The following is a 55,692-nucleotide window of genomic DNA, read 5'->3' on the forward strand; positions in this document are numbered from 1 at the left end:
GGCCATCAGCCGCGCTGTCGTCGCCGAAAAGGTCAGCCCGAGATGACCGTGGCCGGTCGCGTACCAGACACCCGGGACACGCGACGAAGGCGAGATGATCGGGATCGTATCCGGCAATGCCGGGCGATGACCCATCCAATCCTTGGCATCTTCCACCTGCAATCCGGGCAACGCTCTTTGGGCGTGACGAACGAGAATGCGGGGACGGCGATAATCCGGCGGCGCATCGAGGCCAGCCAGCTCGACGTTGCCGCCGACGCGGATGCCGCCGGCCGTGGGCGTCACCATGAAGGCGCGACGCGGCCAGATGATGGAATAGCGCATGGCGATGCCGGGCTTCATGATCTGTGTGTGATAGCCTCTTTCGGTCTCCAGCGGGATCGGCTCGCCGAGGGCCGAGGCGATGAAGCGCGTGCGCACGCCGGCGGCCAGCACGACATCATTGGCTTGAAGCCGGGTTCCATTCTCGAACAGCACAGCCACGTCGCCGTCCGACTGACGCTCTACGGTTCGCACCGCGCCGGAGACGAAGGTCGCACCAAGAGCCTTTGCCGCCTCCATCAGCGTGAGTACCAGCTTATACGGATCGCGGATGGATTTGTTATCCGGCAGCAGCACGGCCTTGGCGATGGAGGGAGATAAAGCCGGTTCGTGATCGCGGATTTCCGCGCCGGCGAGAACCTTGTATTCCATGCCATAGCGCTGCATCAGCTCGAGGTGCGCGCGGTCGCCGGCAAATTCCGCTTCGGTCTCGTAAATCGAGAGGCACCCCTCCTCTGTCATCAGGTCAGGCGCGCCAGCGGCGGCGAGCATCGCCCTGAAATCGGAAAGGGCATGACGCGAGAGGCTCATGCCGGCATCCTCGATTTCGCGGAGCCGCGACGGGCGACCGGCGGCGACGAAACGCAGAAACCACGGCAGCATTCTCAGAGCGTAGGAGGGCCTGAGCCACACAGGCCCTTCCGGATCCAGCAGCCAGCCCGGAATCTTCGACCAGGTGGAGGGGCCGGAACCGGCGGCAAAATCGAGCGCGATGCTTGCCATATTGCCGAAGGAGGTGCCCTCCCCCGGCCCCGCCTTGTCCACCAATGTCACCTGCCGGCCACGCCGCTGCAATTCCAACGCGATCGCCGCGCCGATGACGCCGGCGCCGACAATGATGACCGTACGCTTGTTTTCGCCCATGCCGAAAGCCTACCCACAAAGTGCCGCCATGTCCGATATGGCGCGACTCTGTGATATATCAGATCAAGCAGACTGGCTATGGAGTTTCGAAAGGCGCTCGAAGTCTCTGGCGTGTGGCTGGGGCTTTACTGCCCCAATGCCTCTCCGACATTGCTGCCCGTCGCTTGCACGCTATCGCCGACGGAACCGATGGTATTGCCGGCGGAGGCACCGACGCGGCGCAATTGCTCACCATAGTTCGCGCGCGTTCGGGGGTCGAAGATGGCGATCGGGGCGCTGACGGCAGCGCCAGCCACGCTGCCGACGGTCTGGGCGGCACCCATGGCAACCGCGCCGACGGCATCGCCGATACCAACATCGGAATCAGTGATCGTCTGGCCAGCAATCAGCCGGGCGCCGATCAGCTTCACCACTTCGGGGCTCTCGGCGAACTTGCCGTGATTCAAGCTGTCGCCGGTCTTGAGCTTGGTGAGATCGAGCACGGTGATCCCCTGCTTTTCCAGCTCGCTGCGATAGGGCTCGGCTGCGGGATCGATCTGGCCCAAGCGATCGATACTGCCGGAAATGCGCCGTGACAGCGATAGTGCCCGGTCATCACGCGAGACGAACAGCGTGAAATGCGGCCTGTCCTTGCCAAGTGCTGCAAACTGCCCGCCAAAGACATCGACGTCGAGATCGGGCGAAGCGAGAATGACATTCTTGATCTTCGGCGCGACGCGACCGTTGCGGATCGCCATTTGCCTGAGGGATTCGACCGCAAGCCAGCTGCCCATTGAATGCGCCATGACCGTGATGTCGCCGACGGAAGGATCCGCGGCGACGCGGCGCAGCAGCTCCTCCAGAGAGTCGCGGGAATAGTTGGTGCTTTCCTTGTCATAGGCATAGTCGAAAATGCTGGCTCGCGACGGCCAGGTGAAAACGATCGGGGCGACTTCGGCGTGCGAATCGTGGACGATCTGGGCGAAACGATAGACCGCGTCCTCATAGCGGTTGTTGAAACCATGCACGAAGATCAGCACCCGCTTATCCTTCGGCAGTTCCCCATGCAGCCAGGCTCGCCCGTCCGCTTCGGTCGGTATCGGCTTGACGGCGGTCGTCACGAAATTCTTCAGGGGATTGCCTGGCAGGCGGCTCGGCCATTGCACCTGGCCGACCTTGCGATTGGCTTCCGGCGGGATCGAGACGCTGACCGCATCCACCTTCAGCCCGGGACCGCGTTCGCCCGAAAACAGGATTGCCGGATCCTTGTCCGGCAAGCGCGTGGTGGCGACCAGCAGGTCGACCCTCGATGTCCCCGGAACACTTTCACTGATCGGTTGCATGACCCCGATCGGACGACCACAGGCCGCGAGTGACAGCGTCACGGCGACGGCGACAGTCCGGAGAAGCACGCTTCCCCATCGGCCCGAACCTGCCACGCGCTGCATCATGCAACCTCTTCCTATGCCTGAATGTCGCGCCACTCTACGCATCGATGCCTTCGGCGCAAGCGACTCAGGCCGTTCTTGGCCATATGATGCGACGCTAATTCGCGCAGCATTGCAAAGGCGCAACGCCATGATCGAGGCCGGCATGTCACTGATGACAGAAGAAAAAAAGAGCCCGACGCGGGAGGAGGATGCATCGGGCTCTTGATCCGGATTGGCAACTGGGAGGAGGAGGAGTGTTGCCAATCAATGAAGGAGCGCTGGGAGGAGGAGGTGCGCTGCCTTCGATGAAATAAATAAAACGCCGGCGGGGACCTGAACAGATTGGCTTTCGCAATGCAGCAATGCACCAAGTGCATTGCTTTTGTTCGCATATGCCGAAAATGCCGCATAGCACTGATAATCAGGGTATTTACCGCCTATTTTACAGCCGCCGAACGGCCGAGGACCGCGATTCACATGATCGTGATCATACATTTCGACATGCCATTCGAGGAAACTCTGTCCTGAAGCGGCGGAGATATCTCCGCCGCTTCACCTGCTTTCGATTCGCGGCTTCGGCCTTGTTCGCCGAAGCTGGGAGGGTCTCAAGCCGTCTTGAATGCTTTCCGGCCCTCGGCGTCCAGAGCCGTGAATTCCTCGTCGGAGAGGACAATGTTGACGGCGGCGGTATTTTCTTCCAGGTGCTTGACCTTGCCCGTGCCGGGGATCGGCAGCATCACAGGGCTGCGCTTCAAAACCCAGGCAAGCGCAATCTGGCTCGGCGCGGCGCCATGCTTCTTGGCGATAGTGTCGAGAAGCGAGCCTTCCTTGGCGAGATCGCCCGCGGCAAGCGGGAACCAGGGGATGAAGCCGATATTGTGCTTCTCGCAATAATCGAGCACGTCTTCGCTGGTGCGATCGACGAGATTGTAGCGGTTCTGCACCGTCACCACCTTGAAATGCTTCGATGCGGCTTCGATGTCGGCGACGGAGACTTCGCTGAGGCCCGCATGGCGGACGATCCCGGCGTCGAGCAGAGATTTCACGGCGTCGAACTGTTCGGCCGCCGGCACCTTGGGATCGATGCGGTGAAGCTGCCAGAGATCGATCCGGTCGACACCGAGATTGCGCAGGCTCTTATGCGCCTGCTGGATCAGATATTCCGGGCGGCCGACGGGCACCCAGACGTCGGGGCCGGTTCGGGTCAATCCGGCCTTGGTGGCGACGACAAGGCCGTTGCCGTAGGGATGCAGTGCCTCCTTGATGAGACGTTCGGAAACGTCCGGGCCATAGGAATCAGCCGTGTCGATGAAGTTTATGCCGAGTTCCGGCAGGCGCTTCAGGGTGCGGATAGCTTCGTCATGGTTCTCCGGCTCGCCCCAGATACCGGACCCGGTAATGCGCATGGCACCGAAGCCGAGACGATGGACGGAGAGGTCGCCGCCGATCTTGAATTGACCGGACTTGGCTGCGTCGAAATCTGACATGGTTATAGTCCTTTTTGCTGGTCTGGAATGTATCTGGCTTTTTTTGGCATCCGAGCGGGCCGAGGCTTCTCGGGCAGGTCGAGCTTTTCGCGAGAGGGGAATAGGGTCGCGACCTGGAAAAGATGGGGCAGCAGGTTGGCATATGCAATGCGCACCCGCGTAACGAATTCATCCTTGCGCCATGCGGGCATCGACGCCGACCATTTCGGCGCAGCTGCCGGGCGGGCCGCTCGCGCGCAGCGGGATTACTGCGCGGGCACATGTCGGCGCGCTTGCGTACCCAGATCGGCAAGAGCTGTCCAAAGCTCGTCGAACATGCTGCGGGCGAATTCTTCAAGCGACATATCCCGCAGCCCCGCGCCCCAGCGTTCACCGCCGATGCGCAGCATGCTGACGACGGCTGACGACAGCAGGCTGAGGCGGAACCGCTCCTCATCGCCGCCACGGCAACGGGCATGCAGCGCATCCGCCAGCTTCCTCTCAAGCTTGGCATATTTCAATTGATCGCGGGCGCGAAGAGTGGGGGTATCGCGGATCAAGGCGGCGATGGCGAGATACTGCGGATCCGAGATAGCGTCGAGCAGCGCCGCATTGACAGCCGCCTCGATGACATCGACGATGGCCGCATCCTTGGGCTGAGCGGCGACCGCCTCGATCAACTCGCCAGAGAAACCATCCTGCCAGGCAGCGACCACATCTTCCTTGCTCGGGAAATAATCGAAGAAGCTGCGCTTGGACACATCGGCCGCCTCGGTGATGTCCTCGATCGTGGTGCCGTCAAAGCCGCGCTCCAGGAAAAGCCTCAGGGCGGCGGCTTCGATGCGCTCGCGAGTCTGGCGGCGCTTACGCTCGCGCCGGCCCTCCTTCACGACGACATCAGGCATATCCGCCATCTTACCCCCCGTCATGCACTTGCTTCGGGCCGCCTCATATCGGCCTTGCTGGCTTCGGGCGCGTAAGAGCCGCCGATCGAGATCTCCAGCGGATTCTGCCGTGATATCCTGTAGACACCGGCCGGCGGAATATTGCGCACCGTGCCGCCGATGCGTGTCCCCTTCAGGCCGAGGCTTTCGAGGATTGGCCTCGGAATGGGGCAACGGGGACCGTAGGTGAATTGATAGAAGGCTCCACCCGGCTTCATTGTCTCGAAGGCTCCGCCGACAATGGCCACGATCTTGGCGGGCGGCATGGACAATAGCGGCAGGCCGCTGATCACAGCGCCGAAAGGCACATCCTCAAAGAGGCCGCACTGGCCAAGCTGCGCAGCATCCATCTGCACCACACGGGCCTCGGGAAAACGGCCGCGCAGCCGAACGGCAAACTCCTCGCCGAACTCGACAAGCGTCAGCGCGCTTTCCGGAATCCCGCGAGCCAGCAACGCGCGGGTGAAAACACCCGTGCCGGGGCCGAGTTCGAGGATCGGGCCGTCGAGCGGCTCGATCTCCTGAGTCATCAACCTGGCCAGGCGTTCACCCGAGGGCGCCACCGCCGCGACACGCATGGGATTGCTTACCCAGGAGCGGAAAAACCGCACAAAATCAGAGCATGAGGTCTTTGTCGTCATTCCGCGAATCCAATCTCCGGCTACGATAGCAAATATGGCGCGATCAGGGCCGAGCAGCATGGCATTTCGAAGGCACCCCACATCATTTGGCCATCGAGAACCGTTGATATGCAAGCACAATCCCGGATTTCTATTGCTGCATATTTTTAACAGATACAAACTTGCATCTAGTGCAATATACAAACAGATACAATAGGCGATGCCAAATCCCTCCACAGGCGTCCCGCAATGTCCGGCCGGACAGTGAAAGACATTCCCCCAAAGTCAGGCCGAATTGCAGTTATCACCGTTGCCAATAGCGGTATCGGCTACGAAGCCGCCAAGGCGCTGGTCGGCGCTGGCGTAAAGGTCATCATCGCCTCACCCAACGAGAGAAAGGGCGCCGAGGCGCTCGCCAAAATCCGCTCGGCAACATCCGGCGCAGACATTGCCTTCGAGATGCAGATGGGCGCCAACTATATCGGTCACTTCGCCTGGACGATGCGACTGCTGCCCACGGTTTTCGATGCCGACAACCCCCGTGTGGTCACCGTCAGCAGCCTGGCGCACCGCAGCGGCAGGATCAATTTCGAAGATCTGCAATGGCGGAAAAATTATGGGCTCGGCGTGCCTATTGCCAGTCGAAGCTGGCGACGCTGTTGTTCAGCCTGGAACTCGACCGCATCGCCGCCCATGCCCGCGATCCCGCCATCTGGCGGCGGCTTTGGGATGTCTCGGAGCAATTGACGGGATTGAAGATGCCTATCCCCGCAACCGCCTGAAAGATGTGCCTCTCCGCAAGAGCGGAGAGGGACTTCGCGCATTCAATTCACCGGCAACTCACTGGCTGACGCACTGCCGACGCGGACCATTGGTCGGCTGATAGGTATTGTCAGAAGCGCGATAGGTCTTGTACCGGCTCGCGCACCAGCGAACATGGGCGCTGCCGTGGGGCGGACGTGCGACGGCGCCGCCAACAATTGCGCCGGCGGTGAAGGCGGCCAGCGGATACCAGAAACCATCGTTATAGCGGCGATATCCCGGGCGGGCGTAGCGATAGCCGCGATGGCCATGCCAGTAGCCGCCGCGATAGTGCGGACGGTAATGTGGGCGATAGTGCGGGCGATAATGGGGACGGTGACGACGATATTGCACGTCGGTCACGCCGGCAGCCTGGCCGGTCGTCTGCAGGATTGCCGGCTGCACCATCGGCTGAATCGGCGCCGCAACGGCGGGATCAAATGATGTAACAGCAACCAGGGCACTTAAGGCGGTCACTGTCACGGTCGTCAGGAATCGTTTCACAGCTCTTCTCCTCCAGAGACGTAATCGGAACGAACAACGCGCAATGATTGAAAATGAATCATAATATTACCGCTTGCGCAAGTAAAAGACATTCAATAGTCATATAGATAGGAAGCCTACCTATCTACTGTTCGATTGAGACTCCATGATCAAACCCGACCGTCATCATGTGCTTGAAGAAGCACATGCGCTCGCCGAGGCGTTGCGCCCTGCTCTCCATCGCCTGTACCGGCAATTGCGGCGCGAGAGCGACGATCCCGGCCTTTCACCCCTGCATGCCCTGCTGCTCCTCGCCATCATGCGCGAACCGGGCATCGGCGTCGCCGAACTGGCCCGGATGGAGAAGCTGCGCGGGCCAACGATATCCGGACATGTGAAGACGATGGAGCGGGACGGTCTCATCACTCGCTCGGAGCCCGACCCGAGCGATCGGCGCCGCAATGGCCTGATCGCGACCGACAAAGGAGAAGAGCTGATACGGAGCATGAAACAAAAGCGGACCGACTGGCTTGCGTCCGAACTGGCCAAACTGTCGCCCGACGAGCGCGCTGCCATTCGCGCAGCGGTCGGGCCACTCGGGGAGATCGGGCAATGAGCGGCGAGCGTCTGAATGCAATTCCGCCATCGGCGCCGGCCGCGAGCGATCCGCCCGATCGTCGCGAGATCCGCGCCGTCATTCTCGGCCTGATGATCGTTCTCGGCCTTGGCGCCATCGACCAAAGCATCGTGGCGACGGCCTTGCCGCGCATCGTCAGCGATCTCGGCGGGCTGACGCATCTGTCGTGGGTCGTCAGCGCCTATGTGCTGGCGTCGACCAGCACCATGCCGCTCTATGGCAAGCTCAGCGACCAGTACGGCCGCAAGCCGATGATCTACGCGGCGATCCTGATCTTCCTGCTCGGCTCCGTACTGAGCGGCATGGCGCAGACGCTGATGCAACTCATCGTCTTCCGGGCCATCCAGGGCATCGGCGCGGGTGGATTGCTGCCGCTGGCGCAGATCATCATCGGCGACATCGTGCCGCCGGCAAGACGTGGGCGCAATCAGGGCTCGATCGCCGCTGTCTTCGCCGTGTGCAGCGTCATCGGCCCGATCACCGGCGGCGTCATCACCGATCTCTTGTCGTGGCACTGGATCTTCTACGTCAACCTGCCGATCGGCGCCGTTGCCCTCGTCATGATCGGCCGAGCACTCAAGAGGCCGCATCAGGCGCGCAGCCGCCGCATCGACTATCTCGGCGCTGTCTTGCTGACGGCCTGCACGACCAGCTTCCTGCTGGTGCTGGCGCTCGGCGGCAACGAATGGGCCTGGGATTCGCCTGAGATTTTCGGCCTGTCCGCGGCTGCCCTCATTCTCGGCGTTTGCTTCGTTCTCCATATCCGGCGGGAGCCAGAGCCGGTGCTGCCGCCGGATCTCTTCCGCAACCGGCTGTTCGTCGTCGCCTGCCTCGTGCTGGCATTGACCTTCATGGGCATGCTCGGGGCCAGCCTCTTCTTCCCGCTGTTCTTCCAGATGGTCATGGGTGTCAGCCCCTCGCATTCCGGCCTGCTGACCGGCCCGCTGATGGTCGGCGTCGTCATCTCGTCCATGGTCAATGGCCGCGTGCTGCTGCATCGCTTCGGACGCTACAAGCCGGCCCAGCTATTCGGTCTGAGCCTTGCGACGGTCGCCTTCGCTACGCTCGCCTGGGCGGCGGCCACCAGCCAGGGCTTCATGGTGATCGAGCCAGCCGTCTTCGCCCTCGGCCTCGGACTTGGACTTGTCATGCCCACCATGACGATCGCGGTGCAGAATGCCCTGCCCTTTGCGCATCGCGGCGTCGGCACGGCGACGCTCGCCTTCTTCCGCTCGCTCGGCGGCCTCATCGGCGTCACCGGCTCCGGCGCCATCCTCGCCTATCACGTACAGAACGCTGGCGCCGCCCTGGACGGTCTTCATATGTCGTCATTGACGGAGGCCGGCATGAAGCAACTTGCCACCACCTCCCCCGAAGCCCATGCCGCGGCCATAGCGCTCTACCGCCACGCCATTGCCATGACCTTTGCGACGGGAACGGCCATCGTCGCATTGGCGCTGGTCGCACTGCTGTTCCTGCCGGAATTGCCGTTGGCGACGGAGCATGGAGAGGAAACGGCGCGCCGGGGCTGATCGGCGCGCGGGAAAATTGCAGCCGCCGGGCGGCAAGCACGATCATCTGTCGCCCGGCGCGGGATACGCGCAAGCATTTGTGCCTGCGGTGCAGGCAGTCAGATCGCAAACTTATATAGAGATGAGAATGGCGCACCCGAAGAGATTCGAACTCCTGACCCCCAGATTCGTAGTCTGGTGCTCTATCCAGCTGAGCTACGGGTGCGTGGCCGAAACGGAAGAAACCGTTGGCGTGGCGGTTCTCTAAAGCCTCCTTTGGGGGATTGCAAGTGGATTTCTGAAAAAGATCGCGATTTTCGTGCATGTCGGTGCGAAGAGGCTGAAAAACCTCAGCTTTCGCGGAAGCTTCGGCTGCGATAATCATCGAGGGATACGGGGCGGTCGGGGATCTCGATGCGAAACTGCGTTCCCGCGGATGGTTTTTCCACGAGCGCTATGGTGCCGCCATGAGCAAGCACAAGTTCGCGGGCGATTGCCAGGCCAAGGCCGGTACCGCCGGAACGTGCAGAGCCGCGGAATGCCGTGAAGAGATTTTCCCGCGCTTTCTGCGGCATGCCCGGCCCGGTGTCATCGACGGTGATGCTGACGACGCTGCCGATGCGATGCGCCGAAACCGTGATGCGCCTGATACCGTCGGGTGTCGTCTCGCCGAAAGCGACCAATGCCTGATGGGCGTTGCGGCACAGATTATGGATGATGCGGAACAGCTGCTCGCTGTCGGCATCGACCTCGAGCTCGGGGCCGAGCTGCTCGACGAATTCGATACCGGTTTCAGGATCGATCGCCAGGATATCACGAACCTCGCCGATGAGCTCGACAAGACGGATCTTGCGCCGGCGTGGCGCCGATTCGGACGTCTGGCCATAGGAAAGGACCTCGGTCGTATAACCGACGGCGCGGTCGATGGTGCGCAGCAGCTTCGGCGCGAAACGCTTGACCATCGGATCGTCGACATCGACCAATCGGTCGGACATCAATTGCGCCGCCGACAGGATGTTGCGCATGTCGTGATTGATCTTCGAGACGGCGAGGCCGAGCGCCGCCAGATTTTTCTGCTGCTTCAGCGTCTTCTGCAGCTGCGACTGCATGGAGGCGAGATGGCGGCCGGCGACTGCAAGCTCATCGCGCCCCATCTCGGGCACGAGAATACGGCCCGGATCCTCCGGGTCGTCCGAATAAGCCTGCATGCTATCGGTGAGCCGCCGGATCGGACGAATCATCATGCGGTTGATCGCAAAGAAGATCAGCGTCGCTGTGAACAATGAAATCAGGATGGAAACGAAGAAGACGCTAACCGAATAGGCGAGCATCGCATTGCGCAACCGGGTGTCCTTCAACACCACTTCGATGCCGGTGCCGACATCGCCGCCGGCCGGGCCGAAAACGCGGATGATACGGTTGCCGCCGAAGAGCAGAGTGTCGAGTGCGTCCTTGATGGCGGTCAGCTGGGACACATTGCTCAGATCATACATATCATCGACCGAGGCCGGCATCTCGGCCGTCGCAAGCAGGCGCGACGTGCCGTCCTTGCGCAGGACGATGGCCCGCGTGCCGGTGGCCATCAGCGTTTCCTTCTGCAGCGCGCGAGGTAGCTCGGCAGGCTGCAGGCCGTCGATGACGATCGCGGCTGCAGCGGCCGTATTCAGCCGGTCCTCCAGCCAACGCAGCCTCATATTGGCAACGGAGGGCACGAAGATCAGCACTTCGGCCAGGAGAATGAAGCCGACGGTGAGGATGAGAAGCTTGCCGGAAAGCCCGCCGAAGATCCCTGTGGGCCTACAAAATTGGGACAGGCGGCCCTTATCGGCTTTGCCGCTTTTTGCGGCCCTCCTGTCCTGCCCACTATCCATTTCAATTGTCCCGCTTCGCTGCAAAGCGACATGATGGCGACGTATCGAAACCAGATAATAGGTGATTGTAGGCTTTTTTCCAATCTCTTCCCGGCTTTAACGGCGAGAAGGGTCTGGAGAGGGACGACGACGGCGCGCAGGCGCGGCCGCGTTGTCCCTCTCCGACGGGATCAAAACTCTTCCCAACCCTTCGTCGCGACGGCCGGCGAGAGAGCGTTTGCGCCGCCGAAGGCAGTCGCGACCTTATCGATCATCCGCCGTGCCGGCGATGCCGCCGGGCGATGCGTCTCGGCGCGTGCAGGCACCGGAGCGGACATGCTGCCGGCATCGACCTTGAAGCGGGATACCAGGCGGACGAGGCCATCGGCTTCGCCTGCAAGACGATGGGTCGCGGCCGAGGTCTCCTCGACCATGGCGGCATTGCGCTGCGTGACTTCATCCATCTGGTTGACGGCCTTGTTTACCTCGGACAGGCCTGTTGCCTGTTCGCGCGCCGCCGTCGCGATGGAATGAATATGGTCGTTGATCTTGAGCACGCGGGCTTCGATGGTCGACAGCGCCTCGCCGGTGGCCTGCACCAGCTTGACGCCGACCTGCACCTGATCGCCTGATTTGCTGATCAGCACCTTGATATCCTTGGCGGCGGTGGCGGAGCGCTGGGCGAGTTCACGCACTTCCTGGGCAACGACGGCAAAGCCCTTGCCCGCGTCGCCTGCTCGCGCAGCCTCGACGCCGGCATTGAGTGCCAGCAGATTCGTCTGGAAGGCGATATCGTCGATCACTCCGATGATCTGGCTGATCGCGCCGGATGCCTGTTCAATGCCGCCCATGGCGTCGATCGCATTGCGAACCACCTTGCCGGAGCGAGCGGCGTCTTCCTTGGCCTCGGTCACCATGATGCTCGCTTCGCGCGCCCGTTCCGTCGAATTCTGGACGACGGAGGTGATCTCGTCGAGCGCCGCCGAGGTTTGCTCGAGGGCGGCGGCCTGTTGTTCGGTACGCTTGGAGAGGTCGTCGCTGGCGTGGCGCAACTCGTTGGTGTTGGTGTTGATCGAGCCCGTCGTCTCCCGCACCTCGCGCATGGTGCTCTTGAGGGTCGCGAGCGTGGCATTGACGTTCTGCTGCAGTTCGGCAAAGGCGCCCTGGAATTCGCCCTTCATGGCCTGCGTCAGATCGCCATCAGCGAGGCTTGCGATTACGCGACGCACCTCGCCGATACCCGTATCGACGCTCACCAGCAGCTCGTTCACATTCCCGGCAAAGCGATTGAGGTTGGCATCGCCGTAATCCTTCTCGATGCGACGGCTGAAATCGCCGGCAGCGGCGGCCGAGACGGCCAGAGACATGCTGGACTGAAGTTCGTCGCTCCTGGCGCGCAGGGCCGTTTCCTCGGCATTCATGCGGCGCACGGCCTTGCCGTTCTCCTTGAAAACATCGACGGCAGCGGCCATCTCGCCGATTTCGTCGCGGCGACCGGCAAACGGGACCTCGATATCGAATTGACCGTCGGCAACCTTGTTGATGGCTTCCGTCACCTTGCGGATCGGACGGCTCAGATGAACGGTGCCAATATAGGAGCCCAGGCCGACGCCGGCGCTGATGCCCGCCACCGTGATGCAAAGGACGGCCCACAAGATAGCGTTATGAAAAGTCGCGATGCTGGTTTCGGCTGCTGCAAGTTCTGCCTTATCGGTTTTAACCACAGCATCGATCTCGGCCTGGAAAGCCTTGCGATTGGCACGGTTGGCTTCATTGTTGCCTTGCTTGCTGGCGGCATCCGGACCATCCGTCACGCCAAGACGGGCCGTTTCGGTGCGGAAGACGCGAAACTCCTGAGAGCCGGCCTGCAGTTTGGAGAATTCTGCCTTCTGCGCATCCGGAACCATAGGCGCCCAGGCCGCGAGCACTTTGTCGATCTCGTCGAGGTCGCCCATCAACCCATCGGCGAAGCTCTTGGCGTCCTTTGCGGAAGCGGCAGCATAGATGCCGCGCGATTCCATGACCACCGCCGTCACATAACGGTTGAGGCGCTCGCCCATGTAGGCGCGCCCGGCGGTCTGATCGTAGCTCTGTAATTTCTGGTCATACTGATGCAGCGCATAAAGGGCGGTAGCGCCGATCAAAAGCGCTGCGCCAGCCATGACGAATACAAGCAGGTTTATTTTGCCGCGAATCTTCACGATACCCTCCGAGGCCGGTCTCCTCCCCATAAATCGATGGGTTTTTCCAGCATGTACCTAGATATCGGCTAAATTCATTAATGATATATTGCGGTATTTATATATGAGAGATGCGACGTCGCTGCTATTTCTGCTGTATATTTCAGTATTTACTGAATTATATTGTTGGCCATGCAATCAATCGGCCGAATGCTATGGCTGGCGGCAACGGCCGCCGATCGACCGGCTGGAACCCCGGACTTCAAGGAATTTGCGCCGATATAATTGACTCTATGGGTCTTCATCCTTATAAGCCCGCGCACGTCCGGTCCCGGAGCCTGCTTTTGCGGGCGAAGTCCGTTCGCCATAATCAACAACGCTGCTTGCTTTTGAAGCAAAGCTCAAGAAGGGCCGCACTCCGCGGTGTTTAAATAAATGAAGCGTACCTATCAACCATCCAAGCTTGTCCGCAAGCGTCGCCACGGCTTCCGTTCCCGTATGGCCACCAAGGGCGGTCGCGCGGTTCTTTCCGCTCGCCGTAGCCGCGGCCGCAAGCGTCTTTCGGCCTAACGGCCGAAATGCCCGATAGTCGAGGATGGCGGGCAAATTGACGAATGAACGACCCAAAAAGACTGTCGGGCGGCTGAAGAGCCGGCCGCAGTTTCTTGCAGTCCGCGAAGGCGAGAAGCGCAGAGGCAGCTTCTTCCTCCTAGAGATGCTGGACCGCAAGCTTTCCGACGCCGACCCCCGCGTTGGTTTTACCGTCACCAAAAAACATGGCAACGCAGTGGAGCGCAACCGCATGCGGCGCAGGCTGAAAGAAGCCGTGCGGCTTCATGCCGGGTTTGCAATGCAGCCCGGACACGACTATGTGGTTGTCGCGCGGCGCGATGTGCTGACCGCACCTTTCGAAAAACTGGTGAGTGAACTCGTCCAGCGTATCGAAACCAGGCCGAAACACCGGCGACCGCAAACGGACCGCTCCAGGAACACATGATGCAAAACAACCGCAATTACTTCATAGCGATTGCCCTGTCGGTGCTGATCGTCCTCGCTTGGCAGTTTTTCTATATGAACCCGCGCCTCGAAGCGCAGCGGCAGGCCGAACAGGCCGCCAAGCTGCAGCAGCAGTCGCAGCAGGCCCAGACGACGCAGGCACCCGCCGCGGGCGCAGGCGCTGCGGTCAACGGCTCGCTGCCGGCAGGCGGCCAGACTGCGCCGACGGTCCTGACACGCGACCAATCGGTCGCCAAGACCTCTTCTTCGCGCGTTGTCATCGATACGCCTGCGCTTGCCGGCTCCATCAACCTGGAAGGCGCGCGCCTCGACGACCTCAGGCTCAAGACCTATCACGAGACCGTCGACAAGAGCAGCCCGATCATTACGCTGTTCAGCCCGGCCGATACCAAGGACGGCTACTTCACCGAACTCGGCTATGTCGGCAGCGACGCGACCGGTGCGGTCCCCGGCCCTTCGACCATGTGGACGCTCTCGAGCGGCGACAAGCTGACCGACAAGACGCCGGTGACGCTTTCCTACACCAATGACAAGGGCATCACCTTCTCGCGCACGATTTCCGTCGACGATCGCTACATGTTCACGATCACCGACAAGATCGCCAACAGCGGCCAGGCACCGGTTTCCCTCTCGAGCTACGGCCGCGTCACCCGCTACAATAAACCCGAGACGCCGTCCGCCTACGTTCTGCACGAAGGCTTCATCGGTGTCATCGGCGATGACGGCCTGATCGAGACCAAGTATGCGGCAACCGAGAAGGAAGCCACGACGCCCGCCAAGTCGACCGGCGGCTGGCTCGGCATGACAGACAAGTACTGGGCCGCAACCATGGTGCCGCCGCAGTCGACGGCCTATGATGCCCGCTTCTCGCACTTCAGCGACGGCACGCCGCGCTATCAGGCCGATTACAAGCAAGATGCCGTCACGGTCGCTCCCAGCCAGTCGATCGAGTTGAAGAACCTCGTCTTCGCCGGCGCGAAAGAAGTACCGGTCATCGACCGCTACGAGACCAGCTACTCGATCCCGCGCTTCGACCGCCTGATCGACTGGGGCTGGTTCTATTTCATCACCAAGCCGATGTTCAAGCTGATGGATTTCTTCTTCCGCTACTTCGGCAATTTCGGTGTCGCCATCCTCTGCACCACCATCGTGGTCAAGGCGTTGTTCTTCCCGCTCGCCAGCAAGCAGTATGCTTCGATGGCGAACATGAAGCGCATGCAGCCGAAGATGGAGGAGCTGAAGGCCAAGTTCGGCGACGACCGAATGGCGCTGCAACAGGCGACGATGCAGCTCTACAAGGAAGAGAAGATCAATCCGATCGCGGGCTGCTGGCCGGTGCTCCTGCAGATTCCGATCTTTTTCTCGCTCTACAAGGTGATCTACATCACCATCGAGATGCGCCATGCGCCGTTCTTCGGCTGGATCCAGGACCTTTCCGCTCCGGACCCGACCTCGATTGTCAATCTCTTCGGCCTGCTGCCGTTTGCGGCTCCTACCATCCTGCATCTCGGTGTCTGGCCGATGATCATGGGCGTCACCATGTTCCTGCAGATGCGCATGAACCCGACGCCGCCGGACCCGACCCAGGCGATGATCTTCACCTGGATGCCGCTGGTGTTCATGTTCATGCTGGCAAGCTTCCCGGCCGGCCTCGTCATCTACTGGGCCTGGAACAATACGCTCTCGGTCATCCAGCAGTCGATCATCATGAGGCGCCACGGCGTGAAGGTGGAACTCTTCGACAATCTCAAGGGCCTTTTCAAACGAAAACCGGCACCATCGAAATAAACAGCAAAGCCCCGCTTCGGCGGGGCTTTTCTTTTGTGGGATATCGCGTGCGCGAGGCTATCCGTTTTCCTCGTGATCGCGGTTGCCTTGAAAGCCGGGCCGACCGGTCACGGCTTGCCCGCTTCGATCAGATGCCGCCGAAAGAATGACAGAACGTCCGCATCGAACGACTTGTGAAAGGCGACCCTGTCAAAGCCGTTGGCATCCTTGCAAATCTCCGGCTGGGACTGGGCGAGCGCCGGCGAGCAAGGTGCGAGAAAGGCGAAGTGCGCCGCGTTGGAGACGACATGAAATTCGGGCTTTGCCGGCAAGTCATCCGTTAGAGCTACGACGTTTTCCGGCAGCACGCCATCGCCGCCATATTGCGAGCCCCAGAGCTGAACGGGCACCTTGACATTCTTCAGGCTGTCCTTGGTCGAAAAGAAACTGAACGGATCGGCAATGACCAAAGCCTTGATACGCGCATCCTGGGTCAACGGCTGCGTCGGAAGCTCGTTGCGGCGGATCTGTCCGCAAATCGGCGCCGGTTCCGGGCATGAGACATGCGGATCGTGAAAATCCGGGATCGCTCCGGCAAGAACCAGGCCGGTATAACCGCCGCGCGAGAAGCCGAAGAAGCCGATGCGGCTCGGATCGATGTGTGCCGCTTCCGGAGAGGCGTTCAGCATGAAATCGATGAGACGTTTGATATCTGTCGGTCGCTCGATGAAGACGGATATATCGCCCGATTGGCTCATGTCGGAAAAATTGTCGCGCGGATGGTTCAAGGCGACGACGACGAAGCCGGCATCCGCCAGGATTTCCGCTGTATCGTGATGGCCGAGAGAGCTGCCGGCATGACCATGCGAAATGACGACCAACGGCAGATTAGCGCCCACGATCGGGCAATTCCGGACACCAGAAACGATGATCGATCCAAGCGTAATGTCCGCCGGCGCAACCGTGCAGGGCGACCAGATGAAGGCGCGGAGAGCGGGACCGCTTGCGTCCGCCGGGACTTCAAACGATTTCAGGCCCGCTGCGTGAGCCCACGTTGCGGTCAAGCTGACGGCAATGAAGCATAGAGTCTTTGCGAAACGCATTTTCTTTTCCCAAAATGAAAATCGAACGGGGTTGGTGCAATGCATCACTCGGCTGCGTCGCGAAGCGGAATCAGCAGATCGGTGGCGAGTTCGCTGTCGGCTACGTGCCTTGGGTGATTGAGATAGATTTCGAGCGCCGGGCGATCGTCAGGCTCGAGGCCGCTTTGCGGTAGCCATCCGCCGAAGAGCGTCTGAAACGTCGGAGAAATGAGCGCATAGGGGCCGATCAGCCGGTGCCGGGCATAGCGCCCGCCCGGCACGTCACATCGTTCAAGCCCGTCCGTCGCCAGCTCATCGTTCGACAGGATCAGCCCGGCAAAATATCGAAAGCCGTCACCTTGATCCGGATCGCCATGGCAGACGCCGATACGAGCAACGTCGTTCCATGCTATCCCACGCTCCGACGACCATTGCCGCAAACGCCGATAGCTATGGGGAATCGTTGTGAACGGCCCATGGTGACGCACACCAAATACAGTCACCGGCTGCCGATCAACGATCGTCACCGGAGGAAGGCTCATCGTGATCGACTGTTGCTGCATCTGGAAATCGGTCGGACTAAGCCCGGTCAGATTGCGAAAGGCACGCGCGAAGCTCTGCGAGCTGTCGTAGCCTGCATCTAATGCCGTTTCAGTAACCGAGACGGTGCGGCCGGCCAGTCGATGCGCCGCCTGGGCAAGCCGAACCCGGCGTGTCGTGGCGGCAATGCTTTCGCCGGTCAGCGCGCGATAGAGCCGATGGAAATGGAATGGCGAGAAATGAGCGACGGCAGCAAGGCTCTCGATCGAATGAGGCGCTGACGGATCGACCATAATCGCTTCGATAACGCGGGCGATGCGCCGACGATAATTTTCTTCTGTGCTGGTCTTCATGAGGCCAAAGAGTAGCATGGCCTTTACGGACGCGCGGCGCAGCAATTGCGGATTTTTGCGAGTGCCGGTCAGAATGCATCGCCAAAAGACCGTCGACGGGCACACCGATCAAAACTTGACTTTCGCCGGCAAAACCTCGAAGCCAGTCAACAATCGAACCGGAAGACCTGAAGCAGCATGGCAGAACAGACCATAAAAGACGACAAGCCGCTTTTCGGCCGCCCGTGGATTTTCATCCGCGGCGTGCCAGCGATGAAATTCCTGCCGCCGGAGGGGCCTTTGGAAGTGGCCTTTGCCGGGCGCTCGAATGTCGGCAAGTCGTCGCTGATCAATGCGCTGGTCGGCCATAAGGGTTTGGCGCGCACTTCGAACACGCCGGGGCGGACGCAGGAGCTCAACTATTTCGTTCCCGATGGCTTTTCCGGCGAGGGTGGCGACCTGCCGCCCATGGCGCTGGTGGACATGCCGGGCTACGGCTATGCGGAAGCGCCGAAGGAACAGGTGGATGCCTGGACGAAGCTGGTCTTCGACTATCTGCGGGGACGCACGACGCTGAAGCGCGTCTATGTGCTGATCGATAGCCGCCACGGCATCAAGAAGAACGACGACGAGGTCCTCGGCCTGCTCGACAAGGCCGCCGTTTCCTATCAGATCGTGCTGACCAAGACCGACAAGATCAAGGAGGCGGGCCTGCCGAAGCTTTTGGCCGATACCGCCGAAAAAATCCGCAAGCGCCCTGCCGCCTATCCCGGCATTCTCGCCACCTCATCGGAGAAGGGTGTGGGTCTCGAGGAGTTGCGCCAGGCGATTGGCCTGACAGTGGGAATTCCGGTCTGAACATCAGGTCAGCCGGATGAGGCCGCCGCCCAGCGCCCCGCGGGGAGCGGCGGCCCTGTCGCCGTCGAGGATTACATCTTCGGCAACAACACCTTGTCGACAACGTGGATCACGCCGTTCGACTGTTTGACATCGGCGATGGTGATATGAGCGGTGCCGCCGGCCTCGTCGGTCAGCGTCAGCTTGCCGCCCTTGTCCATCGCCTTGATCGTGCAGCCACCGACCGTCTTCAGGTCGTATTCGCCGCCCTTGCTCGTCGCCCATTTCTTGATGGCGGCGGCCATATCGTCACCGGCGACGACATGGCAGGTCAGGATCTTGGTTAGGGTTGCCTTGTTCTCGGGCTTCAGCAGGGTTTCGATTGTACCGGGCGGAAGCTTGCCAAAGGCTTCATTCGTCGGCGCAAAGACGGTGAAGGGGCCTTTGCCTTCGAGCGTGTCCACAAGGCCGGCAGCCTTGACGGCAGCGACCAAAGTCGTGTGGTCCTTCGAATTCACGGCGTTCTGCACGATATTCTTGCTGGCGTACATCGCCGCGCCCCCCACCATGGGGTCCTTTGCGTGGGCGAGGCTGGTTGCGGCGGCAAGCGTTGCGGCCACAGCGACGACGCGAATCACGGTCTTGATCATAGCTTTTCCTCTTCCTGTTCTTGCCCCGATCATGTGGGGTCACAGGAAGATACGGAGGGCCATAGAGAAGAGTTTCAGCGGCGATTGTCTTTCGAAGGAAATAAATTCTCAGGGGAAACGGATGGTGCCGGATGCCACGACATCGCCCGTGGGCTTGCCGGTCGGAGAACCCCCGAAAGGCTCGATACTGACGGCGATGATTGCGCCTTCGGTCAGCTTGCCGTGAAGTTCCTGCGGCAGGACGATTTCGCCTTCGCCGGTCTGCGGCAGCACGCCGAGCGCCTCGGCAGGATCGCTGCCGCGAATGAGCCAGAGCTCCAGCGATTTCTCCTCCGGCTTTCCGGCCGCAACGGGCGTCACCTTCAGCCGCCCGCTGCTGGCGTCATAATCGGCCAGGAGATTGATGGCGCTGTTCTGGCCGGCAAGGGAAGCCGTCAGCTGCTTGCCCGGTACGGACCGGGATATGCCGTTGTTTGTGATGGTGAAAACCACCACGCCGGCGGCAAGGAACAATGAACCGAGGGCAACGACGCGCCAGACCAGCAGCGAATTCCAGAGATGAGCGCCCAACGCCGCATCTCCGAAGATACGTCTTTCTATCTTCGGAAAGACCGACTTCGCCGGCGTCACCATTTCGTATTCTTCATTGAACTCCGAAAGGTTCTGCTCCCATCGACTGACGATCGCGGCAAATTGACGATCGCTGCGCATGCGCCGCTCGACCTTCTGCCGATCCTCCAGCGAGAGTACGCCAAGTACATATTCCCCGGCCAGAACTTCGTCGCGGGAGCGGCCTCCCTTGCTTTGATCGGGTGTACTCATCGGTCCATGCACTCTCTTAATCTGATCAGGCTTCGGCGCAGCCAGGTGCGCATGGTATTCAAAGGCACCGAGTGTTGATCGGCGAGTTCCTGGTAGCTCAAGCCTTCGATATAGGCGCTGCGAACCGCCCGCGCGCGATCAGCTTCCAACTCTTCCATGCACCTGTCAATCCGCCTACCCTCTCCCTTCACGATTGCTTGCTCTTCGGGGCCGGGTTCGGTGTCGGCAAGATCGTGTGCGGCGTCGATTTCATCGGCCACAGGCTTGCGGGCACGGACGAAATCGATGGATCGATTGCGGGCGATCGCCGTCAGCCACGGCGTTGCAGGCCCTTCGGATGCGGCGAACTGCTCGGCCCGCTGCCAGATCTTCACGTAAACTTCCTGCAAAACCTCTTCGGCATCCGTCCTGTTGCCAATAATACGCAGGCATACGCCATAGAGTTTCGGGCTGGTACGTTTATAAAGCGTGGTAAAAGCCTTCTGGTCACGCATGGCGACGCGGCCGATAAGCGCTTCCGTCTCCTCGTTCGCCATCCGACCCCCGCTTGCTCCACCAAGACCAATCTTTAAGAGAAAAGTCCCGGCTGGCAAGCGCGGTGACGAAATCAATTTCATCAACGCCAGTGTGACACCGAGCAAACTAATCCGGACATCATTATTCCCTCTGTCAGAAACTTGAGATAAAAGGCCGCAAACAATCTCACGGGGTGCACCATGTCCGAATCCCAAAGCGAGCTTCAAGCCAGCCTGCTGGCGCAGGCCCTGCCCTACATGCAACGCTATGAAAACAAGACCATCGTGGTGAAATACGGTGGCCATGCCATGGGCAATGCCGAACTCGGCAAGGCATTTGCCGCCGACATCGCGCTTCTGAAGCAATCGGGCGTCAACCCGATTGTCGTCCACGGCGGCGGGCCGCAGATCGGCGCCATGCTGACGAAGATGGGCATCGAATCGAAATTCGAGGGCGGCCTGCGCGTCACCGATCAAAAGACGGTCGAGATCGTCGAAATGGTGCTGGCTGGCTCAATCAACAAGGAAATCGTCGCGCTGATCAACCAGACGGGCGAATGGGCGATCGGTCTTTGCGGCAAGGACGGCAACATGGTCTTCGCCGAAAAGGCGCACAAGACCATCAAGGATCCGGATTCCAATATCGAGCGCGTGCTCGATCTCGGCTTCGTCGGTGAAGTGGTCGAAGTCGACCGCACGCTGCTCGACCTGCTTGCGAAGTCTGAGATGATCCCCGTCATCGCACCGGTTGCTCCAGGCCGCGACGGCGCGACCTATAACATCAATGCCGACACCTTTGCCGGCGCCATCGCCGGCGCGCTCAGCGCCACGCGCCTGCTCTTCCTGACGGATGTTCCGGGCGTGCTCGACAAGCAGGGCCAGCTTATCAAGGAGCTTTCGGTTTCGCAGGCGCGTGAACTTATGGCCGACGGCACGATTTCCGGCGGCATGATCCCCAAGGTCGAGACCTGCATCGACGCCATCAAGGCCGGCGTTCAGGGCGTCGTCATCCTCAACGGCAAGACGGCTCATTCGGTGCTGCTCGAGATCTTCACCGAGCACGGCGCCGGTACGCTGATCGTTCCCTGAGGAGGGCGACCGCCTCAGAGGACTTCAATTTCGCTCAAGCCGGCCGATAAATTGCTTCGGCCTCGCTTTTCAACATTCCCATGACAGAGCGGTAGGGAGCTGGGCCATAGCTGATGCGGCTGACGCCGAGGCCGGCCATAGTCTTGTTGTCGGGCGTCGTCGGACGCACCATGATATTGACCGGCAAGGGAGAGCGTTCGCAGAGGGCTCCGATCAGTTCCGGATCGACAAGGCCGGGCGCGAAGAAACCGCTGGCGCCCGCCTCGGCGAAAGCGTCGACGCGGCTATAGGCTTCATCGAGCAGGATCTGGTGGTGCGCCGTATCGCTCTCCTGAAGGAAAAGATCGGTGCGGGCATTGATGAACAATGGTATTTCCCGCCGATCGGCCATCTCCCGGATCGCGCGGATGCGCGCCGCCTGCAGCTCGATCGGATGGACGCCTTGGCCGCCGACCACCTGGTCCTCGAAATTGATACCGATGGCGCCGTGATCCATGATCTTTTCGACATTGGCTGCAACCGCCTCGGGTTCCACCGCATAGCCGCCTTCGAAATCGACTGACAGAGGCAGCGGGCTCGTGACCGAAATCAACCGCGCCGTCACCGCAAGCAGCGACAGTGGTATCGCCTCGCCGTCACCAAAGCCGTTGGCGGCGGCGACAGACCAGCTGCCCGTGGCCAGTGCCTTCGCACCCGCCTCTGTGACCGCCTTGGCCGAACCGGCATCCCAAATGTTGAAAAGGATGAGCGGCTCACCCTTTTTGTGCAGCCGCGCGAATTCCTGCGCCTTTTCCACCTGACTCATCGTATCCCCTCCGAAAAGCCCGGTCGGGCGACTTTCCTCTTCACAACCCCGAAAGAGCGTAAGCTCCCCCTCACTTTGCAAATAGAGCAAAGCCCCGGAATTCAATGGTAAAATCATAGCCGGCATTGGATCGGTCGGCAATGTCGGCGGTATCCCCCATATGGCGTAGCATGAATATTTTCCTTTTCCTCCGATAAGGCGGCATGCCATAAGGCGGCCATGAGCCAGACAAAGACGCTATCCGAACCTTCAGATTTTGCCGATATCCGCGAGTGGGTGTTCGATCTCGACAACACGCTCTATCCGCACCATGTCGATCTCTTCGCGCAGATCGACAAGAACATGACGGCCTATGTCTCGGCTCTCCTGCAGATGGAGCGCGAGGAAGCGCGCAAGCTGCAGAAGCAATATTATCTCGATCACGGCACGACCCTGCAGGGATTGATGCTCCATCACGGCATCGATCCCAACGATTTCCTGGAGAAGGCGCATGCGATCGACTATTCGGCGCTGATGCCGCAGCCGGAGCTGGCCGCCGCCATCAAGGCGCTGCCGGGACGTAAGTTCATCTTCACCAACGGAAGCGTCAAGCACGCCGAGGCGACCGCCGGCGCGCTCGGCATTCTCGACAATTTCGACGACATCTTCGATATCGTGGCGGCAGACTATGTGCCGAAGCCAGCCGGCAGCACCTACGACAAGTTCATGAGCCTCAATCGAGTGGATACGAAGAGGGCCGCGATGTTCGAGGACCTGCCGCGCAACCTCACCGTGCCCAAGGCGCTCGGCATGAAGACAGTGCTGCTCGTGCCCCAGAATCTCGAGACGACCGTCGTCGAATGGTGGGAACGGACGACCGGCGAGGACGATCACATCGACTATGTGACCGACGATCTCACAGCTTTCCTCAAGGCATTGGTTTAACCTTTCTTTAAGACGGGGTTACGAAAGTTTCATCCGCCTTACAGAGGTTTAATTGGTCGTTTTCGGCCGCCCGCCGTATCGTTTGACCATTCCTCGACACGAAAGGAAAAACGATGAACGGGAAAAAAATTCTTCTTGCGGGACTTTCCGCAGCCCTTCTGGTGGGCGCCGGCGCTCAGGCAACCTTCGCGGCACAAGGCGATGAGGCAAGGGGTGGTCACGGCGGTCGCTGGCATGGACCGCACTTTTCGCCGGAAATCGTCTATGTGCGCATGCTGAAGCAATTCGGCCAGCCTGGCGACACCAAGGTCACCAAGGATGAGGTCAAGGCCGGCATCGACAAGATCTTCGATCAGATCGACACCAACCATGACGGCGAGCTCACGCCCGGCGAGGTGCGCGCCTATCGTCAGGAACGCATCAAGGAATGGAAGGCCGCACACGCCAAGGCCAACGACGATCAGGGCAACAACCAGGCCCAAAACGACCAAGCCAAGGGCGATCAGGCCCAGAACGACGACAAGGGTGACAACGGCCCGCGCCATCACGGACCGCATGGCCGCTTCATGCATGAGGCAGGTCTCATGCGCGGCATGATGCTGTTCCATCGCATCGACAAGGACGAAAACGGCCAGATCAGCAAGCAGGAGGCCGAAGACGCCGCCAGCAAGTTCTTCGACCGCATGGATCGCAACCATGACGGCGTGATCTCGCTGGACGACATGCCGGACCGCCCGCTGCTTTAAGCCGATCGATCGGGCACGATCCTCCACGAAGCACCGTCACGCTTCATGGATCGCGCCCTAAGCGGTACCCCTACGACCGAAGCCCGCCATCGCCATGCGACGGCGGGCTTTCGCTGTTCAATGGCCGTTATCGTGCTCGTAAAAATCCGCGACGATCTTCCAGGCCTCGTCGGCGGTGTCGACGAAGCTGATCAGATTGACGTCATCGGGCGCGATGGTGCCGAATTCCGCGAGTGCCTCGAAATTGATGATGTTGCGCCAGAACTTCTCGCCGAAGAGGATGAGCGGCAGACGCTCCATGCGGCCGGTCTGGATGAGCGTCAGGCATTCGAACAGTTCGTCAAGTGTGCCGAAACCGCCCGGAAACACCGCGATCGCCTTGGCGCGCACCATGAAGTGCATCTTGCGGATCGCGAAATAATGAAAGTTGAAGCTGAGCTCGGGCGTGACGTAGACGTTCGGCGCCTGCTCGTGCGGCAGGACGATGTTGAGGCCGATCGAAGGAGCGCCCTCTTCGGACGCGCCGCGATTGCCCGCCTCCATTACGCCCGGACCGCCGCCGGTCACCACGACATATTCATGGAAATCGAAGCTCGCCGAATAACGCGAGCAAAGCCGGGCGAACTTGCGCGCTTCCTCATAGTAAACCGATGCGGTCTCGAGGTTGGCACGCTGCACATCGTTGCGCGCGGCCCATGCGTTTGCACCCGGTGCGGGAATGCGCGCGCCGCCGAACATGACGACGGTCGATTTGATGCCGCGTTCGGTCAGATACATTTCGGTCTTCAGCAATTCCAGCTGCAGGCGGATCGGCCGTAACTCCTCACGGCAAAGGAAATCCTCGTCCGCATAGGCGAGCCTGTAGGAAGGCGACATCGACTGCGGCGTACGCGGCACGGATTCGGCTCGCTTCTTGTCCGCCGAGCTCGTCTTCAAGGGATCCCATACCCCGTCCTTGCGCCTCAGCCTGCCGTTCTTCGCCTTGCTCATTGACCATGCCTTTCAAATAGATCATGCCGAGCCGCCCTGTCCGTAGGCAGCAACGGCCGAGCTCAGCATATGCCCCTACAACACCCCGAATCCAAGCTCAATCGGCGCGGAAAAGACATTCCATTTTTCAAGCCCATGCTGTAGGACCAATCGACCATATCCGGACCTCTATCCGAAAACCACGACAGCTACAGACGTTTTAAGGAATTCCCATGAGCGCTACCGATCTCGCCTCTCTCGAAAAGACCATCGAGGCCGCCTTCGACAATCGCGACAATGTGAACACGTCGACGCGGGGTGAAGTCCGCGACGCCGTGGAGATGGCGCTGAACCTGCTCGACAGCGGCAAGGTCCGCGTGGCCGAACGCGGTGCGGACGGCATCTGGACGGTCAACCAGTGGCTTAAGAAAGCGGTGCTCCTTTCCTTCCGCCTGAACGACATGAAGATCGTCGAAGGCGGCTCGGGCGGCGCGACCTGGTGGGATAAGGTTCCCTCGAAATTCGAAGGCTGGGGCGAGAACCGCTTCCGCGAAGCCGGCTTCCGCGCGGTGCCGAACGCCGTTGTGCGCCACTCCGCCTATATCGCCCCGAACGCCATCCTGATGCCGTCCTTCGTCAATCTCGGCGCCTATGTCGGCGAAGGCACCATGGTCGACACCTGGGCGACCGTCGGTTCCTGCGCGCAGATCGGCAAGCATGTGCATCTGTCCGGCGGCGTCGGCATCGGCGGTGTATTGGAGCCGATGCAGGCCGGCCCGACCATCATCGAGGACAATTGCTTCATCGGCGCACGCTCCGAAGTGGTCGAGGGCTGCATCATCCGCGAAGGATCGGTGCTCGGCATGGGCGTCTTCATCGGCAAGTCGACCAAGATCGTCGACCGCGCCACCGGCGAGATCACCTATGGCGAAGTGCCACCCTACTCGGTTGTCGTCGCGGGCGCGCTGCCGAGCGGCAACACCATGGCGAACGGCCAGCCGGCCCCCAGCCTTTATTGCGCCGTCATCGTCAAGCGCGTCGATGAAAGGACCCGCTCGAAGACCGGTATCAACGAGCTCCTGCGCGACTGATTGTAAATTCGGGAGCGCGGTCGCCATATCGCGCTCCTCTCACGCTTGCCGGGTAAGCTTGCCCGTGCGATTGCTGGAATCGCGGCAAGGATTTTCGGCCTATCGCCGACCCTTTGCCATCGCTTTGCCATTTCCCGCCGGATAAGTTGCCTCCGATGACTGTTACCGATCCCGTCGCCAACCTGCAAACCCTGATCCGCTGTGCCTCCGTGACGCCGGCCGAGGGCGGCGCGCTGACCGCGCTTGCCGACATGCTGCTGCCACTCGGCTTCAAAGTCGAGCGCATGACGGCCCGCGAGCCGGGAACGCCCGACATCGAGAATCTTTATGCCCGGCTCGGCACGGAAGGTCCGCATCTGATGTTTGCCGGCCATACGGATGTCGTTCCGGTCGGCGATGCCGCATCCTGGAGCCATCCACCCTTCGCCGCGGAAATCGCCGATGGCGAGCTCTTTGGCCGCGGCGCCGTCGACATGAAGGGCGGCATTGCCTGCTTCGCGGCGGCCGTGGCGCGCCATATCGAAAAGCACGGGCCACCTGCGGGCTCGATCTCCTTCCTGATCACCGGCGACGAAGAAGGCCCGGCGATCAATGGCACGGTCAAGCTGCTGCAATGGGCGGCCGAGCGCGGCGAGCAATGGGATGCGTCCCTCGTCGGCGAGCCGACCAATCCGGACCAGCTTGGCGACATGATCAAGATCGGCCGGCGCGGCTCGATTTCCGGCTTCATTACCGTTCACGGCGTTCAAGGCCATGCCGCCTATCCGCATCTCGCCGATAACCCGGTGCGCAGTATCCTCAAGCTGACCGAAGCGCTGCTCGACCCGCCTTTCGACGCCGGCACGGACAATTTCCAGCCGTCGAACCTCGAGGTGACGAGCATCGATGTCGGCAATGCCGCCACCAACGTCATCGCCGCCAAGGCAACTGCAGCCTTCAACATCCGCTTCAACGATACCTGGACGGTCGAAACGCTGAAGGCGGAAATCCTTGCCCGCCTGGATGCGGCCGCGGCCGACCAGACGCTGCGCCCCGGACGTCCGCCAGCCAGATACGACATCACCTGGTCCGAGCGTCCGAGCCAGGTCTTCCTGACGCGCAACAATGCGCTGATCGCTTCGCTCTCTTCGGCGGTCGAAAACGTCACCGGCCTGAGGCCGGCGCTCTCGACGACCGGCGGCACCTCGGATGCCCGCTATATCAAGGACTATTGCCCCGTCGTCGAATTCGGCCTGGTCGGTCAGACCATGCACATGGTCGACGAGCGCGTGGCGCTATCGGATCTCGAAACGCTGACCGAGATCTATGAGACCTTCATCCAGCGCTGGTTCGAGAATGCCGACCTTTAAGGAAGTCCAATATTATCTGTCCGGCCTCTGGCTGCTGATCCGGATGGATGCGCGCGGCTTCCAGTATCTTGACATATCGGATCGCGGCATGCTGCGCTCCTTCTGGGCTGTCTTCTGGAGCCTGCCGTCGATCGGCATTTCCTGGCTGTGGTGGCAACAGGCCTACCTGACGGCCATGCCGCCCGAAACATCAACCGGCATCGCGTTCTTCCTGCGGCTGGCGCTGGTCGAAGCGGCGAACTGGCTGATACGACCCATTCTCGCCGGCGTGCTGCTTCTGGTCTTCCGCTTCGGCGACAAGTTTGCGCCGATCGTCGTTACCGTAAATTGGCTTTTCGTACCGGCAAACTATCTGAACGCGCTGCTCCTCGCATTGATCGTCTTTGTCCCCGGCTCGAAGGGTCTGGCAGCACTTCTATCGCTGGTGCTGACAATGGCAATCATCTTTGCGCTGGCGCGCATCCTCAGAATGATCTGCGGCACTCACCCGCTCTTCATCGGCACGCTGACGCTGGTGTTGCTGATCCCGAGCATGCTGCTGACGGGTTTCCTGCAACGCTTCCTCGGCGTCTATCCGCCGGTGTGAAGCTGGTCGTGATCGAACCGCCGCAGTCGTCAGGAATCGTCGGATTCGTCATCCGGCAACGGCATCGCAGGCGCCCCATCATCCCGATAATCCACCTGCATGAAATAGAGCCCGTCCGGCGGGGCAACGGGGCCGCATGCCTTGCGGTCTCGCGCCTCAAGAGCGGCACGCACATCGTCGGGCGTCCACTTGCCCTCGCCCGCGAGCTTCAACGTTCCGGCAAAGGAGCGGATCTGATTGTGGAGGAAGCTCTGCGCCGTGGCGCGGATCTCGATCAGCTCGCCATGGCGCGTGACATCAAGCCGGTCGAGCGTACGCACCGGGCTGTTTGCCTGGCAATGCACGGAACGAAAGGTCGTGAAGTCGTGCCGGCCGACCAAAGTCTGCGCCGCGGCATGCATGACCTCGTGATCCATGTCCTTCGCCACCCACCAGGCGCGCCCGGCCTCCAGCGCCAAGGGCGCGCGGCGCGTGATGATACGATAGAGATAATGTCGGCGGATGGCAGAGAAGCGCGCATCGAAGCGCGCATCGACCTCGGCGATATCGAGAATGGCGACACGCTCGCTCGCCTGCCTCAGATGGGCATTCAGCGCATTGCGCAGGGTATAGGGCTTCCACTCCTTGGTCAGGTCGGCATGCATGACCTGGCCCATGGCATGGACGCCGGAATCGGTACGCCCGGCGCCGCGGATGGAGACCGTCTCCGCCGTCAGTGACAGGATGGCGCCTTCGATCGCCCCTTGCACGGAGGGACCGTTGTCCTGGCGCTGCCAGCCGACATAGGGGGTGCCGTCATATTCGACGGTCATTCTGTAGCGCGGCATCAGCTCCGCTCCGGGGCGAGCACGGTGCCTGGCGCGATTGGCGTGCCACGCAGGAAATCGGCCGATGCCAGCGGCTTGCCGCCGGCCTTCTGCAGCTTCGTCAGCCGCACGGCACCGGAGGCGCAAGCAATGACAAGATCGTCGGTCAACACGCTGCCGGGCGCTCCGCTTCCCTCGGCCAGTTCCGAGCCGAGCACCTTTATCCGCTCCGGCCGACCGGCAATCTCGGCCTCGAACCAGGCGCCGGGGAAAGGCGACAGGCCCCGAATATGATTGTGCACCTCCACCGAGGATTTGTCGAAATCGATGCGCGTTTCACCCTTGTCAATCTTGGCGGCATAGAGGACGCCTTCATCCGGCTGGGCGGTCAGCGGCAGTTCGTCATGCTCCAGCTTGTTCATGGCCTCTGCCATCGCCTTCGCGCCGACCAGCATCAGCCTGTCGTGGAGTTCGCCTGATGTCATGGTCGCGCCGATCTCGACTTCGCGCGTCAGGGCAACAGGGCCGGTGTCGAGGCCCTTGTCCATCTTCATCACCATCATGCCGGTCTTGCTATCACCAGCCATGATTGCACGCTGGATAGGCGCCGCTCCACGCCAGCGCGGCAGCAACGAAGCATGGCCATTGTAGCAGCCGAGCCGCGTGCCGGTCAGAATGGCTTCCGGCAGCAGCAGGCCATAGGCCACGACCACAGCAACATCGGCATCCAAATCGCGAAACCGCTGGCGCTCGTCAGGATCCCTAAAGTTGACGGGCGTAAAGACAGGCAGGCCCAGCAATTCCGCAGCCTGATGCACCGGCGATTTCTGCAGGTCCAGCCCGCGCCGGCCGCCTGGGCGCGGCGGCTGCGTATACACGGCACGAATCTTGTGCCCGGCATCGATCAAGGACCGCAACGTCGGCACGGAGAATTCGGGCGTTCCCATGAAAATGATGCTGAGCGACATGCGATCCATCCGGCTAAGAAATCGAGTTTCGCGTGATCTTGCTCCAAAGACGCTGCGCGCTATCGGAGACCAAACGTTAGCCGTCTTCAAACGGGTTTATGAGCTTGAGATCAAGCCCCTCGAAGTCTTTTGTGTTGCGCGTCGCCAATGTCGCGCCGTGTGTGAGGCAGATAGCGGCGATCATGGCGTTCTTTGTTTCCATTCGCCGTCCAACTTTGTGACGTCGGGCGGAAACTATTCCATACTGATGCGCCGCACTGCTGGAAAACCCGAGGACGCGGCCGGAAAACTCAGCCTCTATCGCTTCCAATTGCACAATCAATGCCGCCTTGCGCTTCCCGTCTGCCAATAGCTCCAGACCGAATCGGATCTCACCCACGGTAATGGTCGTTAGGAAAATGGTTTCGACAGCGAAACCATCGAGCCAAAGCAATATCCGATCGCTATGCAACCGCCCTTGAAGTTCGGATACGACATTGGTGTCGAGCACAATCATCCGAAGTACCTCAAGATAGAATCACTCAAATCGCGGCGGTTCACGATCTGGAGCGTGCCGAAAGGCAGCGATTGCATCGATCTCTTCTCCGCTCAGCTTCTCTCCGCCAAGAATGGTTCTCAGCCGTTGCCCTGCGGAACTGTTGGAATCCTCCTGGCGCCCAAGCGACTGGCGCAACAGATCAATCGCTTCATCCGAAAGGCTACGGCCATGCCGGTTGGCGTTTGCCTGCAATTGCTTTTTCAGCGTGTCGTCAATGCCGCGAATTAAAAGATCACTCATCCGCAGCTCCATATGATATCAATGATATCATATGTGCTTCAGCCCAATCTTTCAATAATCGCAGATCAAAGAGCCTTGGCCTTGGCGGCCTTGGTGAATTTCTTGATCACCATCTCGCGCTTGAGGCGGGAAATATAGTCGATGAACAGCACACCGTTCAGGTGGTCGATCTCGTGCTGCACGCAGGTCGCGAGCAGGCCGTGGGCCTCGGTGAGCTGCTCCTTGCCGTCGCGGTCGAGATACTTGACGGTGACGCGGGCCGGGCGTTCCACTTCCGCATAGTAGTCCGGAATGGAAAGGCAGCCTTCTTCATAGACCGAGCGATCGTCCGACGAGGCGACGATTTCCGGATTGATGAAAACCAGCGGCGTCTTCTCTTCGCCCTCGCGCGACACGTCGATGACAAGCATGCGGCGCGGAACGCCGATCTGGACGGCGGCAAGGCCGATGCCCGGCGCGTCATACATGGTTTCCAACATATCGTCAGCGAGGCGCTGAGTTTCAGTATCGATGCGCTCGATAGGCTTGGAAGCCTGGCGGAGCAGCGGATCGGGTAAAATGATAAGTGGCTTGATCGTCATGACTTTTCCCATAACGCATCTTGTTGTGCGATGGAATCGCCAAGATGGCCGTATCGAGGTGTTTTTTCAACGACGCCGACCCAGGCCGGAATAAGCTGGCGGAAAATCTTGTTCACGTTTTGATCTAGCTATTCACGGCGGTTTTGTTATGGTGTCGGTAAGAATTCCACAAGCATACTCGGTTCCATGTCCTTCATCATCTTCGGCCAAGCCATCTCCACGATCCAGGTTCTGACCGGTCTCGTCATCCTGCTCATGCTCGCCGTCATCATCCTGATGATGCGCGGAAGGGGGCGGTCCGAGGACGACATGCTGGAATCCGAGCACAACATGGCGACGCTTTTGCGGGCGCAGGCAGAGATGCAAGGCCGGCTCGCCACCATGGCCGAAGTGTTCGGCTCGCGGCAGGCGGAGCTCAACCAGGCCATCGGCCAGCGTCTGGACGGCATGTCGCAGCGCGTGACGGCGACGATCGGCGAGCAGACACGGTCGACGCACGAAAACCTGCGACGCCTGCAGGAGCGGCTCGCCGTCATCGACGCAGCCCAGACCAATATCCAAACGCTGGCAAAGGACGTGGTCGGCCTGCAGGCCATCCTCTCCAACAAGCAGACGCGCGGCGCTTTCGGCCAGGCACGCATGGAAACGATCGTCGCCGATGGATTGCCCATGGGCGCCTATTCCTTCCAGCCGACGCTGTCCAATGGCTCGCGGCCGGACTGCACTATTCGCATGCCGAATGGCTCGCCGCCGCTGGTCATCGATGCCAAGTTTCCGCTCGAAGCCTGGAACGCCATTCGCGCCGCCGCCAATCCTGAGCACGGCAAGATCGCCGGACAGCAGTTCCGCCGCGATCTGGAACTGCATATCCGCGACATCGCCGAGAAATATCTCATTCCGGGCGAGACGCAGGACACGGCCTTCCTATTCGTCCCCTCCGAATCGATCTTCGCCGAAATCCACGAGAATTTCGAGGCGATCGTGCAGAAGGCTCAGCGCGCGCGCATCGTCATCGTCTCGCCGTCGCTGCTGATGCTGTCGATCCAGGTCATCCAGGCCGTGCTGAAGGATCAGCGCATGCGCGAGCAGGCGCATGTCATCCAAAGCGAGGTGGCACATCTGATGGACGATCTCTCGCGCCTGGACGAACGGGTGCGCAAGCTCCAGGGGCACTTCGCCATGGCGCAAAAGGATGTCGACATGATCGTCACCTCGGCCGACAAGCTGGCAAGGCGCGGCGAGAGAATAGAGGCCCTGGAATTCGAGACCGCGAAAGAACCAGCAAAGACGCGTGCGGAGGACAGGCCGAAGCCGACCGACAACCGCACCAGCCAACTCAAGCTGAGGGTGGTTGACGAGGACTGATCGCTTCGGGCAGTGTCGCGCCAAATCGGCGCGTGATCCCAAAAGACTGAAGGCAGCCTTCGGGCAGGATCATGCAAAATCAACACCCAGGGCAGGATATCGCATGATCACCATTTTCGGCTCCATCAACATGGACCTCATCGCCACGACAGATCGTCTGCCGAAGCCGGGCGAAACCGTCGCCGGCAACAGTTTTTCCACCGCCGCCGGCGGCAAGGGCGCCAATCAGGCGCTGGCCGCGCGGCGCGCCGGCGCAACGGTCCGCTTGAGCGGTGCGGTCGGCAATGACGGCTTCGCAGAGCCTGCCCTCGCACTGCTTGACGCTGCCGGCACCGATCTTTCCACCACCCGGCGCGTCTCGGAACCGACCGGCACAGCCCTGATCCTCGTGGGCGGCGACGGCGAGAACATGATCGCCGTCGTGCCCGGCGCCAACGGCACGAATACGGCCGAACACGCAACAGCGGCTGTCGCCGCGCTGAACCCCGGCGATACGCTGATGCTTCAATTCGAAATCCCCGTTGCTGCGGTCGAGACAGCGTTGATTTCAGCAAAGGCCAAGGGCGTGCGCACCGTGCTCAATCTCGCTCCTCTGATCCCGGAGGCAGCGCGCCTCGGGCGGCTCGCCGATATCGTCATCGCCAACGAGACGGAATTCGAGAGACTGGCCGGCCAGGACAACATGTCGGCAGCGGAGCGCGAGACAGCGCTCGTGCGCCTGCATGCCGAAACCGGGCAAACGCTGATCGTGACGCTCGGCGGCGACGGCGTCATCGCCATCCGCGATGGCGAGGTTTCACGCGCCAAGGGTCTGGTCATCGAGCCTGTCGATACGGTCGGCGCCGGCGATACGTTCTGCGGCTATTTTGCCGCAAGCCTCGACCAGGGCATGGACTTTCACGCCAGCCTCCGCCGCGCCGCCGTCGCCGGTTCGCTCGCCTGCCTCAAGGCGGGTGCACAGCCTTCCATTCCAGTTGCCAGCGAAGTCGAAGAACGGCTCTAACGGCTGGAATTCGTAAGCATCAGGAAGCGTAATTAATTAAATTTTTGCGCTTCGGTATCATTCTCCTCTGGCCTGGCGTCCAAGCCTTCCGGTTGCGGCAGGTATTCTCACGGCGGCCCCATGACAGGGCCATCCTGCGCCGACTTTGCATCTGGATAATGCCTATCCGACGCATCGCTTTTTCGAGGAAATGATGTTCATCTTTCGTATGAAGTCGCTTGCGGCCAAGCTGATCTTGGTCACGGGGCTGGCGATAGCACTCGTCTTGCTGGTTTCCAATTTTCTGCTGATTTCCCAGACTCGCGATCGCGTCGAGACTCTGACGATGGATCAGGCCAATACCGAGGCCAAGTCCATTTCCAACGAAATTGCCGCCAATGTCGGCGAGATGGCCAGCGCCGCCCGCTCCATGGCCGGCATCATCGGCCGTGGCCACGAAGGTCATTCCTTCGACCGCAAGGGTATCATCAATATCCTCAAGGCGAATGTCGAGCAGAACGCGTTTGCCTTCGGCAGCTGGTTCTGCGAGCAGCTCGGCGCCATCGACGGCAAGACGACGGAGCTTGCCAACAACAAGGATCAAGCCGTCAACGACAAGGGCGCCTTTACGCCCTATTGGTCCAAGACCAAGGATGGCGGCATCCAGTTCTCCACTTTCGATAACGACTACACGGCACCTTGGTGGAAGCTCGCCGCCGAAAGCGGCAGGGGTGCAATCACTCCGCCCTATCTCGCCCAAGGTACCGATGTTCCGACGACCATGAGCTCGATCGCCTATCCGGTGATGTCTGGCGGCAAGCTGATCGGCGTCGCAGGCGTCGACATTTCTCTCGGCTCGCTTTCCACAAAGCTGCAGAAGATGCAGCCGTTCGGTTCCGGTCGCGTCCTGCTGGTGTCCCAGGACAACAAGTGGCTGGTCGCGCCGACTGCGGGCCTGCTGATGAAGGATTATAGCGGGGCAGGCGCGGATATCATCAAGGCGGCGCTGACCTCCTCTTCAGCGAGCATCCTGAAGAACCTGTCGGACAATAGCGGCGAGGAATTCGACCGCGTTGTCTATCCCTTCGCCGTTCCGGGCCTCAACGCCACCTGGGTCGTTCTCATCGACGTGCCGCATAGCGCGATCGCCGCACCTGTGCGTGATCAGACCTATACGATGATCGTGGCAGGTATTCTTGTGCTCGTCGCCGTCATGCTGGCTCTCTATGCCGCCGTTCGCGGCTTTGTACAGACGCCGCTCGCCAGCCTTGTGGCCAGCGTCAATGGCCTCAGCGCCGGCAATTACGCGGAACCGGTTGCCGGTCAGGCGCGGGCCGACGAGGTCGGTTCGGTTGCCAAGGCGCTGGAAGGTTTCCGCTTCGCGCTTGCCAACACCAAGCTTCTGGAAGGTGAAGCCAACGATCAGCGTCTGGCTGCCGAAGGCGAACGCCGCCGCTCGGAAACCGAACGCAACGAGAGCGTCGCTCTGCAGCGTCATATCGTCGGTATTCTTGGCCACAGCCTTGCGGAGCTTTCGAAGGGCAATCTCAGCCATCGGATTACCGACGATTTCCCCGGCGAATACGCTCAGCTGAAGCAGGATTTCAACGCCGCCCTCGCCAGCCTCGAAGAGACCGTGCAAACGGTCAATCTCAGCGTCGGCAACATCGGCAGCGGTACCGGCGAAATCAGCAACAGCGCATCGGACCTTGCCCGACGCACCGAGCAGCAGGCGGCAAGCCTTGAGGAAACCGCTGCGGCCCTCAACGAGCTTACCGCACAGGTCAACTCCAGCGCCGAAAACGCCCGCACGGCCGCCAGCAGCGTCAACGCCGCATCCGAGGATGCCGGACGCTCCGGCGAGATCGTGCAGAAGGCCATCGCCTCCATGCACGGTATCGAACAATCCTCGCAGGAAGTCTCGCGCATCATCGGCGTGATCGACGAGATTGCTTTCCAGACCAACCTGCTTGCCCTCAATGCCGGCGTCGAAGCCGCGCGCGCGGGCGAAGCAGGCAAGGGCTTCGCGGTCGTCGCCCAGGAAGTCCGCGAACTGGCGCAACGCTCGGCCAATGCCGCCAAGGAGATCAAGACGCTGATCAACACCTCGGCCGGACAGGTCAAGGAAGGCGTCGATCTGGTCGGCCGCGCCGGCAACGCCCTGCACAAGATCGCCGAGCAGGTGATGGAGATCAACGGCCTCATCCGCCAGATCTCCGCCTCCGCAAGCGAGCAGGCCATCGGGCTGAAGGAGATCAATTCGGCCATGAACCAGATGGACCAGGTGACGCAGCAGAACGCCGCGATGGTCGAGGAGACCACCGCCTCAAGCGTGACGCTTGCCGAGGAAGCCCAGACCCTGAAGACATTGGTCGCGCGCTTCCGGACCTCCTACGGCACCCAGGACAATGCCGGCGCATTGCGAGCAGCAGCACAGCAGATGCGGGCGCCCGCCCCTGCCCGCAGGGCCTCGCCTGCGCCCGCACCGGTACGCAAACCACGTCCGCAGACCCATGGTGCCAATGCCCTGGCACAGGACGCATGGGAAGAATTCTAAGCCGGGCTAACTCAGCAACCGAAAAGGCCGCCGGAGTGATCCGGCGGCCTTTTTTCTTGCTCGCGCATCAGATGCGGGCGAAGCGTTCCGTCAACAGCGCAAAGAAGCCGTCAGCATCGACATCGCGCATGACCTTGGCATTCTGCTTGCGGTCGGTGACGCCCCACCAGTCGACCACGGTCATGCCGACGGTCAGCTCGGATGTCACCTCGATCTCGACATTGCAATCGCGGCCCTTGAACAGCTCTGGCTTCAAGAGATAGGCGATCACGGTCGGATCGTGCAGCGGACCGCCATCCGAACCGTATTTCTCGATATCGAAGCGTTCGAAGAACTCCAGCATCTCGACCATGGCCTTGGCGGGTGGAGTCCCGAGGGCGGCGATGCGAGCGACACGATCCTTGCGCGTCAGCAGCTTGTGCGTGACGTCGAGCGGCATCATGACGATGGGCACGCCGGCGCGGAAAACGATATCGGCCGCTTCGGGATCGACGTAAATGTTGAATTCCGCCGCCGGCGTGATGTTGCCGCCCTCGAAAAAGCCGCCGCCCATCATCACCAGCTCGCGCACGCGTCCGACGATGTCGGGCGCCTTCTGGAAGGCCAGCGCGATATTGGTCAGCGGGCCGAGCGTGCAGAGCGTGACCGTACCCTCGGGCTGGCCGCGCAGCGTGTCGATGATGAAATCGACGGCATGGCCCGGCTGCAACTCCATGGTCGGCTCGGGCAGATCCGGACCGTCGAGGCCGGTCTTGCCGTGCACATGTTCGGCGGTGACCAGCTTGCGCTTGATCGGCGCGTCGGCACCGGCGAAAACCTTCACATCGCGGCGGTTGCAGAGCTCGCAGATGATGCGGCCGTTGCGGCTCGTCAGCCGCAGCGGCACATTGCCGGCGACCGTCGTTATGCCGAGCACCTCGATCTCGTCGCGGCTGCCGAAAGCAAGCAGAATCGCGGCAGCATCGTCCTGACCGGGATCGGTATCGATGATGATTTTTCTAGGTTCGGTCATGTTTGTAACTTTCCTCCGGTACAGATCGACGGGCTTTGATGCGAGTCCGATCAGGCTTTGTCAAGACATTCGGAAGCGCGCCGAAAGCCGATATTTCGCGACGGAATTCGATCTCGCAAATGCGAAGACACGATGCCTTGCACTCATTGGCGCGTAATCCCATATTAACGGCAACCGGGTGCTGAAGATCAGGTCCGGAACAGTCGCTTGACACCAAGGACTTGAAACGATGAGCCGGACGACGCCTTTTGCCAGCCCCCTGCTTCTGGGGTTCGACACCATGGAAAAGACACTGGAGCGGATTTCCAAGGCCAGTGACGGTTATCCTCCCTACAATATCGAGCGCATGCAGGCCGACCGTCTCTCGGGCGAGCCGGAGCGTCTGCGCATCACGCTTGCAGTTGCCGGTTTTTCGGAGGACGAACTTGATGTCACAACGGAAGAGAACCAACTTCTGATCCGCGGGCGTCAAATTGAACAGGGGGAGCGCGACTATCTTTATCGCGGCATCGCGGCCCGGCAGTTCCAGCGCGTCTTCGTCCTTGCCGACGGCATGCAGGTCCTTGGCGCCGTTCTGAAGAATGGGCTTCTCTCCGTCGATCTCATTCGGCCGGAACCGGATCGCATAGTAAAGAAAATTAACATTTCGGTCTCACAGTAAGACAACGGCTCACTGCCGTTGGTCCCTCATACTGGAGGTACGAACATGCTTTTGAAAGAAGCTAACGCCCGCCTAACCGAATCCGAGCTTGCCAATATCGGCACCGGCGAAGTCGCCTACATCAGAAAGATGGATTGGAACGAAGTCTCCCGTTGCTTCCCCGAGGCGCCTGATATCGATCCCGATGTCGACCTCTGGGCTCTCTTCGGTGCCGACGGCACGCCGATCCTTTTGACGGACAATCGCTCCAGCACCTTCTATCGCGCTGCCGAGGACGAACTCAAGACGGTCAGCCTGCACTGACCGATCACGTCGCCTGACGGTGAGCTTCACCGTTCGCACAGGATTGTGCTCTACACCGGCCAACATCGTGGCGCATGTGTATTCGAGCCAGTGGCCGCACGTGGCTGTCCTGGGGCAATAGCGCCTGTTTCAATCCGACATTTTTGCCGACTTCTTATCCTTGACGGCTGCAATCAGACCCTTTCGAAGGTCAGATAGGCCGAAGACCGCCCTTCGCGCCGGGCTTTTGCCTCATAGCGCGTGCTCGGCCATCCCTCGTAAGGCGTCAGCCAATCGGCGGCATTCCGCGCAGTCCATTCGAACCCGCCATGCGCATGGCAGTGCTGCAGCGTCCAATTAACATATGTGTCTATGTCGGAAGCGAAGCAGAACAACGCGCCCGGCTTCAGCACGCGATGGAAACGGGAGAGATTCACCTGCGAGACGAAGCGTCGTTTCCAATGCTTCTTCTTCGGCCAGGGATCGGGATAGAGCAGATCGATCTGGTCCAGGCAGCCGTCCGGGAGCCAGTCCAACAGCTGCGTTGCGTCATCATTGTAGACGCGGAGATTGCGCGCACCGGTCTCGTCGACACGCGCAAGCAGCTTCTGCATCGAATTGACAAATGGTTCGACGCCGATAAAGCCGGTGGCCGGCTGTTCCAGTGCCCTGTGAATCAGATGCTCGCCGCCACCGAAGCCGATCTCCAGGCGCAGACGCTCGGTCGGCACCGGGAAAAGGTCATTCAGCGGCTGCGGCGCCGGAGCGGAAAGATCGACGAGGTATCGCGGCAGCAATACCTCCAGCTTCTCGGCCTGCTGGCCGCGCAAGGCTTTACCCTTGCGCCGGCCGAAGAATGCTTCCGTCGCCCGCGATCGGCGAGCGACGTCGATCATGCGGCTTCCCGCACCTTCACAGCTTCCTTGAGAGCCTTCACCAAATCCGTGCGCTCCCAGGAGAAGGAGCCGTCACGGCCGGCCTTGCGGCCGAAATGGCCATAGGCCGAGGTCTTCGCATAGATCGGCTTGTTGAGGTCGAGATGCCGGCGGATGCCCGTCGGTGAAAGATCCATGCTCTTGCGGATGGCTGCTTCGACATCGTCTTCGCTGACACCCTTGCCCGTGCCGTGCAGGTCGACATAGATCGACAACGGCTGGGCGACGCCGATGGCGTAGGACAGCTGGATCGTGCAACGATCGGCAAGGCTGGCGGCCACGACGTTCTTTGCAAGGTAGCGCGCTGCATAAGCGGCGGAACGGTCGACCTTGGTGGTGTCCTTGCCGGAGAAGGCACCGCCGCCGTGCGGTGCTGCACCGCCGTAGGTGTCGACGATGATCTTGCGGCCGGTGAGGCCTGCGTCGCCGTCCGGACCGCCGATGACGAACTTGCCGGTCGGATTGATGTACCACTTGCAATCATGCGCGATCTTCAGGTCGCCAAGCGCTTCGCGGATATAGGGCTCGACGACGGCGCGAACCTTCTTCGAATCCCAGCTGTCGTCAAGATGCTGGGTGGACAGCACGATCGAGGTCACTTCAGCGGGCTTGCCGTCGACGTAGCGGACCGTCACCTGGCTCTTGGCGTCCGGGCCGAGCTTTGCGACATCGCCATCGCCCTTCTTGCGGGCGGTGGCGAGCAGCTGCAGGATCCTGTGCGAATAGTAGATCGGCGCCGGCATGAGATCCGGCGTTTCGCGGCAGGCGTAGCCGAACATGATGCCCTGGTCGCCCGCACCTTCGTCACCCTGCTGGTCGGAGGCATTGTCAACGCCCTGGGCGATGTCGGCGGACTGCGAATGCAGGAGCACGTCGATGCGCGCCTTCTTCCAGTGGAAGCCGTCCTGCTCGTAGCCGATATCCTTGATGGCGCGGCGAGCCGCAGCCTTGAACTTCGAGGGATTGATAACGTCGTTGCCGTCCTTGTCCTTCTTCATCAGGCTCGGCGGCAGACGAACTTCGCCGGCGATGACGACGCGGTTGGTGGTGGCAAGGGTCTCGCAGGCAATGCGCACGCCCCAGGGGTTCACGCCGGTCTTTGCGGCCTCGCGGTAAACCAGATCGACGATTTCGTCGGAGATACGATCACAAACTTTATCCGGGTGACCTTCGGCAACAGACTCACTCGTAAACAGATAATTCGCGCGCATACGGGATTCCCCTCAAAGAACAAATCTCTACATTTGATAGTCGCCTCCGGCCCGAAAAACAAGTCGCACAAGGACATAAATATATCTTTATATCCCGGCTAAAGTGATAAAATTTTGCCATAAATACGGAAGAGGCGGCCAAAATGGCCGCCTCTCGACTTAACGATACCGGTGCTGTCCCAAAGGTCTATTCGGCGTCCGCCTCAGCAGCGAGCGCCTTGACCAACTCGACCACCTTGCGGCGGACCTTGCCGTCCGAAATTTTCACGAAGGCGCGATTGAGCTGCAGACCCTCGGAGGAAGACAGGAAATCGACGACATAATTGGAACTGGACGCCTCGGCCATGCCGCCGGTGCTGGTGTTATGCTCGCCTGGGGCATCCTCGAAGAAGAAGGAAACCGGGACATTGAGAATACTGGAAATATTCTGGAGACGGCTTGCCCCGACGCGGTTAGTGCCCTTCTCGTACTTCTGGATCTGCTGAAACGTAATTCCGAGGCTTTCGCCGAGCTTCTCCTGGCTCATGCCAAGCATGGTGCGGCGGAGGCGTATGCGGCTTCCGACATGAATGTCGATGGGGTTCGGCTTTTTTTTGTTCTCAATCATCATATTACCCTAACATAGGTTGAATTCAGGCCCTTGCCACCCGGTACCCTTCACCACCCCTATAACGCCACGTTGCAGCCGACGCCCCCAAGGCCTCCAGTTTACGTTCAAAAAGGCGGACACCAAGCACTATGCAATTTTAGGGTTTTTTGGTCAATTCACCCTTGAAATAAAACCCATGCGTGAAATCAGCGCGATCATGCCGCCTATACCCGCAATCAACCAGAAGTATACTTTTCGTGCCCCGTCGTCGATACCCGATGGGGTTGCACCACCCAAAGTCGCGTCTATGAAGCCCTGCTGATTATAATCGATTCCGGAGAGCACACGCCCATGCGGATCGACAAAGGCCGAGATGCCGGTATTGGCACTGCGAATCAGCGGCAGACCCTGCTCCACCGCCCTTACCCTTGCCTGCAGGAAATGCTGATAAGGCCCCGGCGTGTCGCCGAACCAGCCATCATTTGTGACGTTCAATATCGCGTCGGCCTGCCGGATTTCCGGCGTCATCTCGTTCGGGAAGATGATTTCGTAACAAATCAGTGGATAAAGCTTGATGCCATCAGGCAAAGTCAGCAACTGCCGCTTCGTGGCCGCGGAAAATCCTCCCGGCAATTCCACGACGTTCTCGATACCGAGATAGCTCAGGATACTTTCAAAGGGCACATATTCGCCGAAGGGCACGAGATGGGTCTTGTCGGATGCGCCGATGATCTGGCCGCGGCCGTCGATGACATAGATCGAATTATAATAGCGCGGCGCGGCGCCAGGTCCCATGTCCTCGACGCGAACCGCGCCGGTGATCAGTATCTGATCGTCGTCCAGCTGGTCCGCGATGCGGGCGAGCGCATCACGATTGTCGGTCAGGATGAAGGGCACGGCGGTTTCCGGCCAGACGATGATATCGGGGCGCTTGCCGCCATTGGCCGGCGGCTGCACCGAGAGAGCCAGGTGCCTGTCGAAGACGGCGGCGCGGTCTGCATCCGAGTCCATCTTGGTTTCCTGATCGATGGACGGCTGGACGATGCGCACGACGGTTGCCGCCTTGCCGCCCGCTGACGGCGCATCCGGCAGGCTCAGTGCATAGTATCCGTAGCCGAAATCGGCGGCGGCGAGGAGCACCGCCAGTGCCAACCCTGGCACCCGCCCCTGACGCGTTCCGAGCAGGGCCGGCGCGGCGAAGACGAAGACGGCAAGCACGGTGACGCCAAGCACGCCGACCACATGCGCAGACTGCATCATCAGCGGAATGGGCATGGCGCCATAACCGATGGCATTCCAGGGAAAGCCGGTAAAGAGAAAGCTCCGCAACCACTCCAGCAGACCGAAGCTGAAGGCGAGCGCCGCGATGCGTCCCATGCCGTCGGACCACAAAATCCGAGCAAGCACGGTCGCCACGCCATAAAAGATCGCCAGGAAGGCCGGCAGGCCGAGGATTGCCAGCGGCAGCGCCCAGGCAAACTCATCGGCATCGATCAGCAGCGCGTGGCCAAGCCACCACAGACCGGCGACGAAATAGCCGAAACCGAACAGCCAACCGGTGAAGAAGGCCGGCCATAGCCGGCCTAAAAGCCCGCTATCAGGGCCGGCAGCGACGCCGTCGAGCAGCCAGACCAGCAGCGTAAAGGAGACGAACATGGCGGCAAAGAAGCCGAAGGGCGGCAGCGCCAGCACGCCGAAGGCACCAGCCAGAATGGCAAGCAGCGCACGTTTAAAACCCCAGACGAGGATCACCCTGCCCGAAAGCCATTCCATGCGCCAGCTCCGTCCAACCGCGAATCAACTGGCCGCAGTCTTTCAAAAAAGCAGCGGTTTGTCCCGCCGAGGCGCCATTTATTGGCTGGCGCTGTTGCGCTCGGCCGAAGTTTCCTCGGCGATTGCTTCCGGTGACGGCAAACCGCGCTCGGTCATGCCGGCTTCGCCCTCTGCCTTGATCGGGCGACGGCGTGCCGCATGCCGCTTGCGCGTGATGCGCACCCGCTTGATGCGGCGTGGATCGGCATCGAGAATGTGGAATTCGAAGCCCGGCAGCGCCTGCACGAGCTCGCCACGCACGGGAATGCGGCCGAGCGCTGAGAAGATCAGGCCGCCGAGCGTATCCACTTCGTCCACCTGCTCGGCGATATCGAAATCCGGGCCGATCGCCTCGGCGATCTCCTCCAGTTCGACGCGAGCGTCGGCCACGAAAACGTCCTCGGAAACGCGTTTGAACATCACCTCGTCATCGTCGTGCTCATCGTCGATGTCGCCGACGACCATCTCGACGATATCCTCATGCGAGGCCAGGCCGTCCGTACCGCCATATTCGTCGATGACCAGCGCCATCTGCGTGCGGTTGACCTGCATACGGCGCAAGAGGTCGGAGGCCAGCATGGACGGCGGCACGAACAGGATCTTGCGGATGATGCCGGCCTCCGCCAACGTTTTCTGCAGATCGACGCGCGAGAGATCGAAATTGGGCTTGGCCGAGCGCGGCGCCTTTTCTGCCGCAGCAGTCACACCTGTCGCGGACCCGGCAGCCTTGGCTGTACCGCTCCGGCGCTTGTTGCGAGCCTGCTTGGCGACATAGGACAGGAGGTCGCGGATATGCACCATGCCGCGCGGATCATCCAGCGTATCGGCATAGACAGGCATGCGCGAGCGGCCGCTCTCCTCGAACAGGATCATCAGCTCGCCGATGGTGATGTTCTGATCCACTGCCTCGATGTCGGCGCGCGGCACCATGACGTCTTCGACGCGCACCTCGCGGAAGCGAAGGATGTTGTGCAACATCGCCCGCTCGTCCGGGGAAAAGGCATCGTCACCCGTCGCGTTGGTCATCAACGCGTCGGCGAGATCCTCGCGCAGCCGGGCGGAGTCCTGTGCCGGGCGCAGAATGCGCGCAGCACGCGCCCAGAATGAAGATTGGGATCGCTTGCCGTTGCTACTACTGCCAACCTCGTCGGAGGAGGCCGTATCGGCGCCGTCTTTGGCCTCGGGGGCCGATCTTGTCGTAAAGTCGCTCATTGTTCCTGGTCAGACAGGGTTCAAATCAAATGGGGTCCTGTCCCGCATAGGGGTCAGATAGGCCAAGCTCCGCCAAAATGCGAGTCTCCAGCCCCTCCATTCTTTCGGCCTCGCTATTATTCATATGGTCGTAGCCGAAGAGATGCAAGAAACCATGCACCATCAAATGGGTCAGATGGTCGTCAAAACTCTTTTCGAGATCGATCGCCTCGCGCTCCACCGTCTCCCTGGCGATGATGATATCGCCGAGCATGGGGCCGGGCTTGCCGCCGGGCTGCAGCGGAAAGGCGGGAAAGGAAAGTACGTTCGTCGCCTTGTCCTGCGAGCGCCATTCGGCGTTGATCTCGCGGATCGAGGCGTCGTCGGTGAACACCAGCGACAATTCGGGCGCCACCTTCGGAAAGGGCTGCTTCTCGTGTTTCCTAAGGTAGTTCGCGGCTACTTCCAGCACACGCCCGGCGAGCGGCTGCAATACCTCTTCGGAGGGCCAAGCGCCCTCCTCCACACTGATCTGTATGTCGAGTTCGGCCATGAGCTTGTGCGCCGCAGATCAAATCTGCGGAGCGCCTTCCTCTGCCTGTGCGGCATAGGTCGAGTCATAGGCCCGAACGATGCGCCCCACCAGCGGGTGACGGACGACGTCGATATCCTTGAAGCGGATGATGCTGATGCCCTCGACGCCGTTGAGCAGCTGCAACGCTTCCACCAGGCCGGACTTGATGCCGCGCGGCAAGTCGATCTGGCTCGGATCGCCCGTGATGATCATCCGCGAATTCTCGCCGAGGCGGGTCAGGAACATCTTCATCTGCATCGACGTCGTGTTCTGCGCCTCGTCGAGGATGACGGCGGCGTTGGCGAGCGTGCGGCCGCGCATGAAGGCAAGCGGTGCGATCTCGATGACGCCTGCGGTGATGGCACGTTCGACCTTGTCGCCCGGCATCATGTCGTAGAGCGCGTCATAGAGCGGACGCAGATAAGGATCGACCTTCTCCTTCATGTCGCCGGGCAGGAAGCCGAGGCGCTCACCGGCCTCGACGGCCGGCCGCGACAGGATGATCTTCTCCACGGCGCCGCGCTCCAGGAGCTGGGCGGCGTGCGCAACGGCGAGATAGGTCTTGCCTGTGCCGGCGGGGCCGGCGCCGAAGACCATCTCGGACCGCTCCAGGGCGCGCAGATAGGCATCCTGGGTCGGCGTGCGAGCGATGATCGTCTTCTTGCGCGTCGAAACCTGCGCCATCGTCAACTTGGCTTTTCTCTCCATGGTCGGCAGCGTCAATTGGTCATCGGCGGCAACCGCCATGCGGATTGCCCCTTCTACGTCGGAACGCTCTACATTGCCGCCTTTTTGCAGCTTGTCATAGAGATAATCGAGCGTGCGGCGCGCCTGATTGGTGGCCGGCACATCGCCTGTTATGACGACCGAATTGCCGCGGGCGCGGGCATCGATGCCGAGACGTTCCTCAAGCAGCTTCAAGTTCTGATCGAACTGTCCGAAGAGTTCGCTGGCGAACCTATTGTTCTCGAACGTCAGGATGAAGTGATTGGCGTCGCTCGCGGTGCGGGGCTGGCGCGATGAAGAAGAAACCAATTCCTGTCCGTTCAAGCGGTGTGGCTCCTTGTGCCCGTCCAGAACCTAGAGCAATTCAGCGAAAAGGCTGTTCGTGCTGGTTCCGGTGATTCGTACGTTGATAATGTCACCGATTTGCGATGCTTTTGCATCAACATTCACAGATTGCAGCCAGGGAGATCGTCCAATCAACTGGCCCGGCATGCGGCCCGGCTTTTCCAGGAGGATATCCACGACTTTGCCCACACAAGCGTCGGCGAACGCATGCTGCTGCTTCAACAGCAACGCTTGCAACCGTTCCAGCCGTTCCGCCTTGATCTCTTCGGCCACCTGGTCCTTCAAGTCAGCACCGGGCGTGCCCGGACGCGTGGAATATTTGAACGAGAAGGCTTGCGCATAGTTCACCTCCTCGACCAGTCTCAATGTATCCTCAAAATCCTGATCTGTCTCCCCCGGGAAACCGACGATAAAATCCCCGGAAAGGGCGATATCCGGCCGCGCGGCGCGTATTTTCTCGATGAGCGCCAAATATTCGGCAGCCGTATGCCGCCGGTTCATCGCCTTCAGGATGCGGTCCGAACCGGACTGAACAGGCAGATGCAGGTAAGGCATCAGCGTGCGCAGGTTACGATGCGCATCGATCAGCCGCTCGTCCATGTCGCGCGGATGGCTGGTCGTGTAGCGCAGCCGCGCAAGGCCGGGGATTTCCGCCAGCCGATAGAGCAGATCTCCGAGACTCCAGGCTTCACCCTTAGGGCCGGCGCCATGCCAGGCATTGACGTTCTGCCCGAGCAGCGTGATTTCGCGCACGCCGCCATCCACAAGTTTCTCGGCCTCCTCGACGATCTGGGCGACCGAGCGGGAGACTTCGGAGCCGCGCGTATAGGGCACCACGCAGAAGGTGCAGAACTTGTCGCAGCCTTCCTGCACCGTCAGGAAGGCGGTGACGCCGCGGGAACGGATCTTCGCCCTCTCCGGCGCCGGCAGATGTTCGAACTTGTCCTCGATCGCATATTCCGTATCGACGACACGATGGCCTTCCTTGGCGCGGCGTAGCGCATCCGGCAGGCGGTGATAGGTCTGCGGGCCAATGACCACATCGACGGCAGGCGCACGACGAAGGATTTCCTCGCCTTCTGCCTGGGCGACGCAGCCGGTAACCCCGATCATCATCTCGCGGCCGTCGGCGGCCTTGCGCTTCTTCATGTCGCGCAGGCGACCAAGCGCGGAATAGACCTTTTCGGCCGCCTTCTCGCGGATATGACAGGTGTTCAGGAGGACGAGATCGGCCTCCTCCATGTCCTCGGTCGGCTCATAGCCATCGCGGGCAAGCGCGTCGCTCATCCGCGTGGAGTCATAGACATTCATCTGGCAGCCGTAGGTCTTGATGAAAACCTTGCGGCTGTTGGAGCCGTCGCGGTGGCCGAGCTGCGATGCAGCCGTCGCCGGGGCGTCGAGAAGTGCACTGTCCTTGGTCATGGCCGCTATGTAGTGGCTTTTGCTTGCCGAGAAAATGAAAAAGTTGGAATCACCTGGAAATCAAGCGATCTCGCGGCCAAGCAGGCGGCTGGCGAGCATTGTGCGGATGCGCCGCGCGATGGTGGCGCTAACGTCCTTGCGGTTGGAGCCGGCACGATAATCCACGGCCTCGCCGAAACAGACATCCACATCGATGGCGCCACAGGCAACGATATCCTTCAGATGCGGCGCCAGCTCGATGTCGCCGGGCCAGGCCGAGATCGGTCGGTGATAACGACCCATCGCGACACCGTGAATGCGGGTATAGGCGACGGCGACGGGCTGGACATGCACGACTGCATCCGGCGTCTTCGGCAACGCGGCGGCGGCGGCACCGAACAGCGAGGACTTGACCTCGAGCAGGCGATTGCCATCGGAGGTCGTCCCTTCCGGAAACAGCACCATGATTTCGCCGTCAGCCATACGCTCGGCGATCTCGTTCACCTGCTCGCCGGTCTTCCGTTTCTGCTCACGCTCGATGAAGACGCTCTTCTGCCATTGCGCGAAAAGACCGAAGATCGGCCAGTCCCTCACCTCGGATTTGGCGATGAAGGCGACATCGGCGACCGCCGAAAGCACGAGAATATCGAGCCAGGATGAGTGGTTCGAGGCGAGCATCAAGGGCCTGTCAGCCTCGATCTTTCCGATCACATGGATGCGGACGCCGAGCCAATAGCAGACGATGCGATGCCAGTAGCGCGGCAGATATCGGCTCAGCTTCCAATCGAAACGCAAGCAAACGATCTGCAGCGGCAGCAGCACCAGGCTGACGACAGAAATGACGATGGCGGCACAGCCGATGCGCAGCCAGGTCACCAAATCATTCGCTCCCGCACGACTGCCTTCACCTCAACCTTCGTCCTTCTTCAGCGGGATGCCGTAAAGCTCCAGCCTATGGTCGACGAGCTTGAAACCGTGTTCGCGGGCAATGCGCTCCTGCAGCGCCTCGATCTCCGGCGAATGAAATTCGATCACCTCGCCGCTCTTCAGATCGATCAGATGGTCATGGTGCTCTTCCGGCACCGTTTCGTAGCGCGAGCGGCCATCGCGGAAATCGTGGCGAGCGAGCAGCCCTGCGTCCTCGAACAGCTTCACTGTGCGATATACCGTGGAGATCGAGATCTTCGCATCCACCTTCACGGAACGCCGGTAAAGCTCTTCGACATCCGGATGATCCTCGGAGGTCTCGATGATACGTGCAATGACCCGGCGCTGCTCCGTCATGCGCATGCCGCGCTCGGCGCAAAGCTCCTCCAGGGTTTTTACCGGATCATCCATCAATTGCTGTCTTCGGTCTATTGGACTGCGACAACGGACTAGCGAAGAACGCGGCGCATGACAAGCGCCGACGACTTCGTGCCGGTGTCGCTGACATAATAGGCCTTGCGTTCACCGACCGTCTCGAAGCCAAGCTTGCGGTAGAGGCCGAGCGCCGGCTTATTGCCGCCATCGACCTCCAGGAACATGGTGTCGCCGCCGCGATTGCGGGCTTCGCGCAATGCCGCCTGCATCAGCCGCCAGCCGAGGCCGGAGCGGCCGAGCTTGGCATTGACGGCGATCGTCAGGATCTCGGCCTCGCCCGCCACATGCCTTGCCAGCACGAAGCCGGGAAGCGCCTTCTTCAAGATGGCATTGGTCTGGCGGGCGACGAAGCCGAAAGTCAGGTCCTGCGAGAGGAGATCCTGAAATTCGGTTTCGTCCCAAACCCGCGAAAATCGTTCACCGTGCAGGAGCGCCACCTCGGCGCAATCCTTTAACTCCATCGGGATGATTTCGTATTCGGCTTTCAGAGTGAGATAGGATTCGAGCATTTCTACTGCCTGGCAACTGCGTATCCGGCCTGCGGTCTGGCGTCGGGTCCGCGAAGATAAAGCGGCTTCGGCTTTTCGCTGACAGGTTTGGCAGCGCCCAGCCGGGCGACGACGGCAATCGGAAATGCGTCAGGCCGCTCCGCTGGCGGCGCATCGCTCAACCGGGCGACAGCCGTTCCGGTGACAATGCCGTCGAAGGCGGCAGCGATCGTCCGCGCCTCATCGACTGTCACCGCACGTGCCTCGTCCAGCGGGTCGCCATTGGCGCCAAAGGCCTGGAGATAAATCTCCTCGCGCTTGGCGTCGATGGCGGCCAAAACCGGCTTGCCAGGATTCTGCTTTCCGGCTGCCGCCGCCATGACCTCGAGGGTCGTGACGCCAACGGCCGGAATATCGAGGGAGAGTGCAAAACCACGTGCGGCGGCAACGCCGATGCGGATGCCGGTGAAGGAACCGGGACCGACCGTCACGACGACACGTTCGACATCTGAGAGCGCCGTACCGGCTTTCGCCAGCGCCTCGTCGACCACGTGCATCAGATGCTCGGCATGTCCCCGTCCGATCGTTTCCGTGACCTCCCCCATCACAGAATCACTGCCGCTATCATACACAGCGGCAGCGCAATCCACACCTGCCGTGTCGAGCGCCAGTACGATCATGTCAACTTTCCGAAAAGCCGGGGATTAGACGGCTTCGACTTCCTGAACTTCCGGAACGAAATGGCGCAGCAGGTTCTGCACGCCGTGCTTCAGCGTCGCCGTCGAAGACGGGCAACCGGCGCAGGATCCCTTCATATTGAGGTAGACCTTGCCATCACGGAAGCCGCGGAAGGTGATGTCGCCGCCATCCTGGGCAACGGCGGGGCGCACGCGGGTCTCAAGCAGTTCCTTGATGGTCAGCACGATCGCCTCATCGCCTTCATCGAAGAATTCGCCGCCTGCATCCTGCACCTCGGACAGAACCGAGGCGGACCCCATCACGGGCTTGCCCGACATGAAGTGCTCCATGATCGAGCCGAGAATGGCGGGCTTCAGATGCTGCCATTCCTGTTGCTCCTTGGAGACGGAAATGAAGTCGTAACCGAAATAGACGCCTGTGACGCCCGGGATCTCGAAAAGCTGGGCCGCAAGCGGCGAGACTTCGGCTTCCTCGGCACTGCGGAACTCGGCCGTGCCGTTTTCCATCACCACCTTGCCCGGCAGGAACTTCAGGGTCGCGGGGTTCGGCGTCGCTTCGGTCTGAATGAACATCTTGATCTCCATGCGGCGGGCACAAACCCGGTCCCGACTTTAGAATGCTTCAAAAGAAAATAGGCCTTTTGGCCGCTCTATTCAAGAGAGTAATTCTCAAGAAATAGCACGCACGGATCAGCTGAGGGCGTCGATTTCCTCGTTGGTCAGCGTATCAGGCAGCACCGTCACCGGGATCGGAAAGGCTGCCGCGCGCCCGGCGATCGACGAGACCAGCGGACCCGGCCCTTCCTTGGCCGAACCTGCGGCAAGAACGAGCAGCGCGATATCGCGATCCTCTTCGATCACGGCGTTGATCTGCTCGGCGGCGGATCCCTCGCGAATGACGATTTCCGCATCGATGCCGACATTCTCGCGGATATTCTGCGCCGCCTTTGCCGTCACCGCTTCTGCTTCTTCGCGCGCCTCCGCCCGCATGATCTCCTCGACGCCAAGCCATTGCTGGAAGTCGCCCTCGGGGATCACGTAGAGGAGCACAAGGCCGCCATTGGAATTCTTGGCACGCCGGCCGGCATAATGGACGGCGCGCTGGCATTCGGGTGTGCCGTCGATGACCGCCATGAACTTGCGGCGATGACCTTCGAGCCGTGAGAGACGTGTTGATACCATGCGGCGACTCTGACACCCGAAGGCGGCGTTTTGCAAGCCCCCGTTTTTCGACGGGAGCCCTCGTCTACGAGATCATCAGTAGATGAAGCCGACGATGTCGCGGACCTGCTTCATCGTCACGTCGGCGCGAGCGCGGGCGCGGGCGCTGCCGTCACGCAGGACGGCGTCGATATGGCCGGGATCGGCCATCAGCCGGCGCATTTCGTTCGTGATCGGCGAGAGCACCTGCACGGCAAGATCGACCAGCGCCGGCTTGAAGACGGAGAACTGCTGGCCGCCGAATTCGGAGAGAACCTCCGCCTTCGACTTGTCGGCGAGCGCGGCATAGATGCCGACCAGATTGTCGGCCTCCGGGCGGCCGGCAAGGCCGTCTGCTTCGCTCGGCAAGCCGTCCGGATCGGTCTTGGCCTTGCGGATCTTCTTCGAGATGTTCTCTTCATCGTCGAGCAGATTGATGCGCGACAGGTCCGAGGCGTCGGATTTCGACATCTTCTTGGTGCCGTCACGCAGCGACATGACGCGCGGCGCCGGGCCGTCGATCAACGGCTCGACCATGGGGAAATAGGCATGCACCGGCTCGTCGCCGACGGTGATGTCGATGCCATAGCCCGTGCGGCGAATGTGCTCCATGTAGTCCAGATTGAACTTCATGGCGATATCGCGGGTCAGCTCCAGATGCTGCTTCTGGTCGTCGCCGACCGGAACATGCGTGGCGCGATAGAGCAGGATGTCGGCGGCCATCAGGCTTGGATAGGCGTAAAGGCCGAGCGAGGCCTGCTCGCGATCCTTGCCGGCCTTGTCCTTGAACTGCGTCATGCGGTTCATCCAGCCGATGCGGGCGACGCAATTGAAGATCCAGGCGAGTTCGGCGTGCTGCGGCACGGCCGACTGATTGAAGACGATATGCTTCTCCGGATCGATGCCTGCGGCGAGAAACGCGGCGGTGATCGACCGCGTCTGGCCCGGCATGTCGTCATGCACGAGCTGAGCGGTCAGCGCATGCATGTCGACGACGCAATAGATGCAGTCGTTGTTGGCCTGCAGGGCCACGAACTTGCGGATCGCGCCAAGATAATTGCCGAGATGGAGATTGCCTGTGGGTTGAACGCCGGAGAATACCAGCGGCTTGAATTCGGTCATGTCGTCCTCGAAAGGCTTGTGGAGGGCCCGGGCGAGCAGCGCTCGACCCTTGGTTTCGAGCGGCTTATGCACGCCGGACAGGCCGGGATCAAGAGGCTATATCGTTGAGACTCACGAAGAATGCTCGATCAGATCCCAGGTATTGCCGTAGGGGTCGGCAAAGACCGCCACGGTGCCGTAGACCTCATGGCGCGGCTCTTCCAGGAAGCGCACGCCCTTCTCCTTCATCGCCGCATGATCGCGGGCGAAATCGTCGGTCTTGAGGAAGAACCCGACGCGGCCCCCGGTCTGGTTGCCGATCGCGGCGCGCTGCCTGTCATCGGCCGCCTGCGCAAGCAGCAGCGCCGCCCCTTCTCCGCCCTTCGGCTTGATCACGACCCAGCGCTTGCCCTCCGGCTGCAGCTCATCCAGCAGGCAGTCGAAGTCGAGGCAATGGCAGTAGAAAGCCTTGGCACGATCATAATCATCAACGACGAGGGCGACGAGAAAGAGGGATTGGGGCATGGAAGAACTCCGCATTTGGTAAAGCCGTCCCCTCGCCCCGCTGGCGGGGAGAGGGCTAGGGTGAGGGGCCAAGCACAAAAGTCCGGCATCGGCAGATTATCCTGGCCAGCCGCAGCGATGGTGGGGCCGGCAGAGTTTATCTCTGTGCCGACATCCGTGAAGGCCCCTCATCCGACTTGCCGCAATCTCACTCCGTTCGATCGCTCCAAGCCACCTTCTCCCCGCATCGCGGGGCTAAGGAGCTTAGTCGCTCCCCTTCACCGCCTCAGCATCCGGCGTTGATGCTGCCGGCTTGCGGTTCATGTTGCGGCGGATCATGCCGAGATCGGCGCCGCCGATGAGGAAAGCGACCACAAAATAGACCAGCATGGAAATTGCGATCAGCAGGCCGAGCGTGCCGACTTTGGTCAGCAAAGACGTGCCGGACGCCAGATACGGTTCCCAGCGATGCTGAAGAAAAATGATCATCCCGGTCATGACGCCGGCTGAAACGAGCAGCAGCACGGCGCGGCGGGCAAGTCCCCACTCCCAGGTCAGATGGCCCCGGCGCAAGAGCGTGGTGAAGAGCAGCACGGTGCTGATCCAGCCGGCGGTCGCTTCGGCGACGGCGATGCCGGGTGCGCCCATGTAGGGGAAGAGGCTGAGCGCGATCGCGCAGTTGGTGGCGACCGCAACACCTGAGAACCGCATCGGGGTCTTGGTATCCTCGCGGGCATAAAAGCCCGGCTGCAGCGCCTTGATCAGCACGAAGGCCGGCAAGCCCAGGCCGTAGATCGCCAGGATCGAGCCGACGATGATCGTGTTTTCCTGATGGAAGGCGCGGCGCTCGTAGAGCACGCGGATGATGTCGTCCGAGAGAACCCAAAGCGCCATGGCCGCCGGCAAGGTCAGGAACAGCACGAATTCGATCGAACGGTTCTGCAGATTGCCGGCCTCCTTCAGATGGCCTGATTTCAAGGCACGCGCGAGTTCGGGCAAAAGAACAACGCCGACGGCAACGCCGACGACACCGAGCGGCAACTGATAGATGCGGTCGGCATATTGCAGGGCCGCGATCGCACCTTCGCGGCTGGAGGCGATCGCCTGGCCGATCATCTGGTTGATCTGCGTAATGCCGCCGGTGACGGCGGCGGGTATGGCAAGGATCAGCAGCCGCTTCACATTCGGCGTGAAGCGCGGCCAGCGGAAACCGATGCTGATGCCGGCATAGCGCACGCCGACATAGACGACAAACAACTGCAGGATGCCGGCGGCAAGCACGCCCCAGGAGAGATACCAGGCTGTTTGCAGCGGCACAGCGCCGAAATAGAGCGAATAGAACAGTGCGCCGATCATGACAACGTTCAGGAAGACGGGCGCCACGGCGGCCGCGAAGAAATGATGCAGCGAGTTCAGCATGCCGCTCATCATTGCCGTCAACGACATGCACATGAGATAGGGAAACATGACGGCGGCCATGCGCACCGTGATCGAGAACTTGTCCGGATCGCCGGCAAAGCCAGGCGCGATGATCCAGCGCACGATCAGCGGCATGCCCAATTCCATGACGACGGTGATCAGGAAGAGGACGGAAAACAGAACGCCGAAGACTTCCTCGGAGAAGCGCTTCGCGCCCTCGATGCCGTTCGCCTCGATCTCCTTGGCGAAAAGCGGGACGAAGGCGGCATTAAAGGCGCCTTCGGCGAACAGGCGGCGGAAGAGGTTCGGAAAGCGGAAGGCGGCGTAGAACACGTCGGCCATCGGTCCGGTGCCCAGGGCGGCGGCCATCAACGTTTCGCGGGCGAAGCCGAAGACACGGCTGCCAAGCGTCGCGCCACCGACCGTGATGAATTTCCTAACGAGGCTCATGCGGCTGAACCGGCTTTCTTTTCAGTATCTGGCTTTTCGGCGGCGGAAGTGCGCGTGGCGGCGGGCGCGATGATGCCGGAGGGCATGCGCTCGCGCACCTCATCCTCTTCACCCGCCATGACCGCCTTCAGGCGCGCGGTGATATTGGCTCGCTTGTTTTCGTTGGAGATCTTCTGCCCGACGAGATCGGTCACGTAGAAGCTATCGATGACCTTTTCGCCGAAGGTGGTGATGCGCGCCGAGTGAATGTCGAGCGACAGATCCGAGAGAACCGAGGTTATTTCCGACAGAAGGCCGGTGCGGTCGAGGCATTCGACCTCGATGACGGTGAACTTGTTGGACAGGCTGTTGGAGATGGTCACCGACGGCGGGATGACGAAGGCCTTGTTCTTGCGACGGTTCTTCGTGCGCGTGGCGATGACTTCCGGCAGCCGCTTGCGGCCGGCAAGGACGTCTTCGATCATCTTGCCGATGGTGCCTGCGCGGCGAAGCTCATCGGCATCGTCGGGGAATTCGCGGCTGACATGGATGGTGTCGAGAGCGCGGCCATCGGCCGTCGTGAAGATCTGTGCGTCGGCGATGTTGGCGCCCGCCGCAGCACAGGCGCCGGCGATCACGGTCAAAAGGCGCGGATGGTCCGGCGACAAGACAGTGATTTCGGTGATGGCGTGGAAGCTGTCTGTGCGCACCATGGTCGCCAGAACCTGACCCGATTTGTCCGTCTGGCGGATGAACCGCGTATGGCGGATCTGATCTTCCAGCGGCACGGATAAAAGATAGGGCTGGTAGTGCAGCTTGACATAGGCCTTGCGAGCCTTCTGACCCCAATCATCCAATGCCGCTTCGAGCGCATTGGCAGCGGCTTCCGCCCGCTCCTTGCGCGAGACCTCGGAAAAGCCACCGGCCAGCAGCAGCTCGGTCTCATAATAGAGCGTGCGCAGAAGCTGGCCCTTCCAGCCGTTCCACACACCCGGGCCGACGGCGCGGATGTCGCAGACCGTCAGGATCAGCAGCATCTTCAGCCGGTCGAGCGACTGCACCCGATCGGCGAAATCGATGATCGTCTTGCGATCAGTCAGGTCGCGCGTCTGGGCGACCATCGACATTGTGAGATGCTCGGCGATCAGCCACACCACAAGCTCGGTCTGCTTCGGCGACAAGCCGAAGCGCGGGCAGAGCTTGCGCGCCACCTTGGCGCCGGCTTCGGAATGATCCTCCTCGCGGCCCTTGGCGATATCGTGCAGCAACACCGCAACGTAAAGCGCATCGCGATCCTCGATAGCAGGCATCAGCTTGTTGGTCAGCGGATGAATATCCTCGGCCTTGCCCTTGTCGATCTCCGACAGCACCTCGACGGCGCGGATCAGATGCTCATCCACCGTATAGTGATGATACATATTGAACTGCATCATCGAGACGATCTTGCCGAATTCCGGAATGAAGCGGCCGAGGACGCCGGCCTCATTCATACGGCGCAGGATCAGCGC

Annotated in this window: 57 protein-coding genes and 1 tRNA gene (2 of these 58 running past the window's edge); 18 read left to right on the forward strand and 40 right to left on the reverse strand. The window is 61.0% G+C overall.

Annotated elements, in window-relative coordinates; translation table 11 throughout:
- From GA0061101_RS18065 to GA0061101_RS18095, 5 genes are all read right to left on the reverse strand, one after another.
- Positions 1-1,185: the 5' portion of an NAD(P)/FAD-dependent oxidoreductase gene (locus GA0061101_RS18065; protein WP_037203071.1), read on the reverse strand. Its footprint begins 63 nt before the window's first position; the window shows 1,185 of its 1,248 coding nt (coding positions 1-1,185); the start codon lies at positions 1,183-1,185; the stop codon falls past the left edge of the window.
- Between the two features lie 125 nt (positions 1,186-1,310).
- Positions 1,311-2,603 carry an alpha/beta hydrolase gene (locus tag GA0061101_RS18070; RefSeq protein ID WP_425350002.1) on the reverse strand — a complete coding sequence of 431 codons (1,293 nt, stop codon included), beginning with the start codon at positions 2,601-2,603 and terminating at the stop codon, positions 1,311-1,313.
- 596 nt (positions 2,604-3,199) lie between these two features.
- Positions 3,200-4,081, reverse strand: coding sequence for an aldo/keto reductase (locus tag GA0061101_RS18080; RefSeq protein ID WP_047641065.1), 882 nt, complete (start codon positions 4,079-4,081; stop codon positions 3,200-3,202).
- Between the two features lie 245 nt (positions 4,082-4,326).
- Positions 4,327-4,974, reverse strand: a complete 648-nt coding sequence (locus tag GA0061101_RS18090; protein ID WP_092574396.1) for a TetR family transcriptional regulator — start codon at positions 4,972-4,974, stop codon at positions 4,327-4,329.
- 11 nt (positions 4,975-4,985) lie between these two features.
- Entirely contained in the window at positions 4,986-5,645 is a 660-nt protein-coding gene (locus GA0061101_RS18095) for a class I SAM-dependent methyltransferase (RefSeq protein ID WP_092574515.1), read from the reverse strand.
- Between the two features lie 228 nt (positions 5,646-5,873).
- On the opposite strand from GA0061101_RS18095, the gene GA0061101_RS18100 reads away from it, so the two are divergent.
- Complete coding sequence (locus GA0061101_RS18100) at positions 5,874-6,371, forward strand: SDR family NAD(P)-dependent oxidoreductase (RefSeq protein WP_245297498.1); 498 nt, start codon at positions 5,874-5,876, stop codon at positions 6,369-6,371.
- A 93-nt stretch (positions 6,372-6,464) separates the two neighbouring features.
- On the opposite strand, the gene GA0061101_RS18105 is transcribed toward GA0061101_RS18100, so the two are convergent.
- On the reverse strand, positions 6,465-6,929 hold the full coding sequence (locus tag GA0061101_RS18105; RefSeq protein WP_092574398.1) for a BA14K family protein: 465 nt from the start codon (positions 6,927-6,929) through the stop codon (positions 6,465-6,467).
- Between the two features lie 145 nt (positions 6,930-7,074).
- On the opposite strand from GA0061101_RS18105, the gene GA0061101_RS18110 reads away from it, so the two are divergent.
- Together GA0061101_RS18110 and GA0061101_RS18115 are read left to right on the forward strand one after the other, a co-directional pair.
- Complete coding sequence (locus GA0061101_RS18110) at positions 7,075-7,524, forward strand: MarR family winged helix-turn-helix transcriptional regulator (protein WP_092574400.1); 450 nt, start codon at positions 7,075-7,077, stop codon at positions 7,522-7,524.
- A complete protein-coding gene (locus GA0061101_RS18115; protein ID WP_092574402.1) occupies positions 7,521-9,077 on the forward strand; it encodes an MDR family MFS transporter in 1,557 nt (518 codons plus the stop codon). Before GA0061101_RS18110 ends, GA0061101_RS18115 begins: the two co-directional genes overlap by 4 nt.
- A gap of 128 nt (positions 9,078-9,205) precedes the next feature.
- Here the strand turns inward: GA0061101_RS18115 and GA0061101_RS18120 are convergent.
- From GA0061101_RS18120 to GA0061101_RS18130, 3 genes are all read right to left on the reverse strand, one after another.
- Positions 9,206-9,282: transfer RNA gene (locus GA0061101_RS18120), tRNA-Arg, on the reverse strand.
- Positions 9,283-9,406: 124 nt separating this feature from the next.
- Positions 9,407-10,927, reverse strand: a complete 1,521-nt coding sequence (locus tag GA0061101_RS18125) for a sensor histidine kinase (RefSeq protein WP_092574404.1) — start codon at positions 10,925-10,927, stop codon at positions 9,407-9,409.
- 170 nt (positions 10,928-11,097) lie between these two features.
- Positions 11,098-13,107 carry a methyl-accepting chemotaxis protein gene (locus tag GA0061101_RS18130; RefSeq protein ID WP_092574516.1) on the reverse strand — a complete coding sequence of 670 codons (2,010 nt, stop codon included), beginning with the start codon at positions 13,105-13,107 and terminating at the stop codon, positions 11,098-11,100.
- Positions 13,108-13,521: 414 nt separating this feature from the next.
- On the opposite strand from GA0061101_RS18130, the gene rpmH reads away from it, so the two are divergent.
- The 3 genes from rpmH to yidC are packed head-to-tail and all read left to right on the forward strand — an operon-like array spanning position 13,522 to position 15,891.
- Positions 13,522-13,656, forward strand: coding sequence for a 50S ribosomal protein L34 (gene rpmH, locus GA0061101_RS18135; RefSeq protein ID WP_034488840.1), 135 nt, complete (start codon positions 13,522-13,524; stop codon positions 13,654-13,656).
- A gap of 25 nt (positions 13,657-13,681) precedes the next feature.
- The gene (rnpA, locus tag GA0061101_RS18140; protein WP_092574406.1) at positions 13,682-14,083 is read left to right on the forward strand and encodes a ribonuclease P protein component; all 402 of its coding nucleotides are present in this window, start codon (positions 13,682-13,684) and stop codon (positions 14,081-14,083) included.
- Positions 14,083-15,891, forward strand: coding sequence for a membrane protein insertase YidC (gene yidC, locus GA0061101_RS18145; protein ID WP_037203065.1), 1,809 nt, complete (start codon positions 14,083-14,085; stop codon positions 15,889-15,891). The genes rnpA and yidC overlap by 1 nt, the downstream gene beginning before the upstream one ends.
- Positions 15,892-15,998: 107 nt before the next feature.
- On the opposite strand, the gene GA0061101_RS18150 is transcribed toward yidC, so the two are convergent.
- The gene (locus GA0061101_RS18150; protein WP_092574408.1) at positions 15,999-16,973 is read right to left on the reverse strand and encodes an alpha/beta hydrolase family protein; all 975 of its coding nucleotides are present in this window, start codon (positions 16,971-16,973) and stop codon (positions 15,999-16,001) included.
- A 44-nt stretch (positions 16,974-17,017) separates the two neighbouring features.
- A complete protein-coding gene (locus GA0061101_RS18155) occupies positions 17,018-17,845 on the reverse strand; it encodes an AraC family transcriptional regulator (RefSeq protein WP_167669571.1) in 828 nt (275 codons plus the stop codon).
- A 177-nt stretch (positions 17,846-18,022) separates the two neighbouring features.
- On the opposite strand from GA0061101_RS18155, the gene yihA reads away from it, so the two are divergent.
- Positions 18,023-18,682, forward strand: a complete 660-nt coding sequence (gene yihA, locus GA0061101_RS18160) for a ribosome biogenesis GTP-binding protein YihA/YsxC (RefSeq protein WP_037203063.1) — start codon at positions 18,023-18,025, stop codon at positions 18,680-18,682.
- Between the two features lie 71 nt (positions 18,683-18,753).
- On the opposite strand, the gene GA0061101_RS18165 is transcribed toward yihA, so the two are convergent.
- The 3 genes from GA0061101_RS18165 to GA0061101_RS18175 all read right to left on the reverse strand — a co-directional run bounded on the left by GA0061101_RS18165 (position 18,754) and on the right by GA0061101_RS18175 (position 20,669).
- Complete coding sequence (locus tag GA0061101_RS18165) at positions 18,754-19,311, reverse strand: fasciclin domain-containing protein (protein ID WP_037203062.1); 558 nt, start codon at positions 19,309-19,311, stop codon at positions 18,754-18,756.
- 108 nt (positions 19,312-19,419) lie between these two features.
- Positions 19,420-20,133, reverse strand: coding sequence for an anti-sigma factor (locus GA0061101_RS18170; RefSeq protein ID WP_037203060.1), 714 nt, complete (start codon positions 20,131-20,133; stop codon positions 19,420-19,422).
- Positions 20,130-20,669 carry a sigma-70 family RNA polymerase sigma factor gene (locus GA0061101_RS18175; protein ID WP_037203059.1) on the reverse strand — a complete coding sequence of 180 codons (540 nt, stop codon included), beginning with the start codon at positions 20,667-20,669 and terminating at the stop codon, positions 20,130-20,132. The genes GA0061101_RS18170 and GA0061101_RS18175 overlap by 4 nt, the downstream gene beginning before the upstream one ends.
- Positions 20,670-20,849: 180 nt before the next feature.
- On the opposite strand from GA0061101_RS18175, the gene argB reads away from it, so the two are divergent.
- Positions 20,850-21,737 carry an acetylglutamate kinase gene (gene argB, locus GA0061101_RS18180; RefSeq protein ID WP_037203058.1) on the forward strand — a complete coding sequence of 296 codons (888 nt, stop codon included), beginning with the start codon at positions 20,850-20,852 and terminating at the stop codon, positions 21,735-21,737.
- Positions 21,738-21,771: 34 nt separating this feature from the next.
- On the opposite strand, the gene GA0061101_RS18185 is transcribed toward argB, so the two are convergent.
- A complete protein-coding gene (locus GA0061101_RS18185) occupies positions 21,772-22,542 on the reverse strand; it encodes an isocitrate lyase/PEP mutase family protein (protein ID WP_092574410.1) in 771 nt (256 codons plus the stop codon).
- A gap of 219 nt (positions 22,543-22,761) precedes the next feature.
- Between GA0061101_RS18185 and GA0061101_RS18190 the strand changes: the two genes are divergently transcribed.
- Positions 22,762-23,466, forward strand: coding sequence for a pyrimidine 5'-nucleotidase (locus GA0061101_RS18190; protein WP_037203056.1), 705 nt, complete (start codon positions 22,762-22,764; stop codon positions 23,464-23,466).
- Positions 23,467-23,579: 113 nt separating this feature from the next.
- Positions 23,580-24,212: an EF-hand domain-containing protein gene (locus tag GA0061101_RS18195; protein ID WP_037203055.1), complete on the forward strand. Its 633-nt coding sequence runs from the start codon at positions 23,580-23,582 to the stop codon at positions 24,210-24,212.
- A 117-nt stretch (positions 24,213-24,329) separates the two neighbouring features.
- Here GA0061101_RS18195 and GA0061101_RS18200 read toward each other — a convergent pair whose 3' ends face one another.
- Positions 24,330-25,202 carry an LOG family protein gene (locus GA0061101_RS18200; RefSeq protein ID WP_037203054.1) on the reverse strand — a complete coding sequence of 291 codons (873 nt, stop codon included), beginning with the start codon at positions 25,200-25,202 and terminating at the stop codon, positions 24,330-24,332.
- Positions 25,203-25,414: 212 nt separating this feature from the next.
- On the opposite strand from GA0061101_RS18200, the gene dapD reads away from it, so the two are divergent.
- The 3 genes from dapD to GA0061101_RS18215 all read left to right on the forward strand — a co-directional run bounded on the left by dapD (position 25,415) and on the right by GA0061101_RS18215 (position 28,207).
- A complete protein-coding gene (dapD, locus tag GA0061101_RS18205; protein ID WP_037203053.1) occupies positions 25,415-26,272 on the forward strand; it encodes a 2,3,4,5-tetrahydropyridine-2,6-dicarboxylate N-succinyltransferase in 858 nt (285 codons plus the stop codon).
- Positions 26,273-26,427: 155 nt separating this feature from the next.
- Positions 26,428-27,621 (forward strand): succinyl-diaminopimelate desuccinylase, encoded by a 1,194-nt coding sequence (dapE, locus tag GA0061101_RS18210; RefSeq protein WP_037203052.1) that lies wholly within the window; start codon positions 26,428-26,430, stop codon positions 27,619-27,621.
- Positions 27,608-28,207 (forward strand): hypothetical protein, encoded by a 600-nt coding sequence (locus tag GA0061101_RS18215; RefSeq protein ID WP_092574412.1) that lies wholly within the window; start codon positions 27,608-27,610, stop codon positions 28,205-28,207. Before dapE ends, GA0061101_RS18215 begins: the two co-directional genes overlap by 14 nt.
- 29 nt (positions 28,208-28,236) lie before the next feature.
- On the opposite strand, the gene truA is transcribed toward GA0061101_RS18215, so the two are convergent.
- The 5 genes from truA to def all read right to left on the reverse strand — a co-directional run bounded on the left by truA (position 28,237) and on the right by def (position 31,340).
- Positions 28,237-29,034 carry a tRNA pseudouridine(38-40) synthase TruA gene (gene truA / locus GA0061101_RS18220; RefSeq protein ID WP_092574414.1) on the reverse strand — a complete coding sequence of 266 codons (798 nt, stop codon included), beginning with the start codon at positions 29,032-29,034 and terminating at the stop codon, positions 28,237-28,239.
- On the reverse strand, positions 29,034-29,981 hold the full coding sequence (gene fmt / locus GA0061101_RS18225) for a methionyl-tRNA formyltransferase (protein WP_092574518.1): 948 nt from the start codon (positions 29,979-29,981) through the stop codon (positions 29,034-29,036). The genes truA and fmt overlap by 1 nt, the downstream gene beginning before the upstream one ends.
- Positions 29,982-30,057: 76 nt before the next feature.
- The gene (locus tag GA0061101_RS18230) at positions 30,058-30,477 is read right to left on the reverse strand and encodes a type II toxin-antitoxin system VapC family toxin (RefSeq protein ID WP_047641074.1); all 420 of its coding nucleotides are present in this window, start codon (positions 30,475-30,477) and stop codon (positions 30,058-30,060) included.
- A gap of 21 nt (positions 30,478-30,498) precedes the next feature.
- Positions 30,499-30,771 carry a FitA-like ribbon-helix-helix domain-containing protein gene (locus tag GA0061101_RS18235; RefSeq protein ID WP_037203048.1) on the reverse strand — a complete coding sequence of 91 codons (273 nt, stop codon included), beginning with the start codon at positions 30,769-30,771 and terminating at the stop codon, positions 30,499-30,501.
- 53 nt (positions 30,772-30,824) lie between these two features.
- A complete protein-coding gene (def, locus tag GA0061101_RS18240; protein WP_037203047.1) occupies positions 30,825-31,340 on the reverse strand; it encodes a peptide deformylase in 516 nt (171 codons plus the stop codon).
- Positions 31,341-31,526: 186 nt separating this feature from the next.
- Here def and GA0061101_RS18245 point away from each other — a divergent pair, with 186 nt between their 5' ends.
- The 3 genes from GA0061101_RS18245 (at position 31,527) to GA0061101_RS18255 (ending at position 36,244) form a co-directional block, all read left to right on the forward strand.
- Positions 31,527-32,705, forward strand: coding sequence for a DNA recombination protein RmuC (locus tag GA0061101_RS18245; protein ID WP_092574416.1), 1,179 nt, complete (start codon positions 31,527-31,529; stop codon positions 32,703-32,705).
- 103 nt (positions 32,706-32,808) lie between these two features.
- A complete protein-coding gene (locus GA0061101_RS18250; protein WP_092574418.1) occupies positions 32,809-33,708 on the forward strand; it encodes a ribokinase in 900 nt (299 codons plus the stop codon).
- A gap of 193 nt (positions 33,709-33,901) precedes the next feature.
- The gene (locus GA0061101_RS18255; protein ID WP_092574520.1) at positions 33,902-36,244 is read left to right on the forward strand and encodes a methyl-accepting chemotaxis protein; all 2,343 of its coding nucleotides are present in this window, start codon (positions 33,902-33,904) and stop codon (positions 36,242-36,244) included.
- A 67-nt stretch (positions 36,245-36,311) separates the two neighbouring features.
- Here the strand turns inward: GA0061101_RS18255 and GA0061101_RS18260 are convergent, their stop codons facing one another.
- Complete coding sequence (locus GA0061101_RS18260) at positions 36,312-37,256, reverse strand: nucleoside hydrolase (RefSeq protein WP_047556196.1); 945 nt, start codon at positions 37,254-37,256, stop codon at positions 36,312-36,314.
- Positions 37,257-37,485: 229 nt separating this feature from the next.
- Between GA0061101_RS18260 and GA0061101_RS18265 the strand changes: the two genes are divergently transcribed.
- Positions 37,486-37,917 carry an Hsp20 family protein gene (locus GA0061101_RS18265; RefSeq protein WP_037203043.1) on the forward strand — a complete coding sequence of 144 codons (432 nt, stop codon included), beginning with the start codon at positions 37,486-37,488 and terminating at the stop codon, positions 37,915-37,917.
- Between the two features lie 45 nt (positions 37,918-37,962).
- Complete coding sequence (locus GA0061101_RS18270; protein ID WP_037203042.1) at positions 37,963-38,220, forward strand: BQ00720 family protein; 258 nt, start codon at positions 37,963-37,965, stop codon at positions 38,218-38,220.
- Positions 38,221-38,393: 173 nt separating this feature from the next.
- Here GA0061101_RS18270 and trmB read toward each other — a convergent pair whose 3' ends face one another.
- The 18 genes from trmB to GA0061101_RS18360 all read right to left on the reverse strand — a co-directional run.
- Complete coding sequence (trmB, locus tag GA0061101_RS18275) at positions 38,394-39,095, reverse strand: tRNA (guanine(46)-N(7))-methyltransferase TrmB (protein WP_037203041.1); 702 nt, start codon at positions 39,093-39,095, stop codon at positions 38,394-38,396.
- Positions 39,092-40,345 (reverse strand): methionine adenosyltransferase, encoded by a 1,254-nt coding sequence (gene metK / locus GA0061101_RS18280; protein WP_037203038.1) that lies wholly within the window; start codon positions 40,343-40,345, stop codon positions 39,092-39,094. Before metK ends, trmB begins: the two co-directional genes overlap by 4 nt.
- 187 nt (positions 40,346-40,532) lie before the next feature.
- Positions 40,533-40,952 carry a helix-turn-helix domain-containing protein gene (locus tag GA0061101_RS18285; protein WP_037203317.1) on the reverse strand — a complete coding sequence of 140 codons (420 nt, stop codon included), beginning with the start codon at positions 40,950-40,952 and terminating at the stop codon, positions 40,533-40,535.
- Positions 40,953-41,105: 153 nt separating this feature from the next.
- Positions 41,106-42,707 carry an apolipoprotein N-acyltransferase gene (lnt, locus tag GA0061101_RS18290; protein ID WP_092574420.1) on the reverse strand — a complete coding sequence of 534 codons (1,602 nt, stop codon included), beginning with the start codon at positions 42,705-42,707 and terminating at the stop codon, positions 41,106-41,108.
- A 78-nt stretch (positions 42,708-42,785) separates the two neighbouring features.
- A complete protein-coding gene (locus tag GA0061101_RS18295) occupies positions 42,786-43,958 on the reverse strand; it encodes a hemolysin family protein (RefSeq protein WP_092574422.1) in 1,173 nt (390 codons plus the stop codon).
- A gap of 25 nt (positions 43,959-43,983) precedes the next feature.
- Positions 43,984-44,490: an rRNA maturation RNase YbeY gene (gene ybeY / locus GA0061101_RS18300; protein ID WP_037203032.1), complete on the reverse strand. Its 507-nt coding sequence runs from the start codon at positions 44,488-44,490 to the stop codon at positions 43,984-43,986.
- Between the two features lie 18 nt (positions 44,491-44,508).
- Positions 44,509-45,561: a PhoH family protein gene (locus tag GA0061101_RS18305; protein WP_037203030.1), complete on the reverse strand. Its 1,053-nt coding sequence runs from the start codon at positions 45,559-45,561 to the stop codon at positions 44,509-44,511.
- A 30-nt stretch (positions 45,562-45,591) separates the two neighbouring features.
- Positions 45,592-47,004 (reverse strand): tRNA (N6-isopentenyl adenosine(37)-C2)-methylthiotransferase MiaB, encoded by a 1,413-nt coding sequence (miaB, locus tag GA0061101_RS18310; protein ID WP_092574424.1) that lies wholly within the window; start codon positions 47,002-47,004, stop codon positions 45,592-45,594.
- Between the two features lie 60 nt (positions 47,005-47,064).
- Complete coding sequence (olsA, locus tag GA0061101_RS18315) at positions 47,065-47,862, reverse strand: lyso-ornithine lipid O-acyltransferase (RefSeq protein WP_092574426.1); 798 nt, start codon at positions 47,860-47,862, stop codon at positions 47,065-47,067.
- Positions 47,863-47,892: 30 nt separating this feature from the next.
- A complete protein-coding gene (locus GA0061101_RS18320) occupies positions 47,893-48,321 on the reverse strand; it encodes a Fur family transcriptional regulator (protein WP_037203024.1) in 429 nt (142 codons plus the stop codon).
- A gap of 38 nt (positions 48,322-48,359) precedes the next feature.
- Entirely contained in the window at positions 48,360-48,854 is a 495-nt protein-coding gene (locus tag GA0061101_RS18325) for a GNAT family N-acetyltransferase (RefSeq protein ID WP_047641079.1), read from the reverse strand.
- A gap of 2 nt (positions 48,855-48,856) precedes the next feature.
- On the reverse strand, positions 48,857-49,513 hold the full coding sequence (gene tsaB, locus GA0061101_RS18330; RefSeq protein WP_037203021.1) for a tRNA (adenosine(37)-N6)-threonylcarbamoyltransferase complex dimerization subunit type 1 TsaB: 657 nt from the start codon (positions 49,511-49,513) through the stop codon (positions 48,857-48,859).
- 24 nt (positions 49,514-49,537) lie between these two features.
- Entirely contained in the window at positions 49,538-50,104 is a 567-nt protein-coding gene (locus tag GA0061101_RS18335; protein WP_037203019.1) for a NifU family protein, read from the reverse strand.
- A 117-nt stretch (positions 50,105-50,221) separates the two neighbouring features.
- Positions 50,222-50,713 carry a universal stress protein gene (locus GA0061101_RS18340; RefSeq protein WP_037203017.1) on the reverse strand — a complete coding sequence of 164 codons (492 nt, stop codon included), beginning with the start codon at positions 50,711-50,713 and terminating at the stop codon, positions 50,222-50,224.
- A 75-nt stretch (positions 50,714-50,788) separates the two neighbouring features.
- Positions 50,789-51,853 carry a tryptophan--tRNA ligase gene (trpS, locus tag GA0061101_RS18345; protein WP_037203316.1) on the reverse strand — a complete coding sequence of 355 codons (1,065 nt, stop codon included), beginning with the start codon at positions 51,851-51,853 and terminating at the stop codon, positions 50,789-50,791.
- A gap of 111 nt (positions 51,854-51,964) precedes the next feature.
- Positions 51,965-52,357: a VOC family protein gene (locus GA0061101_RS18350; RefSeq protein WP_092574428.1), complete on the reverse strand. Its 393-nt coding sequence runs from the start codon at positions 52,355-52,357 to the stop codon at positions 51,965-51,967.
- Positions 52,358-52,600: 243 nt separating this feature from the next.
- Positions 52,601-54,205, reverse strand: a complete 1,605-nt coding sequence (murJ, locus tag GA0061101_RS18355) for a murein biosynthesis integral membrane protein MurJ (protein WP_092574430.1) — start codon at positions 54,203-54,205, stop codon at positions 52,601-52,603.
- Positions 54,202-55,692, reverse strand: partial view of a [protein-PII] uridylyltransferase gene (locus GA0061101_RS18360; protein ID WP_037203012.1) — the 3' portion only. It continues 1,425 nt past the right edge of the window; 1,491 of the gene's 2,916 nt are visible here — the last part of the coding sequence; its start codon lies beyond the right edge, outside the window — the gene reads right to left on this strand; it ends in the stop codon at positions 54,202-54,204. Before GA0061101_RS18360 ends, murJ begins: the two co-directional genes overlap by 4 nt.

It is taken from the genome of Martinezella lusitana, assembly GCF_900094565.1.
Taxonomy (GTDB): domain Bacteria; phylum Pseudomonadota; class Alphaproteobacteria; order Rhizobiales; family Rhizobiaceae; genus Rhizobium; species Rhizobium lusitanum.

Bases quoted from the DNA above. Each gene is read 5' to 3' on its own strand.
- GA0061101_RS18080 (WP_047641065.1), bottom strand. From the start codon at position 4,081: ATGTCAGATTTCGACGCAGCCAAGTCCGGTCAATTCAAGATCGGCGGC.
- GA0061101_RS18090 (WP_092574396.1), bottom strand. From the start codon at position 4,974: ATGGCGGATATGCCTGATGTCGTCGTGAAGGAGGGCCGGCGCGAGCGT.
- GA0061101_RS18095 (WP_092574515.1), bottom strand. From the start codon at position 5,645: ATGACGACAAAGACCTCATGCTCTGATTTTGTGCGGTTTTTCCGCTCC.
- GA0061101_RS18100 (WP_245297498.1), top strand. From the start codon at position 5,874: ATGTCCGGCCGGACAGTGAAAGACATTCCCCCAAAGTCAGGCCGAATT.
- GA0061101_RS18110 (WP_092574400.1), top strand. From the start codon at position 7,075: ATGATCAAACCCGACCGTCATCATGTGCTTGAAGAAGCACATGCGCTC.
- GA0061101_RS18115 (WP_092574402.1), top strand. From the start codon at position 7,521: ATGAGCGGCGAGCGTCTGAATGCAATTCCGCCATCGGCGCCGGCCGCG.
- GA0061101_RS18125 (WP_092574404.1), bottom strand. From the start codon at position 10,927: ATGGATAGTGGGCAGGACAGGAGGGCCGCAAAAAGCGGCAAAGCCGAT.
- rpmH (WP_034488840.1), top strand. From the start codon at position 13,522: ATGAAGCGTACCTATCAACCATCCAAGCTTGTCCGCAAGCGTCGCCAC.
- rnpA (WP_092574406.1), top strand. From the start codon at position 13,682: ATGGCGGGCAAATTGACGAATGAACGACCCAAAAAGACTGTCGGGCGG.
- yidC (WP_037203065.1), top strand. From the start codon at position 14,083: ATGCAAAACAACCGCAATTACTTCATAGCGATTGCCCTGTCGGTGCTG.
- GA0061101_RS18150 (WP_092574408.1), bottom strand. From the start codon at position 16,973: ATGCGTTTCGCAAAGACTCTATGCTTCATTGCCGTCAGCTTGACCGCA.
- GA0061101_RS18155 (WP_167669571.1), bottom strand. From the start codon at position 17,845: ATGAAGACCAGCACAGAAGAAAATTATCGTCGGCGCATCGCCCGCGTT.
- yihA (WP_037203063.1), top strand. From the start codon at position 18,023: ATGGCAGAACAGACCATAAAAGACGACAAGCCGCTTTTCGGCCGCCCG.
- GA0061101_RS18165 (WP_037203062.1), bottom strand. From the start codon at position 19,311: ATGATCAAGACCGTGATTCGCGTCGTCGCTGTGGCCGCAACGCTTGCC.
- GA0061101_RS18170 (WP_037203060.1), bottom strand. From the start codon at position 20,133: ATGAGTACACCCGATCAAAGCAAGGGAGGCCGCTCCCGCGACGAAGTT.
- GA0061101_RS18175 (WP_037203059.1), bottom strand. From the start codon at position 20,669: ATGGCGAACGAGGAGACGGAAGCGCTTATCGGCCGCGTCGCCATGCGT.
- argB (WP_037203058.1), top strand. From the start codon at position 20,850: ATGTCCGAATCCCAAAGCGAGCTTCAAGCCAGCCTGCTGGCGCAGGCC.
- GA0061101_RS18185 (WP_092574410.1), bottom strand. From the start codon at position 22,542: ATGAGTCAGGTGGAAAAGGCGCAGGAATTCGCGCGGCTGCACAAAAAG.
- GA0061101_RS18190 (WP_037203056.1), top strand. From the start codon at position 22,762: ATGAGCCAGACAAAGACGCTATCCGAACCTTCAGATTTTGCCGATATC.
- GA0061101_RS18195 (WP_037203055.1), top strand. From the start codon at position 23,580: ATGAACGGGAAAAAAATTCTTCTTGCGGGACTTTCCGCAGCCCTTCTG.
- GA0061101_RS18200 (WP_037203054.1), bottom strand. From the start codon at position 25,202: ATGAGCAAGGCGAAGAACGGCAGGCTGAGGCGCAAGGACGGGGTATGG.
- dapD (WP_037203053.1), top strand. From the start codon at position 25,415: ATGAGCGCTACCGATCTCGCCTCTCTCGAAAAGACCATCGAGGCCGCC.
- dapE (WP_037203052.1), top strand. From the start codon at position 26,428: ATGACTGTTACCGATCCCGTCGCCAACCTGCAAACCCTGATCCGCTGT.
- GA0061101_RS18215 (WP_092574412.1), top strand. From the start codon at position 27,608: ATGCCGACCTTTAAGGAAGTCCAATATTATCTGTCCGGCCTCTGGCTG.
- truA (WP_092574414.1), bottom strand. From the start codon at position 29,034: ATGCCGCGCTACAGAATGACCGTCGAATATGACGGCACCCCCTATGTC.
- fmt (WP_092574518.1), bottom strand. From the start codon at position 29,981: ATGTCGCTCAGCATCATTTTCATGGGAACGCCCGAATTCTCCGTGCCG.
- GA0061101_RS18230 (WP_047641074.1), bottom strand. From the start codon at position 30,477: ATGATTGTGCTCGACACCAATGTCGTATCCGAACTTCAAGGGCGGTTG.
- GA0061101_RS18235 (WP_037203048.1), bottom strand. From the start codon at position 30,771: ATGGAGCTGCGGATGAGTGATCTTTTAATTCGCGGCATTGACGACACG.
- def (WP_037203047.1), bottom strand. From the start codon at position 31,340: ATGACGATCAAGCCACTTATCATTTTACCCGATCCGCTGCTCCGCCAG.
- GA0061101_RS18245 (WP_092574416.1), top strand. From the start codon at position 31,527: ATGTCCTTCATCATCTTCGGCCAAGCCATCTCCACGATCCAGGTTCTG.
- GA0061101_RS18250 (WP_092574418.1), top strand. From the start codon at position 32,809: ATGATCACCATTTTCGGCTCCATCAACATGGACCTCATCGCCACGACA.
- GA0061101_RS18255 (WP_092574520.1), top strand. From the start codon at position 33,902: ATGTTCATCTTTCGTATGAAGTCGCTTGCGGCCAAGCTGATCTTGGTC.
- GA0061101_RS18260 (WP_047556196.1), bottom strand. From the start codon at position 37,256: ATGACCGAACCTAGAAAAATCATCATCGATACCGATCCCGGTCAGGAC.
- GA0061101_RS18265 (WP_037203043.1), top strand. From the start codon at position 37,486: ATGAGCCGGACGACGCCTTTTGCCAGCCCCCTGCTTCTGGGGTTCGAC.
- GA0061101_RS18270 (WP_037203042.1), top strand. From the start codon at position 37,963: ATGCTTTTGAAAGAAGCTAACGCCCGCCTAACCGAATCCGAGCTTGCC.
- trmB (WP_037203041.1), bottom strand. From the start codon at position 39,095: ATGATCGACGTCGCTCGCCGATCGCGGGCGACGGAAGCATTCTTCGGC.
- metK (WP_037203038.1), bottom strand. From the start codon at position 40,345: ATGCGCGCGAATTATCTGTTTACGAGTGAGTCTGTTGCCGAAGGTCAC.
- GA0061101_RS18285 (WP_037203317.1), bottom strand. From the start codon at position 40,952: ATGATTGAGAACAAAAAAAAGCCGAACCCCATCGACATTCATGTCGGA.
- lnt (WP_092574420.1), bottom strand. From the start codon at position 42,707: ATGGAATGGCTTTCGGGCAGGGTGATCCTCGTCTGGGGTTTTAAACGT.
- GA0061101_RS18295 (WP_092574422.1), bottom strand. From the start codon at position 43,958: ATGAGCGACTTTACGACAAGATCGGCCCCCGAGGCCAAAGACGGCGCC.
- ybeY (WP_037203032.1), bottom strand. From the start codon at position 44,490: ATGGCCGAACTCGACATACAGATCAGTGTGGAGGAGGGCGCTTGGCCC.
- miaB (WP_092574424.1), bottom strand. From the start codon at position 47,004: ATGACCAAGGACAGTGCACTTCTCGACGCCCCGGCGACGGCTGCATCG.
- GA0061101_RS18320 (WP_037203024.1), bottom strand. From the start codon at position 48,321: ATGGATGATCCGGTAAAAACCCTGGAGGAGCTTTGCGCCGAGCGCGGC.
- GA0061101_RS18325 (WP_047641079.1), bottom strand. From the start codon at position 48,854: ATGCTCGAATCCTATCTCACTCTGAAAGCCGAATACGAAATCATCCCG.
- tsaB (WP_037203021.1), bottom strand. From the start codon at position 49,513: ATGATCGTACTGGCGCTCGACACGGCAGGTGTGGATTGCGCTGCCGCT.
- GA0061101_RS18335 (WP_037203019.1), bottom strand. From the start codon at position 50,104: ATGTTCATTCAGACCGAAGCGACGCCGAACCCCGCGACCCTGAAGTTC.
- GA0061101_RS18340 (WP_037203017.1), bottom strand. From the start codon at position 50,713: ATGGTATCAACACGTCTCTCACGGCTCGAAGGTCATCGCCGCAAGTTC.
- trpS (WP_037203316.1), bottom strand. From the start codon at position 51,853: ATGACCGAATTCAAGCCGCTGGTATTCTCCGGCGTTCAACCCACAGGC.
- GA0061101_RS18350 (WP_092574428.1), bottom strand. From the start codon at position 52,357: ATGCCCCAATCCCTCTTTCTCGTCGCCCTCGTCGTTGATGATTATGAT.
- murJ (WP_092574430.1), bottom strand. From the start codon at position 54,205: ATGAGCCTCGTTAGGAAATTCATCACGGTCGGTGGCGCGACGCTTGGC.